The organism is Mycobacterium sp. 1274761.0, from assembly GCF_001668615.1.
In the GTDB taxonomy this organism is placed as follows: domain Bacteria; phylum Actinomycetota; class Actinomycetes; order Mycobacteriales; family Mycobacteriaceae; genus Mycobacterium.
Genome location: NZ_LZMC01000025.1, coordinates 1 through 55,313 on the forward strand (window position 1 = coordinate 1; position 55,313 = coordinate 55,313).

The 55,313-nt window shown below is 65.9% G+C and carries 61 protein-coding genes, 4 tRNA genes and 2 pseudogenes (1 of these 67 running past the window's edge); 35 read left to right on the forward strand and 32 right to left on the reverse strand.

The window, feature by feature from the left end:
- Positions 1–4: 4 nt before the first annotated feature.
- A pseudogene (locus tag A5651_RS26375) lies at positions 5–804 on the reverse strand (hypothetical protein).
- A gap of 189 nt (positions 805–993) precedes the next feature.
- Here A5651_RS26375 and car point away from each other — a divergent pair.
- Complete coding sequence (gene car / locus A5651_RS04035) at positions 994–4,494, forward strand: carboxylic acid reductase (RefSeq protein WP_066975816.1); 3,501 nt, start codon at positions 994–996, stop codon at positions 4,492–4,494.
- Here car and ruvB read toward each other — a convergent pair.
- Genes ruvB through A5651_RS04055 form a run of 4 tightly spaced genes read right to left on the reverse strand, consistent with a single transcriptional unit; the run spans position 4,491 to position 6,937 of the window.
- On the reverse strand, positions 4,491–5,555 hold the full coding sequence (gene ruvB / locus A5651_RS04040) for a Holliday junction branch migration DNA helicase RuvB (RefSeq protein WP_066975818.1): 1,065 nt from the start codon (positions 5,553–5,555) through the stop codon (positions 4,491–4,493). The genes car and ruvB overlap by 4 nt on opposite strands.
- Positions 5,552–6,142, reverse strand: a complete 591-nt coding sequence (gene ruvA, locus A5651_RS04045; RefSeq protein WP_066975820.1) for a Holliday junction branch migration protein RuvA — start codon at positions 6,140–6,142, stop codon at positions 5,552–5,554. Before ruvA ends, ruvB begins: the two co-directional genes overlap by 4 nt.
- Complete coding sequence (gene ruvC / locus A5651_RS04050; protein ID WP_066975821.1) at positions 6,139–6,693, reverse strand: crossover junction endodeoxyribonuclease RuvC; 555 nt, start codon at positions 6,691–6,693, stop codon at positions 6,139–6,141. The genes ruvA and ruvC overlap by 4 nt, the downstream gene beginning before the upstream one ends.
- A 37-nt stretch (positions 6,694–6,730) precedes the next feature.
- On the reverse strand, positions 6,731–6,937 hold the full coding sequence (locus A5651_RS04055) for a hypothetical protein (protein ID WP_066975823.1): 207 nt from the start codon (positions 6,935–6,937) through the stop codon (positions 6,731–6,733).
- Between the two features lie 225 nt (positions 6,938–7,162).
- Between A5651_RS04055 and A5651_RS04060 the strand changes: the two genes are divergently transcribed.
- Together A5651_RS04060 and A5651_RS04065 are read left to right on the forward strand one after the other, a co-directional pair.
- On the forward strand, positions 7,163–8,386 hold the full coding sequence (locus tag A5651_RS04060; RefSeq protein WP_066975824.1) for a mechanosensitive ion channel family protein: 1,224 nt from the start codon (positions 7,163–7,165) through the stop codon (positions 8,384–8,386).
- Between the two features lie 41 nt (positions 8,387–8,427).
- On the forward strand, positions 8,428–9,474 hold the full coding sequence (locus A5651_RS04065) for a phosphotransferase family protein (RefSeq protein WP_066975826.1): 1,047 nt from the start codon (positions 8,428–8,430) through the stop codon (positions 9,472–9,474).
- Positions 9,475–9,527: 53 nt separating this feature from the next.
- On the opposite strand, the gene A5651_RS04070 is transcribed toward A5651_RS04065, so the two are convergent.
- A complete protein-coding gene (locus A5651_RS04070) occupies positions 9,528–10,280 on the reverse strand; it encodes a YebC/PmpR family DNA-binding transcriptional regulator (protein WP_066975828.1) in 753 nt (250 codons plus the stop codon).
- A 330-nt stretch (positions 10,281–10,610) separates the two neighbouring features.
- Between A5651_RS04070 and A5651_RS04075 the strand changes: the two genes are divergently transcribed.
- Entirely contained in the window at positions 10,611–11,699 is a 1,089-nt protein-coding gene (locus A5651_RS04075) for a GGDEF domain-containing protein (protein ID WP_197496534.1), read from the forward strand.
- Between the two features lie 6 nt (positions 11,700–11,705).
- Here A5651_RS04075 and pdxT read toward each other — a convergent pair whose 3' ends face one another.
- From pdxT to A5651_RS04135, 12 genes are all read right to left on the reverse strand, one after another.
- A complete protein-coding gene (gene pdxT, locus A5651_RS04080) occupies positions 11,706–12,302 on the reverse strand; it encodes a pyridoxal 5'-phosphate synthase glutaminase subunit PdxT (RefSeq protein ID WP_066975832.1) in 597 nt (198 codons plus the stop codon).
- A complete protein-coding gene (tesB, locus tag A5651_RS04085) occupies positions 12,299–13,147 on the reverse strand; it encodes an acyl-CoA thioesterase II (protein WP_066975833.1) in 849 nt (282 codons plus the stop codon). The genes pdxT and tesB overlap by 4 nt, the downstream gene beginning before the upstream one ends.
- An 11-nt stretch (positions 13,148–13,158) precedes the next feature.
- Positions 13,159–14,070, reverse strand: coding sequence for a pyridoxal 5'-phosphate synthase lyase subunit PdxS (pdxS, locus tag A5651_RS04090; protein ID WP_066975835.1), 912 nt, complete (start codon positions 14,068–14,070; stop codon positions 13,159–13,161).
- A 172-nt stretch (positions 14,071–14,242) separates the two neighbouring features.
- Positions 14,243–15,280 (reverse strand): NUDIX domain-containing protein, encoded by a 1,038-nt coding sequence (locus A5651_RS04095; protein ID WP_369803906.1) that lies wholly within the window; start codon positions 15,278–15,280, stop codon positions 14,243–14,245.
- Positions 15,280–16,404 (reverse strand): glycosyltransferase family 4 protein, encoded by a 1,125-nt coding sequence (locus tag A5651_RS04100; RefSeq protein ID WP_066975839.1) that lies wholly within the window; start codon positions 16,402–16,404, stop codon positions 15,280–15,282. Before A5651_RS04100 ends, A5651_RS04095 begins: the two co-directional genes overlap by 1 nt.
- On the reverse strand, positions 16,404–17,351 hold the full coding sequence (locus A5651_RS04105) for a phosphatidylinositol mannoside acyltransferase (RefSeq protein WP_231988546.1): 948 nt from the start codon (positions 17,349–17,351) through the stop codon (positions 16,404–16,406). The genes A5651_RS04100 and A5651_RS04105 overlap by 1 nt, the downstream gene beginning before the upstream one ends.
- Positions 17,348–17,998, reverse strand: coding sequence for a phosphatidylinositol phosphate synthase (pgsA, locus tag A5651_RS04110; RefSeq protein ID WP_066975940.1), 651 nt, complete (start codon positions 17,996–17,998; stop codon positions 17,348–17,350). The genes A5651_RS04105 and pgsA overlap by 4 nt, the downstream gene beginning before the upstream one ends.
- Positions 17,995–18,615 carry an HIT domain-containing protein gene (locus tag A5651_RS04115; RefSeq protein ID WP_369803910.1) on the reverse strand — a complete coding sequence of 207 codons (621 nt, stop codon included), beginning with the start codon at positions 18,613–18,615 and terminating at the stop codon, positions 17,995–17,997. Before A5651_RS04115 ends, pgsA begins: the two co-directional genes overlap by 4 nt.
- Positions 18,549–20,615: a threonine--tRNA ligase gene (thrS, locus tag A5651_RS04120; protein ID WP_066975843.1), complete on the reverse strand. Its 2,067-nt coding sequence runs from the start codon at positions 20,613–20,615 to the stop codon at positions 18,549–18,551. Before thrS ends, A5651_RS04115 begins: the two co-directional genes overlap by 67 nt.
- A 60-nt stretch (positions 20,616–20,675) precedes the next feature.
- On the reverse strand, positions 20,676–21,116 hold the full coding sequence (locus tag A5651_RS04125; protein ID WP_066975845.1) for a TIGR02611 family protein: 441 nt from the start codon (positions 21,114–21,116) through the stop codon (positions 20,676–20,678).
- Complete coding sequence (locus A5651_RS04130; RefSeq protein WP_066975847.1) at positions 21,113–21,736, reverse strand: PaaI family thioesterase; 624 nt, start codon at positions 21,734–21,736, stop codon at positions 21,113–21,115. Before A5651_RS04130 ends, A5651_RS04125 begins: the two co-directional genes overlap by 4 nt.
- Before the next feature lie 37 nt (positions 21,737–21,773).
- Positions 21,774–22,649, reverse strand: a complete 876-nt coding sequence (locus A5651_RS04135; protein WP_066975849.1) for an aldo/keto reductase — start codon at positions 22,647–22,649, stop codon at positions 21,774–21,776.
- Between the two features lie 37 nt (positions 22,650–22,686).
- Here A5651_RS04135 and A5651_RS04140 point away from each other — a divergent pair, with 37 nt between their 5' ends.
- From A5651_RS04140 to A5651_RS04155, 4 genes are all read left to right on the forward strand, one after another.
- The gene (locus A5651_RS04140; RefSeq protein WP_066975851.1) at positions 22,687–23,184 is read left to right on the forward strand and encodes a DUF1990 domain-containing protein; all 498 of its coding nucleotides are present in this window, start codon (positions 22,687–22,689) and stop codon (positions 23,182–23,184) included.
- 89 nt (positions 23,185–23,273) lie between these two features.
- Complete coding sequence (locus A5651_RS04145; protein ID WP_066975852.1) at positions 23,274–23,981, forward strand: GAF and ANTAR domain-containing protein; 708 nt, start codon at positions 23,274–23,276, stop codon at positions 23,979–23,981.
- A gap of 36 nt (positions 23,982–24,017) precedes the next feature.
- A complete protein-coding gene (locus A5651_RS04150; RefSeq protein WP_066975854.1) occupies positions 24,018–24,422 on the forward strand; it encodes a phage holin family protein in 405 nt (134 codons plus the stop codon).
- Positions 24,415–24,711 (forward strand): DUF3618 domain-containing protein, encoded by a 297-nt coding sequence (locus A5651_RS04155; protein WP_066975856.1) that lies wholly within the window; start codon positions 24,415–24,417, stop codon positions 24,709–24,711. Before A5651_RS04150 ends, A5651_RS04155 begins: the two co-directional genes overlap by 8 nt.
- Here A5651_RS04155 and A5651_RS04160 read toward each other — a convergent pair.
- The 3 genes from A5651_RS04160 to A5651_RS26285 all read right to left on the reverse strand — a co-directional run bounded on the left by A5651_RS04160 (position 24,708) and on the right by A5651_RS26285 (position 28,451).
- Positions 24,708–25,445, reverse strand: a complete 738-nt coding sequence (locus tag A5651_RS04160; RefSeq protein WP_066975858.1) for a glucose 1-dehydrogenase — start codon at positions 25,443–25,445, stop codon at positions 24,708–24,710. The two genes, A5651_RS04155 and A5651_RS04160, sit on opposite strands and share 4 nt — an antisense overlap.
- 31 nt (positions 25,446–25,476) lie before the next feature.
- Positions 25,477–26,553: a diacylglycerol kinase gene (locus A5651_RS04165; RefSeq protein ID WP_066975860.1), complete on the reverse strand. Its 1,077-nt coding sequence runs from the start codon at positions 26,551–26,553 to the stop codon at positions 25,477–25,479.
- A gap of 122 nt (positions 26,554–26,675) precedes the next feature.
- Complete coding sequence (locus A5651_RS26285; RefSeq protein ID WP_066975862.1) at positions 26,676–28,451, reverse strand: hypothetical protein; 1,776 nt, start codon at positions 28,449–28,451, stop codon at positions 26,676–26,678.
- Between the two features lie 235 nt (positions 28,452–28,686).
- Between A5651_RS26285 and A5651_RS04175 the strand changes: the two genes are divergently transcribed.
- From A5651_RS04175 to A5651_RS26380, 4 genes are all read left to right on the forward strand, one after another.
- A complete protein-coding gene (locus A5651_RS04175) occupies positions 28,687–30,129 on the forward strand; it encodes an aldehyde dehydrogenase (RefSeq protein WP_066975864.1) in 1,443 nt (480 codons plus the stop codon).
- Positions 30,130–30,300: 171 nt separating this feature from the next.
- Positions 30,301–31,887, forward strand: coding sequence for a serine/threonine-protein kinase (locus tag A5651_RS04180; protein WP_066975867.1), 1,587 nt, complete (start codon positions 30,301–30,303; stop codon positions 31,885–31,887).
- Positions 31,888–31,924: 37 nt separating this feature from the next.
- Positions 31,925–33,367: a neutral zinc metallopeptidase gene (locus A5651_RS04185; protein WP_066975869.1), complete on the forward strand. Its 1,443-nt coding sequence runs from the start codon at positions 31,925–31,927 to the stop codon at positions 33,365–33,367.
- Between the two features lie 12 nt (positions 33,368–33,379).
- Positions 33,380–33,865 (forward strand): DUF4333 domain-containing protein, encoded by a 486-nt coding sequence (locus tag A5651_RS26380; protein WP_369803907.1) that lies wholly within the window; start codon positions 33,380–33,382, stop codon positions 33,863–33,865.
- Here A5651_RS26380 and A5651_RS04195 read toward each other — a convergent pair whose 3' ends face one another.
- Positions 33,866–34,657, reverse strand: a complete 792-nt coding sequence (locus A5651_RS04195; protein ID WP_066975873.1) for an SDR family NAD(P)-dependent oxidoreductase — start codon at positions 34,655–34,657, stop codon at positions 33,866–33,868.
- 35 nt (positions 34,658–34,692) lie between these two features.
- Entirely contained in the window at positions 34,693–35,067 is a 375-nt protein-coding gene (locus tag A5651_RS04200; protein WP_066975875.1) for a hypothetical protein, read from the reverse strand.
- 127 nt (positions 35,068–35,194) lie between these two features.
- Here A5651_RS04200 and A5651_RS04205 point away from each other — a divergent pair, with 127 nt between their 5' ends.
- A complete protein-coding gene (locus A5651_RS04205) occupies positions 35,195–35,872 on the forward strand; it encodes a cutinase family protein (RefSeq protein ID WP_231988548.1) in 678 nt (225 codons plus the stop codon).
- On the opposite strand, the gene A5651_RS04210 is transcribed toward A5651_RS04205, so the two are convergent.
- The gene (locus A5651_RS04210) at positions 35,866–36,351 is read right to left on the reverse strand and encodes a MarR family winged helix-turn-helix transcriptional regulator (protein ID WP_066975879.1); all 486 of its coding nucleotides are present in this window, start codon (positions 36,349–36,351) and stop codon (positions 35,866–35,868) included. The genes A5651_RS04205 and A5651_RS04210 overlap by 7 nt on opposite strands.
- A 137-nt stretch (positions 36,352–36,488) precedes the next feature.
- On the opposite strand from A5651_RS04210, the gene A5651_RS04215 reads away from it, so the two are divergent.
- Complete coding sequence (locus A5651_RS04215) at positions 36,489–37,424, forward strand: NADP-dependent oxidoreductase (protein WP_066975942.1); 936 nt, start codon at positions 36,489–36,491, stop codon at positions 37,422–37,424.
- 57 nt (positions 37,425–37,481) lie between these two features.
- Positions 37,482–37,886 carry a DUF732 domain-containing protein gene (locus A5651_RS04220; protein WP_066975881.1) on the forward strand — a complete coding sequence of 135 codons (405 nt, stop codon included), beginning with the start codon at positions 37,482–37,484 and terminating at the stop codon, positions 37,884–37,886.
- Positions 37,887–37,925: 39 nt separating this feature from the next.
- Here A5651_RS04220 and A5651_RS04225 read toward each other — a convergent pair.
- Positions 37,926–37,997 (reverse strand) — tRNA-Val (locus tag A5651_RS04225).
- A gap of 250 nt (positions 37,998–38,247) precedes the next feature.
- Between A5651_RS04225 and A5651_RS04230 the strand changes: the two genes are divergently transcribed.
- From A5651_RS04230 to A5651_RS04245, 4 genes are all read left to right on the forward strand, one after another.
- Positions 38,248–38,320 (forward strand) — tRNA-Gly (locus tag A5651_RS04230).
- A gap of 27 nt (positions 38,321–38,347) precedes the next feature.
- Positions 38,348–38,421: transfer RNA gene (locus A5651_RS04235), tRNA-Cys, on the forward strand.
- An 11-nt stretch (positions 38,422–38,432) separates the two neighbouring features.
- Positions 38,433–38,504 (forward strand) — tRNA-Val (locus A5651_RS04240).
- Between the two features lie 109 nt (positions 38,505–38,613).
- Positions 38,614–38,916 (forward strand): hypothetical protein, encoded by a 303-nt coding sequence (locus A5651_RS04245; protein WP_156662587.1) that lies wholly within the window; start codon positions 38,614–38,616, stop codon positions 38,914–38,916.
- 210 nt (positions 38,917–39,126) lie between these two features.
- Here A5651_RS04245 and A5651_RS04250 read toward each other — a convergent pair whose 3' ends face one another.
- Complete coding sequence (locus A5651_RS04250) at positions 39,127–39,570, reverse strand: hypothetical protein (RefSeq protein ID WP_156662589.1); 444 nt, start codon at positions 39,568–39,570, stop codon at positions 39,127–39,129.
- Positions 39,571–39,858: 288 nt separating this feature from the next.
- Positions 39,859–40,407, reverse strand: coding sequence for a hypothetical protein (locus A5651_RS04255; protein ID WP_156662591.1), 549 nt, complete (start codon positions 40,405–40,407; stop codon positions 39,859–39,861).
- Positions 40,408–40,742: 335 nt separating this feature from the next.
- Between A5651_RS04255 and A5651_RS04260 the strand changes: the two genes are divergently transcribed.
- The 5 genes and pseudogenes from A5651_RS04260 (at position 40,743) to A5651_RS04270 (ending at position 42,935) form a co-directional block, all read left to right on the forward strand.
- On the forward strand, positions 40,743–40,952 hold the full coding sequence (locus tag A5651_RS04260; RefSeq protein ID WP_066975887.1) for a hypothetical protein: 210 nt from the start codon (positions 40,743–40,745) through the stop codon (positions 40,950–40,952).
- A gap of 93 nt (positions 40,953–41,045) precedes the next feature.
- Entirely contained in the window at positions 41,046–41,375 is a 330-nt protein-coding gene (locus tag A5651_RS25880; RefSeq protein ID WP_255361786.1) for a hypothetical protein, read from the forward strand.
- A pseudogene (locus A5651_RS26185) lies at positions 41,330–41,518 on the forward strand (ATP-dependent DNA ligase); the annotation flags it as partial. The gene A5651_RS25880 and the pseudogene A5651_RS26185, both read left to right, overlap by 46 nt.
- Positions 41,519–41,568: 50 nt before the next feature.
- Positions 41,569–41,937 (forward strand): hypothetical protein, encoded by a 369-nt coding sequence (locus A5651_RS25885; RefSeq protein WP_231988550.1) that lies wholly within the window; start codon positions 41,569–41,571, stop codon positions 41,935–41,937.
- On the forward strand, positions 41,934–42,935 hold the full coding sequence (locus tag A5651_RS04270; protein ID WP_231988552.1) for a YncE family protein: 1,002 nt from the start codon (positions 41,934–41,936) through the stop codon (positions 42,933–42,935). Before A5651_RS25885 ends, A5651_RS04270 begins: the two co-directional genes overlap by 4 nt.
- Positions 42,936–44,551: 1,616 nt before the next feature.
- Here the strand turns inward: A5651_RS04270 and A5651_RS25195 are convergent.
- Both A5651_RS25195 and A5651_RS04280 read right to left on the reverse strand, forming a co-directional pair.
- Positions 44,552–45,109: a hypothetical protein gene (locus tag A5651_RS25195; RefSeq protein WP_156662593.1), complete on the reverse strand. Its 558-nt coding sequence runs from the start codon at positions 45,107–45,109 to the stop codon at positions 44,552–44,554.
- Positions 45,110–45,273: 164 nt separating this feature from the next.
- On the reverse strand, positions 45,274–45,702 hold the full coding sequence (locus A5651_RS04280) for a hypothetical protein (protein WP_156662595.1): 429 nt from the start codon (positions 45,700–45,702) through the stop codon (positions 45,274–45,276).
- A 1,426-nt stretch (positions 45,703–47,128) separates the two neighbouring features.
- Between A5651_RS04280 and A5651_RS04285 the strand changes: the two genes are divergently transcribed.
- From A5651_RS04285 to A5651_RS04295, 3 genes are all read left to right on the forward strand, one after another.
- Complete coding sequence (locus A5651_RS04285; protein ID WP_231988554.1) at positions 47,129–47,413, forward strand: WGxxGxxG family protein; 285 nt, start codon at positions 47,129–47,131, stop codon at positions 47,411–47,413.
- A 538-nt stretch (positions 47,414–47,951) separates the two neighbouring features.
- Positions 47,952–48,143: a hypothetical protein gene (locus A5651_RS04290; RefSeq protein ID WP_066975894.1), complete on the forward strand. Its 192-nt coding sequence runs from the start codon at positions 47,952–47,954 to the stop codon at positions 48,141–48,143.
- A gap of 80 nt (positions 48,144–48,223) precedes the next feature.
- On the forward strand, positions 48,224–48,514 hold the full coding sequence (locus A5651_RS04295; RefSeq protein WP_066975896.1) for a hypothetical protein: 291 nt from the start codon (positions 48,224–48,226) through the stop codon (positions 48,512–48,514).
- A gap of 43 nt (positions 48,515–48,557) precedes the next feature.
- Here A5651_RS04295 and A5651_RS25890 read toward each other — a convergent pair whose 3' ends face one another.
- Both A5651_RS25890 and A5651_RS04305 read right to left on the reverse strand, forming a co-directional pair.
- Positions 48,558–48,752: a hypothetical protein gene (locus A5651_RS25890; RefSeq protein WP_066975898.1), complete on the reverse strand. Its 195-nt coding sequence runs from the start codon at positions 48,750–48,752 to the stop codon at positions 48,558–48,560.
- A 348-nt stretch (positions 48,753–49,100) separates the two neighbouring features.
- Positions 49,101–49,442 (reverse strand): helix-turn-helix domain-containing protein, encoded by a 342-nt coding sequence (locus tag A5651_RS04305; RefSeq protein ID WP_066975945.1) that lies wholly within the window; start codon positions 49,440–49,442, stop codon positions 49,101–49,103.
- A 172-nt stretch (positions 49,443–49,614) separates the two neighbouring features.
- Between A5651_RS04305 and A5651_RS04310 the strand changes: the two genes are divergently transcribed.
- From A5651_RS04310 to A5651_RS04335, 6 genes are all read left to right on the forward strand, one after another.
- Positions 49,615–50,340: a Clp protease N-terminal domain-containing protein gene (locus tag A5651_RS04310; protein WP_066975900.1), complete on the forward strand. Its 726-nt coding sequence runs from the start codon at positions 49,615–49,617 to the stop codon at positions 50,338–50,340.
- Positions 50,341–50,378: 38 nt separating this feature from the next.
- A complete protein-coding gene (locus A5651_RS04315) occupies positions 50,379–50,861 on the forward strand; it encodes an RNA polymerase sigma factor (protein WP_369803909.1) in 483 nt (160 codons plus the stop codon).
- Positions 50,858–51,472 (forward strand): methylated-DNA--[protein]-cysteine S-methyltransferase, encoded by a 615-nt coding sequence (locus A5651_RS04320; RefSeq protein WP_066975904.1) that lies wholly within the window; start codon positions 50,858–50,860, stop codon positions 51,470–51,472. The genes A5651_RS04315 and A5651_RS04320 overlap by 4 nt, the downstream gene beginning before the upstream one ends.
- Positions 51,469–51,888, forward strand: a complete 420-nt coding sequence (locus A5651_RS04325; protein ID WP_066975906.1) for a PPOX class F420-dependent oxidoreductase — start codon at positions 51,469–51,471, stop codon at positions 51,886–51,888. Before A5651_RS04320 ends, A5651_RS04325 begins: the two co-directional genes overlap by 4 nt.
- A 63-nt stretch (positions 51,889–51,951) precedes the next feature.
- A complete protein-coding gene (locus A5651_RS04330; RefSeq protein WP_066975908.1) occupies positions 51,952–52,443 on the forward strand; it encodes a hypothetical protein in 492 nt (163 codons plus the stop codon).
- Positions 52,431–52,967 (forward strand): N-acetyltransferase, encoded by a 537-nt coding sequence (locus A5651_RS04335; protein WP_066975910.1) that lies wholly within the window; start codon positions 52,431–52,433, stop codon positions 52,965–52,967. Before A5651_RS04330 ends, A5651_RS04335 begins: the two co-directional genes overlap by 13 nt.
- On the opposite strand, the gene zapE is transcribed toward A5651_RS04335, so the two are convergent.
- Positions 52,943–54,016 carry a cell division protein ZapE gene (gene zapE, locus A5651_RS04340; RefSeq protein ID WP_197496536.1) on the reverse strand — a complete coding sequence of 358 codons (1,074 nt, stop codon included), beginning with the start codon at positions 54,014–54,016 and terminating at the stop codon, positions 52,943–52,945. The two genes, A5651_RS04335 and zapE, sit on opposite strands and share 25 nt — an antisense overlap.
- Here zapE and A5651_RS04345 point away from each other — a divergent pair.
- Together A5651_RS04345 and A5651_RS04350 are read left to right on the forward strand one after the other, a co-directional pair.
- Positions 54,015–54,800: a pyrimidine reductase family protein gene (locus tag A5651_RS04345; RefSeq protein WP_082943582.1), complete on the forward strand. Its 786-nt coding sequence runs from the start codon at positions 54,015–54,017 to the stop codon at positions 54,798–54,800. The two genes, zapE and A5651_RS04345, sit on opposite strands and share 2 nt — an antisense overlap.
- A 25-nt stretch (positions 54,801–54,825) precedes the next feature.
- Positions 54,826–55,313, forward strand: the 5' portion of a protein-coding gene (locus A5651_RS04350; protein WP_066975914.1) for an alpha/beta hydrolase. The gene runs 1,081 nt beyond the window's last position; only the first 488 of its 1,569 coding nucleotides appear in the window; the start codon lies at positions 54,826–54,828; its stop codon lies beyond the right edge, outside the window.

The window sequence follows — 55,313 nt, forward strand, 5'->3', positions numbered from 1 at the left end:
TTGATCATCTTCCTGGGCGCGCTCGCGCTGGGCCGACTGTCGATTCGCAGCGCCCGCGACATCCGTTATGCGCAGCGCTCGACGATCGCCCCATCCGAGCCCGCGGCGGAGCCGGTGGCCTCTGATGACGTGACGGAAATCCAACCGACCAACGAGGTGCACGAGCGGCGGCACCGTCCGTGGGACGCCATGTTCGGCCGGCGGGACCGGCTCGCCCACCGCTAAGGAGGCATCAGCGCACTCGTCAGGCAAGATGTCGTAGTGCGCTTCGTCCAACGGCTCTACCAGCTGCTGGCGCGCGTGATGTCGCTGCGCATAACGGATGTCGCGGGCGCTGCGAATCGACAGTCGGCCCAGCGCGAGCGCGCCCAGGAAGATGATCAACGCGCCGAGACCGTAGAAATAGGCCAGCTCCAGGGCCACGCGCTTGGTTTCGGTCGCCGCCACCGGCACACCTGCGTCACCGAGGCCTAACGGCCCGGCCAGGGCGCGCCCGACCACGAACCATGCGCCGGCAATGACGGTCATCCAACCGCCGAGCATGGCGGTGAACCGGTTCCGCGACGTCATGAGCAGCAGGCCGCCGAGCGCGGTGACCGCGCCGGGCAGGACCTCGAGCCAGCCGCGCGAGGTGGTCCACACCCATTCCCGGTCGGGGCTGAACGCAAAGTCGAACATCGGGCCGACGAAGGGGATCAGTGCCCCCCAGACGCCCAGCAGGATCAGCAGAAAGCCGCTGAGAGCTCCGCGGCTGCGGGGCATGTGCACCCGGCCGCCACCATCGTGAACGCGTGTATCAGTCATTTTTGCCTCCTCGGTCCCCGGTGGAGTACCCCGACCGCGGAATACCCCCTTACCAAGGGCGCATAACCAGGTGGCGAATCACAGCGGATAGCCCGCATTGAGGGGAATAAAGTTAGCAGTGCTAACGTAATGTGGTGTAGGCGCAACGTCGCGCTCCCCGATTCCCATTAAATTTCAAGGACATTTTTGATGCCGATTGATACCCGCGACGAGCGACTCGAACGCCGCATCGCCAGCCTGAAAACGTCCGATCCGCAGTTCGCCGCCGCCGTGCCCGACGAGGCCATTTCCGACGCCATCGAAGCACCGGGCGTGCGACTCCCGCAGCTCATTCGCACGGTCTTCGACGGCTACGCCGACCGTCCAGCCCTCGGTGCGCGGGCCGTGGAGTTCATCACCGATCCGCAGACCGGCCGCACCACCGCCGAATTGCTCCCCCGCTTCGACACCATCACCTACGGCGAACTGTCTCGCCGGGTGCAGAAGATCAGCAACGCGCTCGCCGGTGATCCGGTAGCGCCCGGCGACCGTGTTGCGCTGCTCGGCTTCACCAGCGTCGACTACACCACGATCGACGTCGCGCTTGTCGGTCTCGGCGCCATCTCGGTGCCGCTGCAGACCAGCGCGCCCGTGGCCCAACTGCAGCCCATCGTCGCCGAGACCGAACCCGCCGTGATCTTCTCGAGCGTCGACTATCTCGACGATGCCGTCGACCTCATCCTGTCGGCCTCACCCGTACCGATCCGCCTGATCGTGTTCGATTATCTGCCGCAGGTCGACGACTACCGCGACGCCGTCGCCTCAGCGAAGTCGCGGTTGGGCGAAGCCGGCGCGACGGTGCGCGTCGACACCCTGGACGACGTCATCGCGCGCGGCGCGGAATTGCCTGCGGTGCAACCATTCATCGCCGACGACCCTGACCCGTTGATGCTGCTGATCTACACCTCCGGCAGCACCGGAACCCCGAAGGGCGCGATGTATCCCGAACGGCTGGTGGCCAATGCGTGGCGCCGTGCGATGCGGACGACCTGGGGCGCCGACGCGGCTAGCCCGTCGATCTCGCTGAGCTTCCTGCCGATGAGCCACATGATGGGCCGTGGCCTGCTGTACGGCACCCTCGGTGCGGGCGGAACGGCGTATTTCGCCGCCAGAAGCGATCTTTCGACGTTCCTCGAGGACCTCGCCCTGGTGCGGCCGACGCAGCTGAGCTTCGTCCCGCGCGTGTGGGACATGATCTTCGCTGAGGTGCAAAGCGAATTGGACCGCAAGCCCGGCCAGGAGGAGGCGGTGCTTGCCGAGATGCGTGAGCGTCTGGTCGGCAACCGTTACGTCATGGCGATGACGGGTTCCGCGCCCCTCTCACCGGAGATGAAGGCGTTCGTCGAGTCGTTCCTCGACATCCACCTGATCGACGGCTACGGCTCGACCGAGGCAGGCGCCGTATTCGTCGACGGCCATGTGCAACGGCCCCCGGTGATCGATTACAAGCTGGCCGATGTCCCGGACCTCGGCTATTTCCACACCGACCGGCCACACCCCCGGGGTGAACTGCTCGTCAAGTCGGAGACTCTGTTCCCGGGCTACTACAAGCGCCCCGAGATCACCGCCGAGATGTTCGACGAGGACGGGTACTACCGCACCGGCGACGTCGTCGCCGAGGTCGCACCGGACCAACTGGTATACCTCGACCGGCGCAACAACGTCCTCAAGCTGTCCCAAGGCGAGTTCGTGACCGTCTCCAAATTGGAGGCCGTCTTCGGCGACAGCTCGCTGGTTCACCAGATCTTCGTGTACGGCAACAGCGCCCGTGCCTATCTGCTCGCGGTCGTCGTTCCGACCGACGAGGCGCTCGCCCGCTACGACACGGCCGAGCTCAAGTCGGCCATCGCCGAATCGCTGGCCGATGTCGCCAAGGCGGCGGGTCTGCAGTCCTACGAGATTCCGCGCGACTTCCTCATCGAGACAACGCCGTTCACGCTCGAAAACGGGTTGCTGACCGGCATCCGCAAGCTGGCCCGACCGAAGCTGAAGGTGCACTACGGCGAGCAGCTCGAGCAGCTCTACGCCGAGCTAGCGGAGGGGCAGGCCGACGAGCTGCGCGCGCTGCGGCAGAGCGGTGCGCAGGGCCCGGTGCTCGACACCGTGATCCGCGCCGCGGGTGCGCTTCTCGGCTCGGCGGCGGCCGATTTGCAGGCCGATGCCCGATTCACCGACTTGGGCGGAGACTCGTTATCGGCGTTGACTTTTGCCAACCTGCTCAACGAGATCTTCGATGTCGAGGTGCCGGTCGGGGTGATCGTCAGCCCGGCCAACGACCTGGCCGCACTGGCCGCCTACATCGAGGCTGAACGTCAGCCCGGCACCAAGCGTCCGACGTTCGCGTCGGTGCACGGCCGCGGCGCGACCGAGGCACATGCGGCCGACCTGACGCTGGATAAGTTCATCGACGCGCAGACGCTCGCGGCTGCCCCGTCGCTGCCCGGTCCGAGCAGCGAGGTGCGCACCGTGTTGCTCACCGGCGCAACCGGATTCCTCGGCCGCTACCTGGCCCTGGAGTGGTTGCGGCGGATGGACCTGGTCGGCGGCACGGTGATCTGCCTGGTCCGCGCCAGGGACGATGCCGCGGCCCGGCAGCGTCTCGACGACATCTTCGACAGCGGCGACCCCGAGTTGTTGCGGCTCTACCGCCGACTGGCCGCCGACCACCTCGAGGTGATCGCCGGCGACAAGGGCGAACCAGACCTGGGTCTCAGCCACGCGACGTGGCAGCGGGTGGCCGACACCGTCGACCTGATCGTCGACCCGGCCGCCCTGGTCAACCACGTGCTGCCCTACGACCAGTTGTTCGGCCCGAATGCGCTTGGCACCGCTGAGCTCATCCGCATCGCGCTGACGACCAGGATCAAGCCGTTTGCCTATGTGTCGACGATCGGCGTCGGGGCGGGCATCGAGCCAGGCAAGTTCACCGAGGATGCCGACATCCGCGTCATCAGCGCCACCCGTAAGGTCGACGACAGCTACGCCAACGGCTATTCCAACAGCAAGTGGGCCGGTGAGGTGCTGCTGCGCGAGGCGCATGATCTATGCGGTCTGCCGGTGTCGGTGTTCCGCTGCGACATGATTCTGGCGGACACCACCTATGCCGGTCAGCTCAACCTGCCCGACATGTTCACCCGCATGATCCTGAGCCTGGTCGCCACCGGAATCGCACCCGCCTCGTTCTACGAGCTGGATGCGAACGGCGACCGGCAGCGGGCCCACTATGACGGCCTTCCAGTGGAATTCATCGCCGAAGCGATCTCCACGCTGGGCGCCAATGTGGTCGAAGGGTTCGAGACGTACCACGTCATGAACCCGTACGACGACGGCATCGGCCTCGATGAGTTCGTCGACTGGCTGATCTCCGCGGGCTACCGCATAGCGAGGGTCGGCGATTACTCCACCTGGCTGCAGCGGTTCGAAACCGCGATACGTGCACTGCCGGAACGGCAGCGCCAGGCGTCGCTGCTCCCGCTGCTGCACAACTATCAGCGGCCGGAGAAGCCGATTCGCGGGTCGATCGCGCCGACCGACCGCTTCCGCACCGCGGTACAAAACGCCGGCATCGGTCCGGACAAGGACATTCCCCGTGTCACGCCGGAGGTGATCGTCAAGTACGTCACCGATCTGGAGCTGCTCGGCCTGCTCTAGTCGAACAGGCCCTGCTGTCCCAGCCCCGACACCCCGCTCGGCGGGTTCATGCCCAGGTGCGTCCACGCGGACGCCGTGGCAACCCGACCGCGCGGGGTGCGGGCTATCATGCCCGCGCGCACGAGGAATGGCTCGCACACTTCTTCGACGGTCGTCGCCTCTTCGCCGACGGCCACCGCCAGCGTCGAGACGCCGACCGGTCCACCGCCGAAGCTGCGGGTCAGCGCAGATAGCACTGCGCGGTCCAGCCGGTCCAACCCGAGCTCGTCGACGTCGTAGACCTCCAGCGCGTACTTCGCGATGTCGCGGGTGATCACGCCGTCGGCCCGCACTTCGGCGTAGTCGCGCACGCGTCGCAGTAGCCGGTTGGCGATTCGCGGGGTTCCCCTTGAGCGGCGGGCGATTTCGGCTCCGGCCTCGGCACCGAGCTCGATGCCGAGGATGCCCGCCGACCGCGCCAGCACCCGCTCGAGCTCGGCGGGTTCATAAAAGTCCATGTGGGCCGTGAAGCCGAAGCGGTCGCGCAGCGGGCCGGTCAGCGCGCCGGACCGGGTGGTGGCGCCGACCAGCGTGAAAGGAGCGACCTCCAGCGGAATCGACGTTGCCCCAGGGCCTTTGCCGACGACTACGTCGACCCGGAAATCCTCCATCGCCAAGTAGAGCATTTCTTCGGCCGGCCGCGCGATGCGGTGGATCTCGTCGATGAACAGCACGTCGTGCTCGACCAGGTTTGACAGCATCGCCGCCAAGTCCCCCGCGCGTTCCAGCGCCGGGCCGGACGTCACCCGCAGCGACGAGCCCAGTTCGGCCGCGATGATCATCGCCAGCGACGTTTTGCCGAGCCCCGGCGGGCCCGACAGCAAGATGTGATCCGGTGTGCCGCCGCGGTTTTTGGCGCCTTCGATGACCAGCTGCAGCTGCTCACGCACCCGGGCCTGCCCGATGAACTCGCCAAGCGACCGGGGTCGAAGGCTGGCGTCGATGTCACCCTCACCGACCGTCAGCGCCGGCGAGACGTCGCGCTCGTCGGGTCCCTCGTCGTCGTCGGTGAACCGGCTCATTTGTTACCCAGCAACGACAGTGCCGCACGCAACGCCGTCGATTGCGTCGCCTCCGGCTCGTTGGCGAGCACCTTGTCCGTGGCGTCCTCGGCCTGCTTGACCGCAAAGCCGAGGCCCACAAGGGCTTCGACGACGGGTCCGCGCACCGAGTGACCGGTGCCCGACGGTAGCCCGACGACAGCTCCAACGCGGCCGACCTTGTCGCGCAGCTCGAGCACCATCCGCTCGGCGCTGCGCTTGCCGATGCCCGGCACCCGTGTCAGCGCGGTCACGTCGCCGTCGGCCAGAGCCTGGCGCAACGCGGGCGCGTCGTGCACGGCCAGCGTGGCCAACGCGATCTTCGGGCCGACACCGGACACCGACAGCAGAGTGCCGAACAGGTCCCGCGCGTCGGCGTCGGCGAAACCGTAGAGCGTCATCGAGTCCTCGCGCACGATCATCGCGGTCACCAGCCGGGTGTCGGCGCCGCGCCGCAGCGTAGACAGGGTGGACGGGGTGGCGTTGACGCGGTAACCGACACCGCACGCCTCGATGACGACGTGATCGAGTGCCACGTCGAGAACTTCGCCGCGAATGGATGCGATCATCGTGCCGCCTTGAGTCGAGCTCGGTACTTCCGCTTTTGTTCGGCGGCCATCGCCTCGGCCGCGGCCATGCGCGCCAACATCGGTGCGCGCCAACAATGACAGATGGCCAGCGCCAACGCGTCGGCGGCATCGGCCGGTGTCGGTTTGGTCTGCAGTGCAAGAATTCTCGTCACCATCGCCGTCACCTGGGCCTTGTCGGCGGCGCCGTTTCCGGTGACAGCAGCCTTCACCTCACTCGGTGTATGGAAGTACACGTCGATGCCGCGCTTGGCGGCGGCCAGCGCGATCACGCCACCGGCCTGCGCCGTGCCCATCACCGTCGAGACGTTCTGCTGGGAGAACACCCGCTCGATGGCGATGACGTCGGGACAGTGGGTGTCCATCCAGTGCTCGACCGCGTCGCTGATGGTCAGCAGGCGCTTGGGCAACGGCACCTCGGACGGGGTGCGCACCACGTCGACATCGAGGGCGATGACCTGCCGGCCTTTACCGCTTTCGATCATCGACAGCCCGCAACGCGTCAAACCGGGATCGACTCCCATTACGCGCACACCAACCACCTTCTGTGAACATCTGTTCGACGGCAGCTTAGCGAGGTTGACCGACGTTTCCCTGCAGCGACACGCCGTACTCGGCGACCTCCTGCACGATCTCGTCGACGCGGCGTTTGGACCTATGCCATCCACGCACCAACTCGCGTCCCACGTCGTGACCGTCGCGCTTGATCACCGCCACCCATCGCACGCCGAGAAACTTGCACAATAGCCAAAATGGCCACAGCACAACGTAGATCACGCCGAACAGCTCGGAGGTGGCGAGAAGACCACCGGGAAACGGTCACCGTCGACGGCGTACTGACCAAGACCTGCCGTACGTGTCGAGGATCACTGCCATGACCATACTTTGCGGTCCGGCGGCGTTGGGTATTGGATTACCCGCACGCTCGATGTGACGGCGGCGCCGAGCGCCGCTACCGTCGCGAGGGATCTGACGCCAACCCGTGGGAGCTGAACTCACACGATGCCCGACGAGAACGAATTGCAGTCCGCAACCAATCTCGCCGTCACACTCGCCTGGGTCGCAGGCGCCGTGGTGGCCGCATACCTGCTGGGGGTCGCCGTCTCCTGGCTGTTGATGCGGATTGGCCGCCGCAGCGCCGTGATTCGCGATATCGCGGAACTCACCCGAATGCCGCTGCGCGCTGCGCTGGTGGTGTTCGGTTCGACAATCGCCGTGCAGCGCACATCCGAGCCCATCGACAGCTGGCGCGGCTGGCTCGACCACACGCTGCTGATCCTGTTGATCGCCGCGCTGACCTGGCTGGTGACCGGCCTGGTGCAGGTCTGCGAGCGACGTGCGATTGTCCGCTTCGGCGGCGGCGATGTCGAGATCGCCGACGAAGACCGGCAGTGGCGGCGGATTCGCACGCAGGTGACCGTCCTGCGCAGGCTGGCGATCGCGATCGTGGTGGTGCTGGGGGCCGCCGCCATCCTGATGACGTTCCCGAGGTTCTCTGACATCGGCACGACGGTGTTCGCATCTGCCGGTGTGCTTTCGGTGGTCGCGGGCCTTGCCGCGCAGACCTCGCTCGGCGCGGTGTTCGCCGGCATGCAGATCGCCTTCTCGGGCGCGATCCGCGTCGGCGATGTCGTGCAGCTCGAGAACGGCCAGTGGTGGGGCCGCATCGAGGAGATTACCCTGAGCTACGTCGTCGTGCGTCTGTGGGACGAACGCCGGCTGGTGTTGCCGACCACCTACTTCACCACCGAGCCGTTCGAGAACTGGACCCGCAGCGCCACCGAGATCATGGGCACCGTCGAATTCGACGTGGACTTCTCGGTGCCGTTCGAAGAGATGCGTGCCGAATTGGACCGGCTGTTGGCCAACAGCGCGCTGTGGGACGGGCGGCGTGGCGTTCTGCAGGTGACCGACGCCGTCGGTGGAGCGGTGCGCGTGCGGATCGTCGTCAGTGCCCCGAACGCGGGCGCGCTGTTCGACCTGCGCTGCGCGGTGCGCGAGGGCATGGTCAGTTGGGTGCAGCACCACCAGGTGCTGCCGACGCACCGAATCGAGGCCGCCGAAACGGTCGCCACGGTCGAACCACGCCGCACCGTCGACACGGAATCCGCGCGCGTCTCGTCCGGCTTGTTTTCGGGCAGCCCTGAGGCCGACGCTAGGGCCCGCGCGTTCGACGACACCGCTGATCGTCAAGTCGAGTTCGCCAGCACCAACGGCCGCCGTTGATTTATCGACGCTCAGAGTCTTGCCTGAGCTAGCGTCGGGTCGTGCCGGCACACATTCCGGTCGAGGTCGAGGACATCACCGCACCGTGGCTCGAGGATGTTCTTGGTGCCCGCGTGTCGGCGATCGAGGTGGTGGACACCCACTCGGGCACAACGGGTCGCGTCTGCATAAAGATTCATCACAACGACGAGCGGCTGCCGGCATCGGTTTTCGTCAAGCTCGCGCCTTTCGACGTGGATCAACGAGGCTTCGTTGACCGAACCGGCATGGGGGTGGCCGAAGCCCGCTTCTACTCAGAGGTCGCACCTGACGTGCCAGTGCGCCATCCGACTCCGTGGTACGCGGCACACGACGAGTCCGGGCGCTACGTGATGGTTTTGGAGGACCTGAACGCGGCGGGGGCGCGCTTCCCCGGCGCACGCGATCCCAGGCTGCCCGAATTCGTCGAGAACACCATCGACGCGTTTGCGAGCCTGCACGCCGCGTTCTGGGAGAGTGGGCGATTCGCCCCGACGGGGGATTTGGACTGGGTGGTCAGGCGCTCGGCAAATTACGGGTCGGCCGCTGATCTGATCGCTTATGCGGTCCAACAGCTTGGCGATCGCCTCCCAGAGACATCGCGGGAGCTAGCCGATGTGTATCTGTCGCGCGTGGCGAGGATCCCAGCGCTGCTCGCCGCTGCGCCGCGCACCCTAGTGCATGGAGATACCCATCTCGGGAACATGTTCGCCGACGGCGCCACACCGGGGTTTCTCGACTGGGCGATGGTCGGTTTCGCGCCGGGGCTGCGCGACGTCGCGTACTTTCTCGGCGGGTCCGTTCCCACCGATCTGCGGCGCAGGAATGAACATCGGCTCCTCGAGCGCTACTGCCTGGCGCTGGGTGAGAGAGGCATCGCGCTTGACGCCGGGGACGCATGGCACCAATACCGCCTGCAATTGCTGACCTCGTGGGTAGCAGCAGTTGTCACGGCGGGCATGGGCTCCAAATGGCAACCGTTCGAGCTCGGCATGACTGCCACGAAACGCGCCGACGCCGCCATCAGGGATCACGGTGTAGCAGATCTGCTACGCGAAGAACTGCCGTGACATCGCGATTTCGGCGTGTTCAGTTGTGCTGACCGCAACTGAACACGCCGAAATCACTCCTCGATCTGGGCGAGGATTTCGTCGGGGATGTCGGCGTTTGTGAAGACGTCCTGGACATCGTCGCTGTCCTCCAGCGCGTCGACCAGCTTCATGATTTTGCGCGCGCCTTCGGCGTCGAGCGGCACGGTGACCGACGGCTGAAAGCCGGCCTCTGCCGAGTCGTAGTCGATGCCCGCATCCTGCAGCGCGGTCCGCACAGCGACGAGATCGCCTGGCTCGGAGAGTATTTCGAAGCTGTCGCCCAGATCGTTGATCTCCTCGGCCCCGGCTTCTAGCACCGCGGTCAGCACGTCGTCCTCGGTCAGGCCGTTCTTTTCCAGGGTCACCACACCCTTACGGGAGAACAGATAAGACACCGAGCCGGGGTCGGCCATGCTGCCACCGTTGCGGGTCATGGCGACGCGCACTTCACCCGCGGCACGGTTGCGGTTGTCGGTCAGGCATTCGACGAGCACCGCCACGCCGTTGGGCCCGTAGCCCTCGTACGTGATGGTCTGCCAGTCCGCGCCGCCTGCTTCCTCGCCCGCGCCCCGTTTGCGGGCCCGCTCGATGTTGTCGTTGGGCACCGAGTTCTTCTTGGCCTTCTGGATGGCGTCGAACAGCGTCGGGTTGCCGGCCGGATCGCCGCCGCCCGTGCGGGCCGCGACCTCGATGTTCTTGATCAGCTTGGCGAAGTTCTTGCCTCGCCGCGCATCGATGATCGCCTTCTTGTGCTTGGTGGTGGCCCACTTGGAATGGCCGCTCATGGGTGTACTACCTCTTTCGCTACTGCCTCGTGCAGATGAAGTCCGGTCAACGAGTCTACGGGCACGTTTGGCCAGCTACCGCGCCGCGTCGAGCGGCGTGAAAACACGTTCTGCGTATCGACGGCGGAGAACTCGACAATGCCGAGCAATTGCCGGTTGACGTTTTGAACAATTGTCGAGTCCGGTGATAATTCGGTCGAATTTCTCAGGCAGGAAACCCGTGGCGCGTTTGCCGAGTTGCTAATCTGCGTCAATGCTTCCGCAGGGCCCATCAGGTAGCCGATGAATTCGGCGCAACGATGGTGGCGCGGCCTTGATCACTATTACTGGTTGACCGCATTTCTGGCTGCCCGCGGAATTCAGCGGCGCGTCTGCCGAGTGGTCGCGCTGGTAATTTTCGGCTTGAGCACGGTCTCGGTGCTTCTGATTTGGAGCCCGACCGGCCCGCGCGGCACCGTGGCCCAGACCCTGGCCCTCGTGGTGGCCGCATGTTGCTGGGGGATGTGCCTGTTGTGGCTACGCTCGCGCTGGCCGACCGCGCTCGAGTCCCGGATCTGTGTGTGCCTCGGATCAACCTGTGTCGCCACGTCGTGCCTGATCCAGTCCGATCCGCTGGCCGGGCTGTTCGGCGCGACGGCATTCGCCCTGGTGTCGATCTACGCGGCGGTATTCCACACGACGAGGTGGCTGGCGGTCACATGGATCGCCGCGGGCGCGACGCTGATCGTGCTCGGGACTAAAATGGCCGGCAGCGACCCGGCGTTCGCGATCTCGTCGGTGCTGCTGATCGGCTTCATCGTCATGTTCGTCTCGCTGACCGGGCGGGCCGCGATCTGGCTCGTCGACGCCGACATATTGCACGAGAATTTCGAACCGCTGACCGGGATGTTCAACCGCGAAGGGTTCTACGAGAAGGCGACGACGTTGCTGGCGGCGCGCAGCCGGGGGGATGACCGGTACTTTGCCCTAGCGGTAGTCAACCTCGACAGCTTCTCGCTAGTCGGCGAGTTTTCGGGGACCAGCGGATCCGATCGCGTGCGGGTCGAGATCGCCGCCCGGCTGCGCGAAACCGCCCGCCGCGACGCGGTGCTGGCGCACATCGCCGATTCGGAATTCGTGATCGCCGACCTGTTCGACAGCAACGACGCCTCGGCGCTCATCGAGCGGGTGCTCGGCACGATTTCGAGCTCACCGTCGCGGCTGTCGGCAAGCATCGGCGTGGTGACTACCCCGCTGCAACCGCTGGCGGCGCTGCCGCCGCACGACGTGCTCGACGAGTTGATGTCTATCGCCACCAACGCGATGTACGACGCCCGCAAGGGCGGTGGTAACAGGGCGACCTACGTGCGTAGCCCGACGCTGACGGTGCTCGACGATCCCGGCCACGACGACTGGTTCAACAACGAGGAACCCGCCTGAGGATGCCTAGGCGCGGCCGGTGACGATGTCGACGAACAGGCGATGGACGCGGCGGTCGCCCGTCATCTCCGGGTGAAACGCCGTCGCCAGCATCGAATGCTGGCGCACCGCGACGATGTGGTCGGCGGCGCGGCCCAGCACCCGCACTTCGGGCCCGACCCGTTCGACCCACGGCGCGCGGATGAACACCGCGTGCACCGGCCCGTCGAGCCCCTCGAAGTCGATGTCGCCTTCAAACGAGTCGACCTGTCGCCCGAATGCGTTGCGCCGCACCGTCATATCAATGCCCTTGAGCGGAGCGGCCTCCCGGCCCGGCGCCCCGGCGTCGAGGATCTCGCTGGCCAGAAGGATCATTCCCGCGCACGACCCGTAGGCCGGCATGCCGTCGGCGAGGCGCGATCGCAGCGGCTCGAGCAGGTCGAACTCGCGCAACAGGTGCGTCATCGTGGTGGACTCCCCGCCGGGGACGACGAGCCCGTCGACGACCTCGAGTTCACTGCGGCGCCGCACCGTCGTGGCCTCGGCGCCCGCCTCGCGCAGCGCCGCGAGATGCTCGCGGGTGTCGCCCTGCAGCGCCAGCACGCCGACGCGCGGGCCGGTCACTTCTTCTGCGGCGTGTAATCGCGCTTGAAGCGGGTCAACCCCTCCTGCATCACCGCCGCCACCATCTCGCCGTACTGGTTGAAGATCTTGCCCTGGGTGAGCGACCGGCCGCCTGACGCCGACGGCGAGGACTGGTCATAGAGCAGCCATTCGTCGGCGCGGAACGGGCGCATGAACCACATCGCGTGATCCAGCGAAGCCACCATCAGGTGGCGGCGCTCCTCCAGGTGGGTCACCTGCGCCGAGCCGAGCAGGGTCAGGTCGCTCATGTAGGCCAGCGCGCAGATGTGCAGCACGTAGTCGTCGGGCAGCGGATCGTGGTGGCGGAACCACACCTGCTGTTGGGACGCCTTGCCCGGCGACAGCTTGAGCTGGTCGCGCGGCACGATCCGAACGTCCCATTCCGCGAACTGCTGAAACCCGGCGTCGTCGAAAATGCTGCCCTTGGTGATGAAGTTGGGCAGGTCGTCCGGCGGTGCGGCATACGGCATCGCGTCCTGATGCTCGATACCGCTCTGGTCGGTCTGAAACGACGCCGACATCGAAAAGATGGTCTCGCCGTGCTGGATCGCGTTGACGCGGCGGGTGACGAACGACCCACCGTCACGCAACCGTTCGACGATGAAGACCGTGGGTGCCTTCGCGTCGCCCGGGCGCAGGAAATAGCCGTGCAGTGAGTGCACCGCAAACTTCGGATCGACCGTGCGCACCGCCGACACCAGCGACTGGCCGGCGACATGGCCGCCGAATGTCCTTTGCAGGAAGCCGGATTCGGGGCTGAACACGCCACCGCGATAGATGTTGACCTCGAGTTGCTCGAGATCGAGGATCTCTTGGATCGCCATATGGTGTGTCTTTACCAGCCACGCTCGGCGAGCCGATGCGGGGCAGCGATCTCCTCGACGTTGATGCCGACCATGGGCTCCCCCAGCCCGCGCGACACCTTGGCCAGCACGTCGGGGTCGTCGTAGAACGTGGTGGCCTTGACGATCGCGGCGGCGCGCGCGGCGGGGTCACCGGATTTGAAGATGCCCGAGCCGACGAACACGCCCTCGGCGCCGAGCTGCATCATCATCGCCGCGTCGGCCGGGGTCGCGATCCCGCCCGCGGTGAACAGCGTGACGGGCAGCTTGCCCGCCCGCGCCACCTCGGCGACCAGCTCGTAGGGTGCCTGCAATTCCTTTGCCGCAACGTACAATTCGTCATCGGACAGCGACGTCAGCCGACGGATCTCGCCGCCGATCTTGCGCATGTGGGTGGTCGCGTTGGACACGTCGCCGGTGCCGGCCTCCCCCTTGGAGCGGATCATCGCCGCGCCTTCGGTGATGCGGCGCAGCGCCTCACCGAGGTTGGTGGCCCCGCACACGAACGGCACGGTGAACTTCCACTTGTCGATGTGGTTGGCGTAGTCGGCCGGGGTGAGCACCTCGGATTCGTCGATGTAGTCCACCCCGAGGCTCTGCAGAATCTGGGCCTCGACGAAGTGACCGATGCGGGCCTTGGCCATCACCGGGATCGTGACGGCGTCGATAATGCCTTCGATCATGTCGGGGTCGCTCATGCGCGACACGCCGCCCTGGGCGCGGATGTCGGCGGGCACCCGTTCCAGCGCCATCACCGCGACGGCGCCCGCCCCCTCGGCGATGCGGGCCTGCTCGGGGGTGACGACGTCCATGATCACGCCGCCCTTGAGCATCTCGGCCATGCCGCGCTTGACCCGGGCGGTGCCGGTCTGCCCCGACCCGTTCGATCCCGCTGCGGTTTCCACTGCTAACTCCTTCAATTCGCTACTGATCCAGTTTAAGGGCGGCGCCAAATCGGATAGATCCACTGCGCACGCGAGGAGCACATGCAGCCTGCGCGCGCGAGGAGCACATGCAGCCTGCGCACGCGAGGAGCACATGCAGCCCGCGCACGCGAAGAGCACATACAACCTCAGCTCAGCGGATCGATTGCAGCTGCCGCTGCGGTTCGGCTTGCCGGGCGTCGGCCAGCTCGTTGGCCTCTGAAAGCAACTCGCCGAGCTGCAGCGGATAGACGGTCTCTCCTTTGGCGACCAGCTCGGCGATCATTGTCTCATCGCACCAACGGTGGCCGTGAATGTAGCTCCGTTCCAACCCGGTGCGGCCCGCCGCGGACGGCTCGAAGCGGCGGGTGCGGTGCACGAAGAACAGCTCCTCGCTGCGGATTACCGAACCGTTGAAGTCGAGGACCGCGTCCCGTCGCCACACCGGGCCGATCATGTCCGTCGGCGCCACCCGCAGGCCGGTCTCCTCGGCCAGCTCGCGCGCCGCGGCCTCGCCCAGCGTCTCCCCCGGCTGAGCCGCGCCCCCGACGGTGAACCACCACCGCGGCGCCGGACCATCCGAGTGGTCGGGATAGGCCGGGTCCGACCCGCAGAACAGCAGCACCGCCCCGCGCTCGTCGAGCAGCACCACCCTGGCCGACGTGCGGCGGCCTACCACGCCCACATCCCGGTCGGGTTGTTCGGCGATCTCGAAATAGGTTGGCAGACCGGCGGTTCCACCGAGGCGGAGGAGACGGACCGCGGGTCGCTCCCGCAGCGCCAGGGTGTCGCGCACCGCGTCGTTGTGGAATCGGCGGGCCAGTGTGACGCGCGCCTCGGCGTCGGCGAGCTCGGCGACCAGCGCCACCGGCAGCGAAGCCGGGTCGACGAGCGCCAGCGCCGCCGACAGCTGGTTCTCCGCGGTTTCCCTGGCCGCTCTCGGGGCCTTTTCGGCGGCGTCTGCTAACGCCTTCAACCGCTTGCCCTCCGGGCCAGCACCGTAGGCGTCGACGGCCACCGCACGCGCGACCACGGCGCGCCGGGCCAGGGCGCCGTCGAGCGCCTGCCAGGACAGGTCGTAACGGACGTGCAGCCGGTCGAGGCGGTGCGCGGTCTGATAGGCCCACCCCGCCACCAGCAGCAGCACCACTACCAGCACCACGACCAGGGCCGTGACGATGAGCCACGTCATCAGCTGGCCACCTGCACCTTGGCGCCCGCCCCGGCCACTGTCTCGTACACCCGCATGATCTGGCCCGCCACCACCGACCAGTCGTACTGGTGCACGGCCTCGGTGGCCGCCTCGATGTAGTGGGCGCGGGCTTCGTCGTCCGCGAGCATCTCGATGAGGCCCGCAGCCAGCCCCTCGGCGTCATCCACCGGCACGAGCCGGCCCGCCTTGCCGTCCTCGAGCACCCGGCGAAACGCGTCAAGTGCGCTGGCCACCACCGCGGTGCCCGCGGCCATCGCCTCGACCAGCACGATGCCGAAGCTCTCGCCGCCGGTGTTGGGCGCGCAGTAGACGTCGGCGCTGCGCATCGCCGACGCTTTCTGCGTATCGTCGACCTGACCGAGGAACCGCAGATGTGACGCCAGCGGGCCGACCTCGTCGCGCAGCTCATCCTCGTCGCCGCGACCGACAATCAGGATCTCGATGTCGGGAAACCGCTCGACCACCGCGGGAAGGGCAGCCGTCAGCACAGCCATGCCCTTGCGCGGTTCGTCGAAGCGGCCCAGGAACAGGACGGACTTGCCCGGGCGCGGATAACCGTCGAGAAGCGGCGCGGCGGCAAAGGACGCGACGTCCACGCCGTTGGGGATCTGAACGGCATCGGAGCCCAGTGCCTCCATCTGCCAGCGCCGCGCCAGATCCGACACCGCGATGCGGCCGACGATCTTCTCATGATACGGGCGCAGAATGCCCTGAAAAACGCTGAGCGTCAACGACTTTGTGGTCGACGTGTGGAAGGTGGCCACGATGGGGCCCTCCGCGGCCTGCAGCGCCAGCATCGACAGGCTCGGCGCGTTGGGCTCGTGCAGGTGCAGCACGTCGAACTCGCCGTCGGTGAGCCACCGCTTGACCTTGCGGTGGGTGGCCGGGCCGAACCGCAGCCGCGCCACCGATCCGTTGTAGGGAATGGGAACGGCCTTGCCGCCGGACACGACGTAATCGGGTAGCTCCACATGTGGCGACGAGGGCGCCAGCACGCTGACGTCGTGGCCGCGCTCGCGCATCACCTCGGCGAGCTGCAGCACGTGGGATTGCACGCCGCCGGGAACGTCGAACGAATACGGGCACACCATCCCGATGCGCATCAGGCTTGGCCCCTGAGCCTGGCTTGCCGTTCGGCGGAGAGATCGGCCAGCCACTGCGGCTGCATCATGTGCCAGTCCTCGGGATGGGCGGCGATGCCCTTGGCGAACCGGTCGGCCAGCGCCTGGGTGATCGCGGCGACGTCTCCGGAAGACGTGTCGAGCGGCGGCGATATGTTGACCACGCAGTCGTCGCCCTGGTAATACACGTGAGCAGGCAGCAGCGGTGCCCCGGTCGCGATGGCCAGCTTGGCCGGTCCGGCCGGCATCCGCGTCGCCTCGCCGAAGAAATCCACCTCGACACCGGAACGGGTCAGGTCGCGATCGGCCATCAGGCAGACGAACCTGTTCTCGCGCAGGCGCGTCGCGAGCAGTTCGAACGGTGGACGTTCGCCGCCCGACAACGGAAACACCTCGAAGCCGAGGCTTTCGCGGTAGTTGACGAAACGCCGGAACAGCGATTCGGGTTTGAGCCGTTCCGCGACGGTGGCAAAGGTGCCGTGCTTGTGGACGAGCCACACACCGGCCATGTCCCAGTTGCCGCTGTGCGGCAGCGCGATCACGCCGCCCCGGCCGGCGTCGATCGCGGCCTGCAGATGGTCTGCTCCGATGAACACCTCGTCGAGTCGGCGGGCGACGGCGGCGAGGTCCATCGACGGCAGCCGAAACGCTTCGCGCCAGTACCGCGCATAGGACGCCAGCGCCGCGCGCATCAGCCCGTCGGGGACCTCGTCGGGGGCCGCGCCGATGACGCGCGCGAGGTTCTTGCGCAGCTGCGCCGGCCCGCCGTTACGCGATGCGTAGATGGCCCCGGCCCCGAAAGCGTTGCGCGCCATGAACTCCGGCATGGCGCGCACGATCCGCCAACCCGTGGCGTAGCCGAGATCGGAGACCTGGCCGCTCAGCGAAAAGCGACTGCCCCCGGCGCTCACGCCACGGGTGGTCGTCACGGCTGGTCCTCGGGCTTGCGCACCGCATCCGTCGCGCCGGGTGAGGTCCGCACGCTGTGCACCCGCTGGCCCAGGGTGATCAGGCTGGCCACCGCCAGAACCCACACCGCGACAGGCAGGAGCCATGGGATGTGCAGGAACGACACGCCGGACAGTCCCGCCCCGGTGAGCACGATCACCAGACGTTCCGGTCTCTCGATGAGCCCGCCCTCGCCGCTTAACCCGGTGGCTTCGGCGCGAGCCTTGACGTAGGAGATCACCTGTGAGGTGACCAGGCAGATCATCAGCCCTACCACCAACGAAGTACTGCGCAACCCGAACGCCGCCCACCACATCAGTCCGCAGAACACCGCGCCGTCGCCGATCCGGTCGCATGTCGCATCGAGCACCGCCCCGAACCGGGTGCCGCCGCCGCGCTGTCGCGCCATCGCGCCGTCGAGCATGTCGGCGAGGACGAAAACAAAGACCGCGAACGCGCCCCACCACAGCTGCCCGATCGGGAACAGCGTCAACGCCGCGATCACCGTGCCCGCGGTGCCGATGATCGTGATGCTGTCGGGGGTCAGGCCCGCCCGAAGCGCGGCCTTGGCGACCGGCGTGGACAGTTTTTCGTACGCCGCACGGGTCATCAGGTAGAAGTCGCTCACGACTGCCTGGCCCATTCCTCGGCGAGCAGTTCACGGGTTTCGCGCAGCAGCTGCGGCACCACCTTCGAGCCGCCGATGATCGTGATGAAGTTCGCGTCGCCGCTCCACCGCGGCACCACGTGCATGTGCAGATGCTCGGCCAGCGATCCGCCCGCGGACTTGCCGAGGTTGAGCCCGACGTTGAAGCCGTGCGGGTTCGACACCGCCTTGATGACCCGAATCACCTTCTGGGTGAACGCCATCAGCTCGTGGCTCTCCTCCTCGGTGAGGTCCTCGAGCTCAGACACCCGCCGATACGGCACCACCATCGAATGGCCCGGGTTGTACGGGTAGAGGTTCAGCACCACGTACACGAGTTGGCCGCGCGCCACCACCAGCCCGTCCTCGTCGTTGAGGGTGGGGATGTCGGTGAACGGCTGCGTCGAGGCTGCCGAGCCACCCTTCATCGGCGCCTCGGCGAGATAGCTCATGCGGTACGGCGTCCAGAGGCGCTGCAGATGGTCGGGGTCGCCCGCACCGTGGTCGACGACCCTCTGCTCATCGCGGTTCGTCACGTCGATGCGCCCGTCTTGATCAGATCCGCTGTGGGCGCGGCGTTTTCCCGGCTTTCGATCCAGCCGACGATCGCATCGACGGCCTGGTCGCGAGGCACCCCGTTGACCTGGCTGCGGTCACCGAATCGGAAGCTCACCGCACCGGCGTCGACGTCGCGGTCACCGGCCAGCAGCATGAACGGCACCTTCTGGTTGGTGTGGTTGACGATCTTCTTCGCCATCCGGTCGTCGCTGCTGTCGACCTCGACCCGCACGCCGCGTGAGCGCAGTTGCGCGGCAACGCTTTCCAGATAGTCGACGTGGCCGTCGGCGACCGGGATGCCGACCACCTGCACCGGCGCCAGCCACGCCGGGAACGCGCCGGCGTAGTGCTCGGTGAGCACGCCGAAGAACCGTTCGATGGAGCCGAACAGGGCGCGGTGGATCAATACCGGACGCTGTCGGCTGCCGTCGGCGGCGGTGTACTCCAGCTCGAACCGGTCCGGCATGTTGAAGTCGAGCTGGATGGTCGACATCTGCCAGTTGCGCCCCAATGCGTCCTTCACCTGGACCGAGATTTTCGGGCCGTAGAACGCCGCACCGCCGGGGTCGGGCACCAGCTCAAGACCGGAGGCCAGCGCCACCTCGCGCAAGGTCTCGGTGGCTTCCTCCCAGTCTTCGTCGGCCCCGACGTACTTGTCGGGGTCTTTGGTGGACAGCTCCAGGTAGTAGTCGTCCAGGCCGTAGTCGGCGAGCAGGTCCAATACGAAGCGCAACAGCGAGGCCAACTCGTCGCGCATCTGCTCGCGGGTGGTGTAGATGTGGGCGTCGTCCTGAGTCATGCCGCGCACGCGGGTCAATCCATGCACGACACCTGACTTCTCGTACCGGTACACCGAACCGAATTCGAATAGCCGCAACGGCAGTTCGCGATAGGACCGTCCCCGCGACCGGTAGATCAGGTGGTGCATCGGGCAGTTCATCGGCTTGAGGTAGTAGTCCTGGCCGGGTTTGCGAACCGTGCCGTCTTCGTTGAACTCCGCGTCGATGTGCATGGGCGGGAACATGCCGTCGGCGTACCACTCCAGGTGGCCCGACGTGATGTACAGCTGTTCCTTGGTGATGTGCGGGGTATTGACGAACTCGTATCCGGCTTCGAGGTGTTTGCGCCGCGAATAGTCCTCGAGCTCGCGGCGCACCACGCCACCCTTGGGGTGGAAAACTGGTAAGCCTGAACCCAATTCGTCGGGGAAGCTGAACAGGTCCAGCTCGACGCCCAGCCGGCGGTGGTCGCGCCGCTGTGCCTCCTCGATGAGTTCCAGGTGGCGGTCGAGCGCCTCCTGCGACTCCCATGCCGTGCCGTAGATCCGTTGCAGGCTGGCGTTGCTCTGGTCGCCGCGCCAGTAGGCGGCCGAGCTGCGGGTCAGCTTGAATGCCGGGATGAACTTCGTCGTCGGGATGTGCGGGCCGCGGCAGAGGTCACCCCAAACCCGTTCGCGGGTGCGGGGATTGAGGTTGTCATAGGCGGTGAGCTCGTCATCGGAGCCAGGGGGGCCGACCTCCATCACCTCGGGGTCGCCGGATTTGTCGTCGACGAGTTCCAGCTTGTACGGCTCGTCGGCGAGTTCTTTGCGCGCTTGGTCTTTGGACTCATATACCCGGCGGCTGAACAGCTGGCCGTCCTTGACGATTTGACGCATCCGCTTTTCCAGCGCGGCAAGGTCGTCGGGCGTGAACGCCTCGGGCACATCGAAGTCGTAGTAGAAGCCGTCGGTGATAGGCGGCCCGATACCCAGTTTGGCCTCGGGGAACATGTCCTGCACCGCCTGGGCGAGCACGTGTGCGGCCGAATGCCGGATCACGCTGCGCCCGTCCTCGGTGTTGGCGGGAACCGGCGTCACCTCCACATCGGTGTCCGGCGTCCAGCTCAAGTCGCGCAGCCGGCCCTGGTCGTCACGGACGACGACGACGGCGTCGGGGGCGCCCCGGCCGGGCAGTCCGGCTTCGCGGACCGCCGCCGCAGCGGTCGTCCCGGCAGCGACCCGAATTGGGGCTGCGGGGGCGGGGCTGGGGGCGGCGCTCATCGGTCACTCTCCCGGTGTGGTGGCTGTCTACGAACGCGACCATGCTATCGGGGCAACTGCTCAGTCTCCGACCCCGATCGGGCTGTTCAGCCAGGGCTGGTCGAACCCGGCGAGCTCGGCGGTCCAGTCGAGCGCGCCGACGAACCACAGCGTCACGGCCACCACCAATGCCGTGAACAATCCGCCGAGAATCTGCACGAACCTGCCCTGCCGGTGGAACCAGTCCATCACCTTGTCGTAGCGCTCCTTGGCGTAAGCCAGCAGCCGGCGCGCCCAGTCGAACTCGGTGGCTAGGATGCCGAGCCCGATGAACACAATCGCCCAGCCCGGTCCGGGGTACGGGATGGCGAGGATGCCCAGACCAAAGACCGCGAGCCCGAGGACGCCGACCGCGATGCGGTAGGCGAAGTCGACCTTGGGCCGGTCTCGCAACCGGTCACGCCATCGCGCCCAGCGGCGCTTGGTCGCCGACCAGCGCGATGTGGCGGTGTCACCGGTCATGGCTGTCCGGGGTTGAGTTTGACGAAGAGCGCCTCGGCGTCGCAGAGCAATGTGTCCCCGTCGCGCAACCGTCCGGCGACGAAGATCTTGCGGCCCTCGGAGCGGTCGATCCTGGCGTCGACCTGAAGATCCTTGTTGATCGGCGCGATGTGGCGGTAGTTCACGTGCAGGTAGGCCGTCCGCTGTTTGAGGCTGCGGGTGAGCCGGAAGGCGGCGAAGCCGAGCACCGAGTCCCACATCTGCGCCAGCGCGCCGCCGTGGACGGCCCCGTTGCGGCCGAGGTGGTAGCGGCGGAAGCGCACTACGCCGTCGACCTCGTCGCCGCGGGTGGCCAGGTCGGTGGGCACCTGCATGATATTGCCCCGGTTGGGCAGATCCATGCGTCTGCCCGACGGTGTGCTCCACTCGTCGGCCTCATATGGCGCCAGTAGCCGCGACACCGCCTCGACCATGTCGGCGGCCTGGGTAATCACCTCGTCGGGCGCATCGGCGGCGCGGACATGGTCCTGCAGCGTACGGACGGCCTCGATGAACCGGCCGTAATCGGGGCCACCTCGGGTAGTGGGTTCGGGCGGGTTGAACCCGCCGCCTGGATGCGCCTCGCTGGGGTCGGTGGCCACCCGCTCACCGTATTGCCTCGTTGTCGCCGGCTGTTGGTCAGGTTTGTGAGCCCGCTTTGCTCAAGGTCTCGAATTCGTCATCGGAGAGCGTGATCTGCGCTGCGGCCACGTTCTGCTCGAGATGGCTGACCTTGGACGTGCCGGGGATGGGCAGCATCACCGGCGAGCGCTTCAGCAGCCACGCCAGGGCCAGCTGTGAGGCGCTGGCGTGGTGGTCAGCGGCGATGCGCTGCAGCGGACCGTCCGGCGCCGCGAGCGGCCCTGCAGCGAGGGGGAACCACGGGATGAAGCCGAGTCCTGCGGCCTCGCACGCGTCCAGTACGGGTTCGGCCGTACGCGCAGTCAGGTTGTACATGTTCTGCACCGAAACGATCGACGCGACCTTCTGCGCCGCCTCCAGCTGCGTGACTTCGATCTCCGAGAGCCCGATGTGGCGGATCTTGCCCTCCTTCTGCAGTGCGGCGAGCTCGCCCACTTGATCCTCGAGTGGGAACTTGTCGTCGATGCGGTGCAGTTGGAGTAGGTCGATTCGGTCGACGCCGAGCCGGCGCAGGCTCAACTCGACCTCCTGACGGAGGTAGGCGGGGAAACCGAGCGGGGTCCAGGCGTCCGGGCCGGTGCGCACGAACCCCGCCTTCGTCGCGATGACGAGATCGTCGGGATAGGGCGAGAGCGCCTCGCGGATCAGCTCCTCGGAGACGTAGGGGCCGTAGGAGTTGGCGGTGTCGATGAAGTTCACGCCGAGATCCACCGCGCGGCGCAGGACGCGCAGGCATTCGTCGCGGTCAGCGGGCGGGCCCCAGACGCCCTTGCCGGTGATCCGCATGGCGCCGAAACCCAGCCTGTTGACGGTGAGATCGCCTCCCAGGGAAAGCGTTCCCGCGGCGTGGGCGACAGAAGAAGATGTGGTCACTTCACCGACCGTACGCCGGCGATGACATGGTGTCGGGATGAAGTTGACGGACCTGGCGACGCTACAACTGAGCTACTCGGAGGTGGGCGCCACCGCGGGCCCGCTGCCCGCCGGCTACCACCATGTGCGCGAGTCGGCTGTCATTGGCCGCGGGCGCGCGCGCTTCGACGAGGCCGCGGCGAAGGTCATGCGGTGGGGCATGCTGCGCGGCGCGGGTGTGCGCGTGGAGGCGACCACCGACGTGGCGACCATCGGCTCCGAGGTGCTGGTGGGCCTCGGTCCGCTGCGCGCCCCTTGCCGAGTGGTCTACGTGATCGACGAGCCGGACCGCCGCGGATTCGCCTACGGCACGCTACCGGGCCATCCGGAGTCCGGCGAGGAGATGTTCGCCGTGCGCTTCGACCCGGCGACCGACGAGGTACGCGCCGAGGTGGTGGCCTTCTCGCGGCACGCGACCTGGTGGAGCAGGCTGGGCTCGCCCGTCACGTCCCTGGCCCAACGCGTCATCACGGCGCGGTACATGAAGGCGCTGTAGCCCGCACATTGACGCTGTTGTCAATCCGTCCTCCGTCCGCCTCGCCGCCGGGTTAGCCTTAGCCAACGCTCGACGATCGGATATTGCCCTTGACTGACCCTGTTGAAGTGGATGACACCCACCAGCGCATCGCGCAGTTGGTGGTGGACCTCTATGGGCGACCCGACACCGACGCGGACACAGTCATCGCCGAACTGGCCGAGCACGCGGCGGTCGAGGTCCCCGGCGCGCAGTACGCGGGCGTCACCGTCACCCGCAATGCCAAGCACATCGACACACCCGCCGCGACGCACAAGTGGCCGTTGCTGCTCGACGAGATCCAGCAACGCCACCGCCAGGGCCCCTGCCTGACGGCGGCGTGGGAGGAGAAGACGGTTCACGTCGCCAACCTGGAGACCGATGAACGGTTTCCTCTTTACGCCCGAGATGCGTTGCGGGAGACTCCGATTCGGTCAGTGATGGCATTTCAGCTCTGGATCGCCGGCGAGACGATGGGGGCTTTGAACGTCTACGCCGAAACGCCAAACGCGTTTTCCGACGAGAGCCGCATCATCGGAGGGGTCTTTGCCGCCCATTCGTCGGTTGCGTGGAACGCCGCGCGCCGTGATGAGCAGTTCAAGAAGGCGCTGGCCAGCCGCGACGTCATCGGGCAGGCCAAGGGCATGCTGATGGAGCGCTACGGCATCACCGCGCTGCAGGCCTTCGACCTGTTGCGCAAACTGTCGCAGGACAGCAATGCCCCCCTGATCCTCGTCGCCACCGAGCTGGTCGGAAAGCAGCAATCGGCCATCGATTAAGTTTCGGCTCCGCAGCCCGGGGCAACCCAACTGCGCATGAGCGTGGAAACGAAACCGGCCGCCGACGCGTCGATCGGCGAGCTGATGAGCCAGTTGTCGACGCAGACGTCGCGTCTCGTTCGTGACGAGATGCGGTTGGCCCAGAAGGAATTGCAGCAGTCGGTCAAGCATGCCGGTGTGGGCGCCGGATTGTTCAGCGCGGCGGGCCTGCTGTCGCTGCTGGGGCTGATGACCCTGATCGCCGCCGGCGTTGCGGCCTTGGCGTTGGTGCTGCCGGTGTGGGCCGCCGCGGCGATCGTGGCCGTGGTGTTGTTCGTCGCGGGCGGGATCGCGGCGCTGTTCGGCCGCAAGCAGGCGGCCGAGATCGCCCCGCCCCCGCAGGAGAGCGTCGAGAGCATCAAGGCCGACATCAAGGAAGTGAAGGAAGCCCGCCATGGCTGAGCCCCGGCCGGAACCCGGACCCGACGCAGGCATCGATGAACTTCAAAGCGATATCGACCAGACTCGCAAGGAGCTCGGCCAGACCGTCGAGGCGTTGACGGCCAAGATGGACGTCAAACAGCGCACCAAGGACAAGGCCGCCGAAACCAGGGAGGCGGTGCTGGATAAGGCACACGCCGTCCAGCACGCGACGGTCGATGACGGCCGGGCGAAGATCACCGTGCCGGTGGCCGCGGCCGTCGTGGTCGGCGTCGCCGCTCTGGTGTGGTTCCTGCGGCGTCGCCGTTAGGCCTTGTTCGGCACAGCGGTCACCAGGCCGCCGTCCATGATGAACTCGCTGCCGGTCGCATACGACGACTCGTCGCTGGCCAAAAAGACGATGAACGTCGCCACCTCCTCCGGCTCGGCGGGACGGCCGAGTGGAATCGTGACCATATCCTCGGGAAGGTGGGCGGTCATCGGCGTCTTGATGAATCCCGGGTGCACCGAGTTCACCCGAATGTTCTTGGGCGCCAACTCCAATGCCGCCGACTTGGCCAGGCCCCGGACCGCCCACTTGGACGCGACGTAGGGATGGACGAATGGGGCGCCGCGCAAGCCCTCAATCGATGACACGTTGATGATCGAGCCGCCGCCGGCGTCGATCATCGGTTGGACCGCCGCGCGCATGCCGAGGAACGTGCCGGTCAGGTTGACGTCGATGACTTTCTGCCATTCGCCCAGATCGAACTTCTTCAGCGGGCCCAGCGCGACGATGCCCGCGTTGTTCACCAGGACGTTGAGCTTGCCGAATTCGGCGATGGCGACGTCGACGGCGGCCTGCCACTGGTCGGGCTGGGTCACGTCGAGGTGCACATAGCGCGCGCTGTCGCCGATCTCGTCGGCCAGCGCCTTGCCCTCCTCGTCGAGGATGTCGCCGATGACGACCTTGCCGCCCTCGTCGACGAGCATCCGCGCGTGGGCGGCTCCCATTCCGCGAGCGCCGCCACTGATGAGCGCCACCTTTCCATCCACGCGTCCCATGCGGTGTTCTCCTTTGTCGTTGTCCAGCAGGCTATTTGGCGTCGAAGAGTCCCTTGCCGGTGATCAACGGCAAGTCGATGGTCGTCCTGATTCCCGGCGGCGCCGCCACCACCGCGGGGATGGCGTTGACGACGCGGCCCGCGCCTGCGGCGATCGCGGCGTAGTTGTGGTCACCCTTGCGGCTGGTCGGACAGATGTCGACGGTGTAGGAGGGTTCGCCGACGATCTCCACCTTGTAGGAGCCTCCGGGTTGGGCGGGCTGCGGCCAGTGCGGGCAGAGGTCTTCGCGCAGGCGAGTCACGTGGTCGATGACGATCGCGGCTTTGCCCTTCACCATGCCGTGGATCTCGAATCGCAGGGCCGCCTGGCCACCCTTCGGAATATGGCCTGCCGCAACGTCGAAGGCCTCAGGCGCCGGGATCCGCGTGCACGAGTCCTTGATTTCGTCGACATCGATGCCGAATCCCGCGGCCAGCTGACGGATCGTCGTGCCCCACGCCAGCCCAAGCACGCCGGGCTGCAACAGCATAGGCGTTTCGTCGAGTTGCCAGCCAAAGCCCATCACGTCGAACATCACCGTGGCGCCGTCGTAGGTGGCGTAGTCGGCGATCTCCATGCAGCGCACCTGCTCGATGCTCTGACAGGTGCTCGCGATCGCGAACGGAATCAGGTCGTTGGCGAACCCCGGGTCCACGCCCGAAATGAATACGCTCGAATTGCCTTGCCGTGCAGCCTCTTCGATGGGGGCGATGTACTTGTCGGGCATGACACCCCACGGGTACTGGAACACCCCGGGAGAGGTTCCGACGACGTTGATGCCCGCCGACAGGATACGCAGGACGTCGGTGACGGCCTCGGGTATGCGGTTGTCGCCCATCGCGCAGTACACAGCGCAGTCGGGCTTGGCGGCCAGCAACTCGTCCCAGTCGTTGGTCGCGGCGATGCCGGTCGAGACGTCGAGCCCGGCGAGTTCGCCGGCGTCCTTACCGACCTTGGCATCCGATGACACCCAAACGCCGGTCAACTCGAACCGGGGATCGCTGATCAGATGGTTGAGCGCGATACGTCCTGCGTTGCCAGTGCCGATGTGTGCGACGCGGATCGCCATGCTGTCTCCCTCGAGGCCGCGGCTGGACAGCTGTCCAACTTATCGGATGCGGCCCGAGGCGAACAAGGCACCTGCGAGCAGCTGGAGTGCCGGACAGTTGTCCAGCACTCCAGCTGGCGCCATTACAGCTGCGGCCGGCGACGCCCCAGGTAGAACGCGAGTCCCAGTGCGCCGAAGCCGAGCCCGGCGACCAGACCCGCCGCCGCCATCAGATACATCTGCGTGCGGTCGGGCGACTCGTCGGAGGCCAGCTGCATCCGGTAGTCACCGGGCAGGGGCGCCTCCTGCGGCTCCCCGAGACCCGGGTACTGCTGGGTGCGGTGCACCTCGAACTGACGCTCGCCCGTCGGGGCGGTGACCCACTGACCCCAGGCGGGCGTCGCGCCATCGAGCAACACCTTCCGTCCGCCGTACTGGACGTCGTCACCGAGGTCGACGACCTGGTTGACGCGGAACGGCTGATAGGTCGCGTTGGAGTAGCGCACCTGGACCGGCACATTGTCGTAGCGCGCCAGCGGTGGCGGCGGCACGAACGGCACCCCGGCCTGCGGCAGGTAGCCGCCGCCGAAGAACGTGCCGACGGCCACGTCGGCGGCCAGGTTCGCGGCGTTGAGTACCACCGCCGTGAAGCTGTAGGCGGCCAGCGCCGCACCGTCGACAAGGACCCGGCCCAGCGGGGGCACAAACAGGATGCGCGGCGCGCGGTCGTAGATGTAGACGATGCGAACCGGAGCCCGGAACGGGTTGAAGATCACCGGTCGGTACCAGTCGTCGTACTCGATCCAGCGGTGGTCCCACTGACGAACCCGGTGGTCCCACTTCTTCTTGTCCCAATCCCAGTCGTGGTTGTGGTCCCAGTCATGGTCACGATCCCAGTCATGGTCACGATCCCAGTCATGGTCGCGGTCCCAGACATGGTCGCGGTCGCGGTCGCCGATCGAGAATTGTGACCCCGCATTGAATCCGGACTCGAACGGACCGAGCTTGGTCTTGGACTGGAGGTTGATTGCGCTCGACAGGAAGTCGACGTCTTCCTTCTTCGCCGGCTCCGGCTTGACCTCGACCGGCTTCGCCTGGCGAGCGAGCTGGACGTCCTGCTCCGGTGCTATCAGCGTGTCGGGCGTAGCCGTCTCGACGCGCTGGACGGCCTTCGTCACCGTTGACGGATCGGTCTGCTTGTCGTCTTTCGCATTCGGCTTCTGCCCGGGCGCGAGGCCTGTCGCGCCCTGCGCGTCCTGCTTGGGCTCGTCTGGCTCGCCCGGAAGCTCGGCAGGAGCGGGCGCGACGGCCGGGTTGTCGACCTTGGGTGCGTCGGGCTTCGGTGCATCGGGCTTGGGCACGTCGGCCTTAGGAGCGTCGACGGCCGGCGCATCGGCCTTGGGCACGTCGGCGTTGGGCGCGTCGGCCTTTGGTACCACGGCGGGTGCCACGTCGACCTTCGGTGCGTCAGCCTTCGGCGCCGGTGCCTCCACGACCCGCGGCGCTTCCTTCTTGGGGGCCAGGGGATCCTGCTTCGGCGGTGCCGGTGCTTCCTGGACCGGCGCCTGAACCTGCTTCGGCGGCGCCTGAACCTGCGGCTCGGGCTCCGATGCCTGCACGTCGGGAGCGAACGAGGGCTGCCGTGGGGCCGGTGCTTCCACCTGACGCGGCGCTTCCACCTGCGGAGCCGGCGCCTGCTTCGGTGCCGGGGCCTCGACCGGCGCCTCCTGCTGAGCGTGGGGCGCCTCAGGAACGACGACTTCTGGCGTCGGGACGATCGGAATGCCCGGGTCGTTCTTGTCCGGTTTGGCGAACGCCGGTGCGACTCCCCCGCTGAGCGCGCTCAAAGAGACGACGGCGCCGGAGGCCAGAACCGCGACAGCGCTTCGCCAGGAGCAGGTTTTGACGGGGATGGACATTTCTGCATCGACTCCTCTGGTCGTCAGACGGTGGCAGGTAGCCGCCACCGCTTGTGTGCAGCCATCTCCCCCGACACTGGAAATGGACCAGCAGGCGCCGCGGTGCTTTGTATGTGATCCCGGATGCTGCCTGTGGCGTGGCGGCCATCCGGTTACAACAAGTAGATCGCCACGCTAAAGATTCCGTTACAGCCGTACGATCGGTCCCACGTCACACTGCGATCGGAGCGCCGCCATGGAAACCCGCGATCGACTGTTCATCGGCAATGAATGGGTGGCGCCGGCCACCGACGCCACCATCGACGTCATCTCGCCGATCAGCGAAGAAGTGTATGCGCGCACCCCCGACGGCTCGCCCGCCGATATCGACCGGGCCGTCGCCTCGGCCCGGGAGGCGTTCGACAATGGGCCGTGGCCCACCATGACGCCGCAGGAGCGGGCCGACGCCATCAACGCGCTGTCGCAGGCCTTGCAGAAACGCGCAACCGAGATCGCCGACGTCGTCACCAACGAGAACGGCGCCCCCGCCTCGCAGTCGATGGGCACACAGGCGTTCGCGGCCACCATGGTTCTCGACATCTTCGCCGACATCGCGCGCAACTATCCATGGACCGACGAGCGGGTCGGAGCCATGGGCCAGAAAGTGGTGGTGCGACGGGCGCCGGTCGGCGTCTGCGCCGGAATCATCCCGTGGAACGTGCCGCTGTACATCATGGCGATGAAGCTGGGGCCGTGTCTGGCGTCGGGCTCGACGATGGTGCTCAAGCCCGCACCCGAAACCGCGCTGGACCCATACCTTCTGGCCGACGCGGTGCTCGAGTCCGGAATTCCGCCCGGCGTCATCAACATCGTCACCGCGTCGCGCGAGGCCAGCGAGCACATCGTCACCCACCCCGGCGTCGACAAGGTCAGCTTCACCGGGTCGACCGCCACCGGCGCGCGAATCGGTGAGCTGTGCGGTGCACAGATCAAGCGCGTGACGTTGGAGCTCGGCGGCAAGTCCGCCGCGATCCTTCTGGACGACGTCGACCTCGACGGGCAGCTGCAGAACATCCTCATGTCCGGCCTGCTGAACAACGGGCAGGCATGCGCCGCGCAGACCCGCATCCTGGCGCCGCGGTCGCGGTACCAGGAAACAGTCGATGCCCTGGCCGCCGGTGTGGCCGCAATGACGGTCGGCGATCCCAACGACCCCGCCACTGCCGTCGGGCCGGTGGTCGCTAAACGGCAGCGCGACAAGATCGTCGGAATGCTGGAGTCGGGCAAGGCAGATGGCGCCAAAGTGGCCGTCGGCGGTGGCACCCCGGCGCACCTGGACAAGGGCTGGTTCATCGAGCCGACGCTGTTCTACGACGTCGACAACGCGATGCGGATCGCCCGCGAAGAGATCTTCGGCCCGGTGCTGTCAGTGATCCCGTACGAAGACGAAGACGATGCGGTGCGCATCGCCAACGATTCCGACTATGGGCTGTCGGGTTCGGTGTGGACGGCCGACGTCGACCACGGCGCCGCGGTGGCCGCCCGGCTGCGCACCGGCACCGTTCCGGTCAACTCGGGGCTGTTACTGGACTTCAAGTCGCCGTTCGGCGGCTTCAAGAAGTCGGGCATCGGCCGCGAATGCGGCCCTGAAGGCATCGAGCCCTACATCGAGTACCAGTCGATCATCTACCCGAATTAGGCCTACTCAGCAAACAAAATTAGCTGGCCCGTTGCCTTCTCGCATTGTGCGGGTTGCTGTATGCTCGCAAACTAGGCGCGGCCCGCTTCCTGTGCTGTTGCAATAGCAGCAACAGTGGATTGCCGGGCGAAATTAAAGTGAGACGCGTGGGGTTCAAGCAAAGTGACTTATATGAAGACCCGAGTGGGCGAAAGCTTCGGGAAATATAAGCTGAATGCACTGCTCGGCAAGGGCGGGATGGGCGAGGTCTACCGTGCCTACGACACAGAGAAGGGCCGAAACGTCGCACTGAAGATCTTGCCAGATCAGTACTCGCAGGACGAACGCTACCGCGCCCGGTTCTTACGCGAGTCACGCGCGGCGGCAATCCTGCAGGAGCCCCATGTGGTGCCGATCCACGACTGGGGCGAGATCGACGGCAACCTCTACATCGACATGCGGTTGGTGCAAGGCCAGACGCTGCACGACCTCATCGAGCAGGGACCGCTGGCACCCGATCGCGCCGTTGCCATCGTTGAGCAGATTGCCGCTGCTCTGGACGCCGCCCACAGCGAAGGCCTAATCCATCGAGATGTTAAGCCGCAGAACATCATCGTCACCGCCGCCGACTTCGCCTACCTGGTCGACTTCGGGATCGCCGAGAGCCAGGGCGAAACCCGATTGACCATGGCCGGCACGCAGATCGGCTCGTTCGCCTACATGGCCCCCGAACGGTTCAACGACGAGCAGAGCAGTCCGGCTTCCGACATCTACTCCTTGGCGTGTGTGCTCTATGAGGCCCTGACCGGTCACCTTCCGTTCCCGGCCGCAAGCTACGAACACCTGATCGCCGCGCACGTATCCGCACCCGTGCCGAAACCCAGCGCGGTCAACAAGCGGGTGCCTGCCGCGATCGACGCCGTCATCGCCCGCGGGATGGCGAAGCACCCTGATGACCGGTACGGCACTGCCGGGGCGCTAGGCCGAGCCGCCCAGCGGGCCCTGCGGGCTGGTGCGGAGATTGCTTCGCCAGATGCGAACACTCAACTGGCACAGTGGATTTCGCCGTTGCCGCGCGCCATCGACACCGGGGATTCCGGCGCATTCACCCAGCCAGCGCCGACGACTACTGGAGAACTGGCGGTCGGAACGCGCGAACCGCTGGTCCCAATCGTGATCATCGGGCTCATCGCGGCGTTGACTTTGGGCGCGATGGGTATCGTCATCGGACTTCTGGTCTCCCCGAAGCCGGATCAGGACCAGGGAGCGATGCCAACCACGGCCACCGCGCAGGCACCGTCGACAGTCACGGTTCAGGCGCCGGCACCGAAGCCTGTGACGCCCACAGCGCAGCCGACTTCCGCGCCGCGCCCCCCCGTCGCCGCACCCACCCCGGCAGTGGATACGGCGCTCCAGCAGCTACAGCAAATCGCAGCAAATGACCGCTACGTGGTGTCGTCCCAAGCGGAAGGCCTCTGGGTTCCTCAGCTGAGCTCGAAGAAGGTGGGCTTGCAGGCCGAGGGCCGCACGTGGCACAACGCCTCGATACTGCAGGAGTACCTCAGCCTGTATCAGCTATACGACGCCAAGCTGCTGTGGTCCGGTGACTGGTCGGTCTTCGACGGGTCGAACTGGTGGATTACCATTGCACCGCGCACTTACGCCACCGCCGACGGCGCCCTGCAGTGGTGCCGAGAAAAAGGCTTCGACCGGGATCACTGTCTGGCCAAGTTCATCTCCACGACTCACGGGCCGGCCGGCACAACCAAGCTGAACTGACACGAGCGGCGCTCGCTCCAGCCGGTACCGTCACGATGTGATCGCATTCGCCAGGGCCGGGATCGCCGCTGTCTGCGCGGCGTTGACGGTGGCCGGATGCAGTCAGGCCACAGTCGTCGACGGTCGGGCGGTGTCGATGCGCTACGACCCGTATCGCGTGGCGGGATTACCGACGTCCGATGACCCGAGCGGGCCCCGGGTGGCCGCCCCGTCGCCCGTGGGCCGGGTGCAGAACACCGACGGTGGAGAGATCGACGGCCTGACGCTGATGGCGGTCGAGGACGTCGAGGACTTCTGGTCGCAGCACTATTCGGACGCGTTCGCGGGCACCTTCAGGCCGGTCTCCAGGCTCGTATCGGTGGATCCAAGGGCGTCGATGACCGTCTGCGGTGAGGATGCGGGCGCGTTCGATTTCAACGCTCTTTACTGCGCGCCCGATGACTTGATCGCCTGGGACCGCGTCGATCTGATGCCGGTCGCGCGAGAGTTCTTCGGCGACATGACGATCAACGGGCTGATCGCCCACGAATATGGGCATGCGCTGCAGACCCGCGCCGGGTTGGCGGGCGAGCAGAGGTCGTCGATCTTGGTCCGGGAACAGCAGGCCGACTGCCTCGCGGGTGTGTACATGCGCTGGGTGGCCGAGGGGCACTCGCCGCGGTTCAGCTTGAACACCAGTCGGGCACTGGATCAGGTGATGGCGGGGGCGATCGCCGGACGCGATCCGGTTTCGACGTTGGACACGCTGACCCTTGATCCGCCGTCGCACGGCACCGCGCTGGATCGGGTGAGCGCGTTTCAGACCGGTTTCGATGTCGGCTCAGACGGTTGCGCCGCAATAGATTCCGCCGAGATCCAGCAGCGGCGTGGCAACCTTCCGCAGTCGTTGTTCGATCCGACGAGCCCGCAGAGCGACATCGCGATCAACGAGCAGACGCTCTCGACGCTGATGGAGTTGTTGGGACAGATCTACGCCCCTGCCAACCAACCGACGCTGACCATCAGCGGCGGCGGCGATTGCCCGGTGAGCCAGCAGCAGCCCGTCGCCTATTGCCCGCAGACGAACCAGATCGGCGTGGACATGTCCACGCTGCAGCAGATCGGCGCGCCCGCCGACGAGAGCGACTTCGTGCTCCTGCAAGGTGACAACACCGCACTGTCGATGGTGACGTCGCGCTATGCGCTTGCGCTGCAATACGAACGGGGTCTGCCGCTCAATTCGCCGACCGCGGCCATGCGCACCGCGTGTCTGACCGGCGTCGCACAACGCAAGATGGCCGACCCCATTCGCGGGCCGTCGGGAAATCAACTGATCCTCGGCGCAGGTGATCTGGACGAAGCCGTGTCGGGGTTGTTGACCAACGGTGTCGTGGCCACCGATGTCAGCGGCACGCCGATCCCGTCCGGCTTCACGAGGATCCTCGCATTCCGGACGGGTGTGATGGGTGACGCCGACGATTGCTATCGCCGGTTTGACTGAGAGAATCGGCGCGTGAGCGAACCGTGGTGGAAGAACGCGAACCAACGCGTTCCCCAGCCGCCACGGCTACCAACACCGCCACCACCACGGCGACCGGCCCGACCCCCACGTCCGCGGCCGCCGGTGCAGCGGCATGCGCGGCCGGCTCCCCCACGGCGGCACCGCGGTCAGACGGCTCTGCTGATCGCTGTCGGTGTCGTCGCGATCGCGATGGCTGCGGTCCTGGTGACCGTCGTGCTGTCGAGCTTCGATGTGTTCACGGGCAAGGCGCTCGACGTGAGCAAGGCCGAAACGGGCGTTCAGCGAATACTGGCCGACCCCGTCGAGGGATACGGCGCCACGAACGTCTCGAATGTGGTGTGTAACGACGGACGCAACCCAGAGATCAAAAAAGGCGGAACCTTCACGTGCACAGTGGTTGTCGACGGCCGAAAGCGCGACGTGCTGGTGGTGTTCCAGGACGACAACGGCACCTACGCGGTCGACCGTCCGCGATAGCTACCGGGGAAAGCCGAAGAGCTGCACGACGCCGTGGTCGCGTCCGGCGGTGTAGCCGCCGTCGACTGCGATCGCCTGCCCGGTGACGAACGACGCCTCCGGTGACACCAGGAAAGCCGCCATGGCCGCGATCTCCTCCGGACGTCCCAGCCGTTGCAGTGCGTGCTCCTCGGTGATCGAGCTCAGCGGGCCGTCCATTCCCGGCAAACGAAAGACGTTGTCCAGCATCGGTGTTGCGATGAAGCCGGGGCAGATGGCGTTGGCGCGGATACCGCTGGGGCCGTAGTCGAGCGCGATGTTCTTGGTGAGCAGGACAACGCCGCCCTTCGCGGCGTTGTAGGTGCTGCCGCCCGCAGTGCCCTCCAGCCCCTCGACGCTGGCGAGGGTGACGATCGAGCCGCGCTCGTCGTCGACACGGGGCTGGTCGATCATCCGGGCCAGCGCGGCCTTGGCGACCAGGAACGTGCCGGTGAGGTTGATCGCAATCACCCTGTCCCACTCGGCTTTATCGAGCAGGTGGACCGGACCGCCGCCGGCGACGCCCGCGGCGTGCACGACACCGTCGAGGCGCTCGGGTACGCCGGCGAAGACGTCGGCGACCGCCGCTTCGTCGGACACGTCAGCCGCGACGAACGTGAATCTTTCGCCGAGGTCGGGCGGCGCGTTCAGATCGGTGCCGACGACGGTGCCGCCTTCAGCCAGTAGGCGTTGCGCGACGGCAAGCCCGATGCCCGAGGCCACCCCGGTCACGACGAACGTGCGTTCACGGGCTCGATCAGTGTCCTTGGCCACCAAGCTGCCTTTCGCTTGTCCCGCAACGGAATTGGTCAGAAGAAAGGGGTAAAGATGCAGCGGAATGCCGGCTCTTTGCCGCCGGCATCGAGGAGGAACTTCTCGCCTTCCCGAATCACCATGCCGAGGTAGGCGTAGTCAGCGCCCACCGTGCCTGCCATGCCGACGAACTCGGCCGGCGGGTCCTCGTAGCCGACGTACAGCTTCACCCGGCCCGTTCGGCCGTCTTTCGACGACACCGACAGGTATCCGGTGACCGGCGCGTCGTACACGGTGTTGAGCCTGACCCGGAACCGGGGCTCAGCCTCGTTCGGTTCGACCGTCGTGAGCTGGGTGACCTGCTGCTGCAGATCCGCCACCTGTCGCTGCAGCCCGACGATCTGGGCTAGCAGAGCCTCGGTCTCCGTCATGGCGATCACATTAACCGGAATGAAATGGCGTCCTGCGCGAGTTCTCACCGGTTGAGTGATCTCGATCAACAGAAAAGGGCCGACGATGCGCAGACCTGTTACCGCCAAGTCCCAGACGCTGCGTTGCATGGCAGCCGTCGTCGTGTCCCTCACTGCGTTGTTCGGTCCGCAGGCCACGGCGCTCGCCGACGCGGCCGAAGACCCGTCCTGTTCGGACGTCGAAGTCGTGTTCGCGCGTGGGACGTTCGAGGCCCCCGGTGTCGGCGCGACCGGCCAGGCCTTCGTCGATGCGCTGAAAGCACGACTGGGCAGCAAGAGCGTCGACGTGTACGGCGTCGATTATCCGGCCTCGCTGGATTTCCAGGCGGCGGCCAGCGGCGTCGCCGACGCCGCCAACAAGGTCCAAGCGATCACGACGACCTGTAACAGCACCCAGATCGTGCTCGGCGGTTACTCGCAGGGTGCGGCGGTGGCGGGCTACACGACCACGGACACGGTGCCTGCCGGGGTCGCACTACCCGATGGCCTTTCCGGCACCTTGCCGCCCGCAGTCGCGGCACGCGTAGCGGCAGTGGTGCTGTTCGGTACCCCATCGGATGCGTTCCTGCACCTGGTTGCGCGTGACGCTCCGCCGATCGCGATCGGCCATCTGTATGCGGCGAAAGCATTGCAGCTGTGCAACCCGGGCGACCCGATCTGCTTCCCCGGCGGCACTGACCGTTCCGCGCACAGCGCTTACAAGACCAACGGAATGGCAGACCAGGCAGCCGATTTCGCGGCCCGGGCGCTGTCGGTCCGTCACTGACGACGGCTTCGCGAGGCGGCCGAGCGCGGCGGTTGTGCGCGCATGTGATCGCGGGCGCGGCTCATGATGTCGCCGAGGGTGCGGACGTCCTTGGACGACAACGAGTCGAACAGCAGACCGCGGACGACGTCGATATGACCGGGCAGCACCTTGGCGACGCGAGTGCGCCCGGCCTTGGTGATGTCGACGATCGTGGCGCGTTGATCGTAGGGGCTGACGTCACGGGTGATGAGGCCCGCCGACTCCAGAATACTGGCTTGGTGGGTAAGGCCGCTGCGGCTGTAGACGACGCCGTCGGCCAACTCCGTCATGGTCAGTGGCCGCTCGGCATCGACGAGCTTGGCCAGGATCTCGAATTGCACGTAGCTGAGGTCGCCTTCGGCGCGTAGCTGCCGTTGCACGGCGAACTGCAGAAGGCTGACCGCCTCCATCAGGGCGAAGTAGGTGCGCAGTTGTTCGGGCTGCAGCGGCTTGGCCATGTCGTGATCCTAAAGCTTCGATGTCGAAGCAATGTGACGGGCGTCACGCGCGGTTCTGGAATCGCTTCGATATCGAAGCAAGTTGTACGGCACGCAACTGCTTCGATATCGAAGCAACTATCGAAAAGGAGAAGACCGTGAAGGCTGTTCTATACCGTCAGTACGGCGGCAGCGACGTCCTCGAGTACACAGACGCGCCGCGCCCGGAGCCGGGACCGGAGCAGGTGCTCGTCCAGGTGGCGGCCACTTCGTTCAACCCGGTCGACGCCGGCATCCGCGGCGGCTACCTGGCGGAGGTATTCAGCATTACGTTCCCGCACGTGCCAGGGATCGACGTGGCGGGCACCATCACCGAACTCGGCGATGGGGTGACGGATTGGCGCGTCGGCGACGCGGTCATCGGGATGCTTCCGATGGACGCCGACGGCGCAGCCGCCGAATACGTTCTCGCGCCGGCCGATGTGCTGACCGCCGCGCCGCGGTCGCTGTCACTGGCCGACGCCGCGGCGCTGCCGACCGTGGGGTTGACGGCGTGGCAGGCGTTGTTTGAGATCGCCGACCTCCAGGCGGGCCAGAGCGTCCTGATCAACGGCGCGGGAGGGGCGGTCGGGGGTTACGCGGTGCAGCTGGCCAAGAAGGCCGGGGCCGTCGTCACCGCGACGGCGTCGGCACGCAGTGTCGACCGGGTGCGCGCCCATGGTGCCGACCGGATCATCGACTACATCGATTACACAGCAACGCCTTTGGTTGTCGAAGGTCAGCCGTTCGATGTGGTGTTCAACTCGGTCGGCACGTCGTCAGAGGAGACGGCGGTGTTGGCCGGCCTGGTCGCAGACGGCGGGTTCTACGTCGGAACGATGACGTCAGGAGAGGAAGATCGTGAACGTGGGGTTCGCGCGCAGCGGGTGTTCGTCCGCAGCGACGCCGCACAGCTGGCGGGGCTGGTCAGCCACGTCGATGCCGGAGAATTGAACATCGATGTCGCCGACCGCCGGCCGCTGACGGAGGCCGCCGCCGTGCACGACGCCTCGGACGCCAATCGCCTGCCCGGCAAGACCATCCTGGTTCCCTGACCCGACGGGGCTGACGGCCTGGTGGCCGTCAGCCCCCTTGGTTGGCACCCTGGTGTTATGGCGGTTCTGAAAGGCGCGGTCGCGGCGTTGATGATGGTCCTGGGGTTGATAGCTGGCGCTTCGGCGCTGGCGTCGGCAGACCCCGATCCCCAAGGTGACGTGGCTTACGTGCGATTGCTCGAGCAGAACGGGGTGCCTTACGCCGATCGCGAGGCGATGGTCTCTTTCGCTCACGACCTCGTAGACCAGCTGAGCGCCTCCCCGCAGACGGACGCCAGTGTGGGCTCGATAGTCGAAGCCGGCGAACAGCGGGTATCTCAGCACGACATGGGGGTGATCGTCGCCGCCGCGGCTGTCGCCTACAGGCCCTCCCTTATCCCCGTGGTTCAGCACTGGGCGGACGGCGCCGCCGGCTTTCCGTGTGGCTCCGCAGCCGCGGCCGTGCTGCGGAGGTCTACTTGACAAGCAGGCGAAAATAGGGCTTGAGCTGCGCTGTGCTTGTGGTCCCGACTGGGATCGAACCAGTGACCTTCCGCGTGTGAGGCGGACGCTCTCCCCCTGAGCTACGAGACCGGGGAACGACGGAAAAGGTTAACACGGCGCGGGGTGCGCCAGAGAATTCGCCGAGACCGCAAGGTTCATCTTGCCGGCGATACCACCGTGGGCCGCCTGGCTGGTGCGGTGACTGCCGAAGGTCGGCGCTTCCCGGTCTCCAATGCCGTCGATAGGGCGGCCTAAACGGCGCGTCTCAAGGGATTTGTGTGGCTACGCTGCAGTGGACTATCGTCGTCCTTCGCGACGGGCGACGAGTCGTTCGTGGCGCGCGGATGTAGCGCAGTTGGTAGCGCATCACCTTGCCAAGGTGAGGGTCGCGGGTTCGAATCCCGTCATCCGCTCGAGGGTGCAGTCGCATCAACCCCAGCGGTGGAGTGGCCGAGTGGTGAGGCAACGGCCTGCAAAGCCGTGCACACGGGTTCGATTCCCGTCTCCACCTCCAAGGTTCTTCAGGCGCGATTAGCTCAGCGGGAGAGCGCTTCCCTGACACGGAAGAGGTCACTGGTTCAATCCCAGTATCGCGCACAGATTTGATGCAGGTCACAGGCGCTTTCTCAGTTCAGTTACGGTCTGCATGACCTAGATATGACCTGACAGTCGACGCGCTAGCAACCCAACTGAGAGGTAGCTAGCCATGACCACTGCCCCAACTCGCCCCCTACCGCCCACGGGGGCTCGCCCCGATGAGTGGCAGGACGACACACCCATGCCGTACCGAGTCGAGTTCGGTGACGTGCGCAACACCCAAGGCGTAGAACACACAACGGTTCAGGGAACCGCCGTCCAATTTTCCGATGGAAGCATCGACGACGGCAGCATCCATGAGCCTCCGCACATCTACCTCGGCGACGAGGCCCTCACCAGCGTCCAGGCCCGCGAGCTGGCCGCCGTGCTCGTCCAGACAGCCGACGAGGTTGATCGGTGGGCGCAGCGATGACCGACTTGCACATCGAGGAGGCGAAGATCCGCTCGGATTTGGTGCGCGGATTCTTCCTGTCAGGGAACCAAACGGGAATGTCCGCTGTCTGAGCTATTCTCTCCGCTCGGCCCCGACCATTCCCCTCGACGGATGGTCGGGGCCGTTTGACGTCGACTCCGGCATCGTAGAGCGATGACCGCTCGGCATCCTCAGCACCCCGCTGACCCGTCACGGCACCCAACGCCAAGGCTGGCAACCGTCGGTCATGAAAACAATTACATGGCCGTCTATCTCGCCCGTCCAAACGTCAACGTCACCATCGGGTTGGACTTCGGTCCGCGCGTTTTCACCCTGCTCGGCTTGTCCGCTATCGAGGATGTCCGTACCGGCATCAGGATTGACGCGCCGAACCGACCAGTCACAGATTTTGTCTCCACTTGGGCCGTCAGATTCCCACGTCCCCCAGTGCTTGCCGTCGATGCCGCCCATCTTGTGGGTGCCGTCGCTGGGCATGAGCTCGGGGCCGGGAGACGTGTTCGTTTCGGTTGTCGGCGATGCAGCCAGCGACGTCGACGGGGCCGCGATCGGTGTATGTATCTCTTCGCTATATCGGGAACATCCGCCGATCAGCAGCGCAGCTCCTACAAACCACACGAGCGTTTTCCCCCGCATCGATGCAGGATAGACCTGGCAGGACGGAGCAAAAGCCCGTTTTGAGGGAGCTTTCGTCCCGACCCGGATGGCGGCCCGAGCTGTCGGTGGCCGCCGATACGGTCACCACTTATGAGTAATGCGGCGCCCTGGGCCTCAACCGCAGGCAACAAATTTCGAGAAGTAACTAGGTCGACTGAGAACCCGACGACGAAACTGCTCGCCGAAGGGCTAACTGCGCTAACCGAAGCCGCTCAGAGAGCTAGACGCTGATCTGCAGAAGCTCGCGAGGGAGACGCGGCCGAGCGACTAACCCTCGATGACGCCTGCAGGCACCTCAAAGCCAAGCACCCTGCACAACAACAAATAGTGCTGTGGCAGCCAGGTGTGGCGACACGCCTGACAGGTGCAGCCGGTGTCGGCGACGATCTGCAGGGCGGGTTGCCGCACTCGTTCGCCTGCGAAGTCGCGGCGGTACACGTAGGTGGCGTTGCACGCGGGGCAGGGCACCGAAAGATGTTTGACGTGCTGGGGATTCAGAAGCGAGTTGATTTGTATGGCCCAGGACTCCAAGCGGGCCGCGATGTCTTCGAGCGACGGGCACAGTCTTGCGGTCGCCATTTGGCGCCGGCCAAGGCCCACAATCGCGCGGCTGTCGTCGCCCTGGCGGGGTGCCACCTCTTCACGGCCATCTATTTCGACGCGCAAGTCCAATGCATCGGTCCATAAGGGCGCTGAGATCTTTCCGCTGCGTTGGCCGATTAACCCGGTGGCGTTCTTCGCCGCTGGGATTGCCTGTACGAGGGAGTCGTACAGGCTCGGCGCCGACAGCATGCGGTCGTCCTGCCATTGCTTCATCGGGTCCAGCACTCGCGGCGGCTGTATAGAGGCGGTCCATTGCGGCAGGCAATGACCCGTCAGCGTGAACTGTCATCAGATGGAGAGGTTACCGAATCGGACCGTAGTCCGGTTGCGTGTAGTCAGACGCGCGTTTCGCGACATCGCCTCTCGATGCGCACAGTTGGTTTAGGGCCTTTCCCCACACCGTTGCTAAATCTGCACCTCTGGGTGTTTAGCAGTCCACCGCTCCAGAGTAATCCCACTAAGAAGTAATTTATGTGTTGGTCGTGGCAGTCAATCTTGATTGGCAAAATATTTGCCAACAGAGGCGGTTCGGCGTACCGTTCCCGCATGTGAGTGAGATTGTCGAAATAGGTATGATCTACTGCCCCAACGGCTGCGGCGCCCACTTGCCGTACTTCCTAGAGGAAAACTATGAAGAGACCACTTTGGGAAGCCGCTACATCGTCATCTCGTGCCGTCAATGCGGGAGCTTTCGCATTGATGGGCACGACATCATGACGGTTTCGAGCCCGGCCGCGGCAGCAAGCGGCGACGGCTAGCTGAGGGCCGCAGCCGGTCAGACAGACTGTGCCCATCACTGCGGTCGTCCCGTTTCCGCCGGCGCCGATGCTGGCCACCGCGCCACCCTCCCGGTGAACTCCAGCGGATATTGCTTCGAGCCGAAGTGGGACGGCGTCCGCGCCATCGCCCGCGTCGATGGCCGCGTCGAATTGTTTAGCCGCCATGCGAACAATCTGACTCCCGGCTTCCCTGAAATCACGGGACACCTGGCCGATGCGTTGGCGGGGCGCACCGCGATCCTGGACGGGGAGCTCGTGGCCGTCGACCGCCACGCGCGGCCCTCGTTCGGGTTGATTCAGCGCCGGATGCGTAGCACTCGGCCGTCTGCACACCCCTCGTCACCTCCGTGCCCGCGATGTTCTTCGTTTTCGACGTGCTGTACCTCGACGGTGAGGACGTGATGCGCCGCCCCTACCTCGACCGCCGCGAGCTCCTCGATGACCTCGCCCTCACCTCAAACCCGGTGCTGACTTCGCCGTTCTAGACAGGCATCGACTCGGCGGCGATGTTCGACATCGTCAGCGAGATGCGGCTCGAGGGTGTGGTGTGTAAACGCGCATCGTCGGTGTACCAGCCCGGCCGTAGGTCGCAAGCATGGATCAAAGCGTTGTGCGGCACTGCGCACCGCTGGTGGTCGGGGGATGGGTGCCAGGCCGAGCCGGTGGCGTCGGCTCGCTGCTCGTCGGCGGTCACGACAGCGGCGGCGCGCTGGTCTACTGCGGCCACGTCGGGTTCGGGCTCAGCGGCCCGTTACGACGGACGCTGGCCGCGAAGTTCGCCGAGCTTGGCTGCGCGGCCTCACCCTTTAAAGGGTTCAGCCGACTCGACGGCGCCCGCTGGTTGAAGCCATCGGTCGTCGTCAATGTCGACTACCGCGAGTTCACCGGGCGCCTGCGGCATCCCTCGCTCAAGGGCCTCGTCGATTTCGAGCCCGGGGCTGCCGGATTTACGCTGATCCGGTGAGGTTTCTGTTCGCCGTCGTGGCTGGTGCGCTGGCACTGGTCGGCTGTTCGAGCGGACCACCGCGCTCGAGCGGCGAGTTGCCGTTGCGGCAGGTGTCCGAAACCGAACTGACGGGCGGTCCGGTTCGTTTTGATTACACGTCGCTTGATGCCGAGCGGGGGCGGCTGTTCATCGCCCACATGGGCGCGGGTGAATTGATCGACGTTGATGTGAGGGCCAAGAAAGTCGTGCGAACCGTGCCTGATCTACCGGACGTGCATGGCGTGATCGTCGTGCCGGATAAACGTCGCGTGTACGCCACTGCGACCGGCAACAACCAGCTAGTCGGCATCGACGAAAATACAGGCCAGGTGTTATTCCGCGCTCCGACAGACACGTACCCCGATGGCTTGACCTACGACCCGATCAGGCGGACGGTGTGGACGACGAACGAGAGCGCGGGAACAGAGACAGTTATCGACGCGCAAACCGGCGCAGTCCGCGCGACCATTCCATTGGGCGGTGAGGTGGGAAACGTCGTCTATGACAGCTTTCTCAATCAGATGGTGGTCGCAGTGCAGGGCCGAAATGACCTAGCCATCATCGACCCTGACAGTTTCTCCGTGACGGGTCGGATTCCGACGCCGGGTTGTGACCACCCGCATGGCCAGGCGCTCGACGACACCGATGACGTGATGTTCGTCGGTTGCGAAGCCAACGCCACGACGGTGACCGTAGACCTGGCGAATCGAGCGGTCATCGACCACCACGAGGTCGGTGAAACACCTGACGTCCTTATCAACGACTCTGGCGCTCACCGCGTATATGTCGCCGCTGAGAGCGGCTGGGTCAGCGTGTTCGATCACAATCAAGGTCATTTGATAGCGCGGGGTTCATCCCATCTCGCAGACGGCGCACACTCGCTTGCCCTCGACCCAACGAGCCACCACACGTACTTCCCGATAGCTAAGGGTCCGAACGGTTCACCAGTCCTCTGGGAATTTGAACCCAGCAGTTGAGGCTCCCTCGGTCAGGGGCCTAGCCGACCTCGAACTCCAGTTCGTCGTCCTGCCTGTGTAGGGTCGCCTTATGCCGTTACGTCGGACGCGCCGCAGCTGGGAGGAACAGTCGCCGGCCCGATGCGCCAACGGCCACCGGTTGAGGGGAATGTCGGTGTCGCGCACTGTGATTGCCGAATCATGCATCGAACGCACTAATGCAAGACGTGCGGAGACGCGGTTTATACGCCGCGGCTGCGCACGATCTGCCACCGCCGCGACTTCGAAGATAGAGATCCGCCGAGCTGCGAAGGGGGGTGCGCCCGGCGGACCTGAAAGATACTCTGCCAAATCTGCCCTCGCTCCATAAGGGGGTTTTCCCCCGTCTGATTCGGTGCATTACACCCCGCGTCCGGCAATGCGCGCCGCCTAAGAATCCGGCGGCTTTGGTAGTCGAAACTTTTTCAAGGTCAACGAGTTTGGTCTTTTTCATTGCGCGGTATCGCCAACATGGGTCGGGGATGTAAGGGACCCATCTGGGGAGGAAACACGATGTTAAAGAAGTTCATTATCGGCGCGGTTGCGGCCGGGGCGGTCTCCGTTCCGCTTGCCGGTATTGCGTCTGCTGACCAGCCGAGCAATCCAGGCCCCAACAACAACTCAGGCCCTCAAGCCGGTTTCAATGGTCCGCCAGGGGCGGCGTTCAGTCAGATTGCGAAGAACTAGGAGCCCGGCACGAGCCTGCCGTCGGCCATTGCTGACCAGTTCGGTGGTGCCTTGGGACCGTCGATCCCGCCCGGTCAGATTACGAAAATCTTCACGCCCGGATGTGGCAAGGGCAACAGTGGAAATGGCCTTGCCTCTGGCGGTCTAGTGAGCTGCCCGTAGGGGCGGCCCCGCGAAGTAGTAAACGTTCGGCCCACATCCGCCGGATGTGGGCCGAATCCGCGCCCACGTGTATGGGGCTAACATCCGCGAGTCGCTCCCGACCGCCGTCACCGATTTAGAACCGCTCAAGGGGGACACCCTCATGGGCAGCACTGAGGCAACGGCATGGGTGGCGTCTGCCACTCCAAAATCTGGTTCCTCCCCCTTCCTCGTCAACTCCGGGAGAAGCTTATGAGTCGAAGGCCAGCGCGAAGAACGGCTTGAGTCGGTGAAGAAGAACGCAACCGGCACCGAGATTTTCGAGCTAACGGGGTGACACTGCTGTTAAGCCAGCGGTCCACGGCGGGTAATGGAACGGCCCGGCCCCTTTATGACAACCGTGGGGTTAGTTGGCGGGCCGTCCAGGAAATGACGATCGGCTTGTTCGCGTTGTGCCCGCCATCGTAGGGAGCCGGTGGCGCCCCTACAGGGCGGGCTTTATTACTTCCGCAAACCCACCTATCGAACGGGCAGTGGAGGGCGGCGAACCCCGGTTAACGCTGTCTTCTCAACGGCATGCTGCTGCACCGGCGTCCGCCTTCAACGTGGAGGCTTGACCGCAGCCCGCCAACTCCTCCGTCCACACGCATACCCGCGAATGGAGGAAGTGATTCGCCGCTGTAGCACTCAAATCCGCTACGGTTCAATAACTTACGGTGGCGACAAATCAACTCGGCCCGCCATCGTTGGGTGATCCGTTCAGGTCTGCCCTACCCCCCCAAAATGCAGATTCCGGTCGTATCACCCGGAGCGACTTGCACGTTGGTTCCCGGGGGGAGGGGCGTCAAGACCGGCATGCAGGTATCGACACCGTTGACGAGTGCGCGGTTGCCGTGTGGGCCAGGGTTCACCTTGCCCGTAGCCGGGTCGATCAAGGGCTTCACCGGCCCCTGTTGCATGGCGCCTTGGCCCTGCTTTAGGCCATCTTGTACCTGGCCGACGACCTGGTTGGCGATGTTGGCACCCTGGTTCTGCTGGCACTGTTGCTGTTGGTCTGGTGGCTGTTGCCCACATGGCGGATCGTCAGCACCGGCGATCGGCGCGAATGCGACGAAAGCGCATGCACCAACGCCGGCAAGAATCGTCAGTACGGAGCAATGTTTGATCATGTTGTCATACCATTGGTTGGCTGTTCTTAAATCCTGGCGAAGCGCCGCGTCGAAATGCTGCGCTCGATCTGGTTCTGATGGTGCTCGATGGTTACCGCTCAGGGTGATTCCCCGCGGGGAGGTTGGGGCGTATCTGTCCGCCCGGTAAGTACCGCTCATTTGTTAGCTTCCCCCTCATAGTCCTACTGCTCGCTGTCAGCACCCCTGGGGTGAGATTAGCGTTTGACCTTGATAGATAGTGCGTCAAAGCTTACGCCGAGATCCGTTCGGTTGCGTTTTCAAGTAGTTCGCTGATCCCCGACCGCGTGGAGCTGACCTTCTCGTCAACCTGTCTTGGCTAGCTGGACGCTCATCGTGTAGACGCCGGCGCCCCGTTCCCCCTCGGGAAATGTCAGCACATCAGTCCCCGCCAGCGTGTCCTTATCGAACGAGAGCGTCCGCCGCCCCGGGATGAGTGTTCCCGACCAGGTATTGCCCTGCAGATGGACATCCGCATCCCAGGGGTTTTCGATCTGGTGGATGTGGGTGCAGTCCGGTCCGCACGGCGTCAATATCCACTCGGAAAACCCACCGTTTTTGATGGACATACGCCCGCCGTTGTCTGTGATGGTCTCTGTGTAGTTCCCATTGAGCGGTTCCGCGGACGCGGGAGCGGCCAATCCGACCGCGGCAGCCGCGGCCACACCAGCGACCGCTGCTCGAGTCACCGTCTTCATGCCGCGCCGCGGCGGCGGTGTGTGGTGATTGCTCATAAGTCCCTCCCAGAAAGTGATTGTTGTGACGCTGTGACCAGCTAATTCCCCCTGCCGCAGATTAGCCCGGGCGGCAGCAAAATCACAGCTACTTGCCGGGCAATACTCACGCAGTTATTTGCATAAGCAAACGCAGCGACCATTCCACCAGCACAAAAAGGGTTAGCGGCCTCGAAAATTGATGGGACGCAAGTACCAATTCGAAACTTCCGGTGATACACAGCTAACTCACAGAGAGTGAGAGTGAACGCCCATTACACGGACTCGGTCGTTGTGTGAGCTATGAGTTTTAGGCTCCGATGAAGCGGCTGTTTATTCTCGCGGCGACCGCACAGTTCTCCCTGGTACAAGCGTCCAGGTTTTCCGCACGCAATTACAGTCGCGCAAATGTCTGAGAACCAATTTCCTACTTTCGAGCCCAGGCCTAACCCCCGGCCGTCCCCGCAAAGTCAACGCTTCGCCTATACGTTCACGAGCGCTACGTCGAGGTGCCTATGTCCCCGACCTGTTTCCGCGTGCGGCCGTTATTAGCGTTGACCTCTTAGCGTGACTCTCCTGCTTGAAATCTCAGCAATGAGTTCCCAGAGTTGGGCGCCGAGTACTTCTTGCTCGCGAAACGCCGCTTCGAGCTCGGAATCAATAGTTTGGTGTGGGTTTGGAAAACGCCCATCCCCATCAATGAACATCACGGTGCCCTTGGTTGAAGCACCGGGTTCGATGAGGTGCAGATTTACAACTCGATCACGTTGTCATGGCTGGCAGCACGTGGCGCGGACCCAAGTCGCTACCGCTGCCTTAACCGATATCTCCAACAGTACGCCGTTGCCTCGATTCACACTGACTGGAAACGGTCGACGAGTACGGCGGGCTAGAGGTGTGCTTGGCCGAACAATATTCGGCGGAACGATGCGCCCGCCGCCACTGCAGGCTTCAACAGACCTGCTGACCCTATGCGCACCAACTGTGGGCCAGCTGGCCCCTGCACTGCGACAACGTTCCCGTCGTCTCGCTCCGAACGCCAGCGGGCGACTCGCCCACGAAATAAGGCTCGAACGAGACCCGCGCCGCGACGGCATGCACTCGTCACCCCCCACAGTGCGATCCACCCGAGCACGGTGATTCCACCGCCAACCCATTCGACTTTGCCGAAGTATCGATATTGCGAAAGTCAGCCAGCCTACCTCGGCCTTCGCACAGTCGGCGGCTTCGCTCATGCCGGCGTTCCAGCGGTGCCGTCCTCCCAGTGCGGCCCAGCCGTCGTCAAGGGCGGGCCCGGGAGGCACTGTGTTGGCGAAGGGGGTCTGCACACGGGGCAATTCGAACACAGGGTGAATTCTTTGCGGTTTGGCGATGCATGCGGTGGGTACAAATCGACGAGCGACGGGGGGAACGTCTCAATCGTCGCGCCGAAAGAAGGAGTAAGTAAATGGAAACGAAGATGCGTAAGGCTGTTGCTGTGCTGGGCATGACGGGCGCCCTGACCTTTGGCGGGGCAGGTCTTGCCCACGCCACTACATACGAGAGCCCCGCACCCGCCACGACAACCACCACTCTGGCGGCCGACACTGACGACGACAGCGACAACACCGGCCTGTGGGGACTTGCGGGCCTCCTTGGCCTCCTCGGGTTGCTGGGTCTGAAACGGCGCAACGACCGCCCCGTCGCAGGCACGACCGGGACCACTGGACTAGGCAACAACCCGCGCGTCTGACAAGAACTCCTCCGGCTCGGCCCGTCACCCACGGCATCTTCAGGGTGGCGGGCCGATCCGTTGCCCAGATTCCGGTCACGTCCTTCCCGTCGTTCTACGGTGCGATCTTGGCTTCGTAATACTGCGGCCCGCGTCAAGATCCGTGGCAGACAAGACCGCGCGGCAGAAACGGCGGGATCGTCGGTTGGCGCCGTTCGGACGTGGTCCGATATCTCGAGAGCGCGGCGAGCGCGAGCGTGCGGTGGCAGCCTTGCTCGTGGGCGGTCACGGCCTGGGCGTATTGCATGTTCATGGCTCTCCTCGTGGTCTGTCGCCAAGTACATGGCTTCGGTTGCGCTACCGATCCCAAGGTCTTGTCTTCGGGGCGATGGATCAATGGTGGTCGTCGCGCTGTGGTGAGGTAACCGCCTGCGAGACAGAATCCAGATGCGAGGAGGAAGGTTTTCCTACCTCTCAGGTAAGCAATCGGGCGAGATTGCCGCCGAAACCTGACCCAATTCGGTTATGGCCCAGTTGATTATCGCGTTACTGTTCAGCGATGGGACGCGTCATCGTTGTGGTGCTCGGAGTGGTCGTCGCACTCTTCGGCTTGCTGTTCGCGCTACAAGGCTTCGGCGTCGTGGGCGGCAGCCCCATGAGCAACACCACGACCTGGTCCATCCTCGGCCCGATCATCGCGTTGGTCGGTATCGCCATCGCCGTCGGCGCGGCCCGCAGACGCAAGCCTTAGCCTCCTTGGCCAGCCCATGCCGGGCATTCGCCGGCACCGACGGGCAATCCACAATTAGCGCCAGCCATTCGTTATCCAGCGTGGCATTGCAGCTCGTTCCCGAATTCGCGTTGCTCACTGGCCCTCGTATTGCCTTGCAGGCGAAGGCCACTCACCATCCGGTGCTCGAACTGGACAGAAGAGTCGTAGAGTCCGGCCCCGCACGGGTTCAGCATGCCGGTTATGGTGTCGCCGACCAGCGCTTCACCGGGAGGGTTGACTGCGTGATCGTTGCGGCGAAGCCAGCAGACCCGGAGATTGAGGGCGAGGTGGCGGGCACGCGGCTTTCGTTTGTGAATCTAGCGACGATTTTGCGTGATTTGCGTCGTTAGATTCACAAATGAGCGCGGGGTCCGAGGCACCCAAAAGTGCGAATTACGGGTTCGGCGCGACTCGATCCTCACGAGGGCGGCAATCGACGCCGACCGGTTGCCGACTGGCGATCCGCTCATCAAGCAAGTCGTCGATGAGTGCCGTCGACGGCTTGCCGCCGAGTCGGCGGATCGACGAGCTCACCGAGGCCAGAAGTGACAGCTGTCGGTCGATGGCGCTGATGTCGCGGTGTTTCACTACTCCCCAATCACCGGGATCCCGGATGCGGCATTCGATCGTAGGCGCACGCTCGCCGCCTCGCCGGTATTGAATCCGGCGTGCCGACGACCTCTCCGCGCTAGCGTGTCCACGTCCTGGTTTGCCATGCGGTTCAATCGGGCTGCGCGTCGAGAGGGCTTATCGAACCATGCAGATGCCGCCCCGGCGACCTTCCGCTGCTGAACGCGGGCTTCGAATGCTCCGCTGACGGCCGGCTGCGCTTACTACTAAGCAGACCCCCATGCAAGCGCCGACCCGCGGACATTTCCGCTCGACCGGGCGGTCAGCAACTGCTCGGCGACATCGATCTTGTTCGCGCAGTAGCGCTTACGCCGACTGGTACGACTGGGCCCGCAGCGTCTGGCTCGGCGCCGTCCCGAACGCGGCCTTGTACGCCAAGCTGAACCGCCCGGCATGACTGAAGCCCCACCGGCCGGCGATCGCCGTCACCGTGTCGTTGGCCGGATCAGCCGCCTTCAAGTCGCGGTGCGCCCGATCCAGCCGGACCCGCCGCAGATACTCCAACGGCGTCGTCCCCAGATTGCGACGGAACGCGTATTGCACCGATCTCGGTGACACGTTGACCGCCGCTGCGATGTCGTCGAGGCCGATCTCCGCATCGGCGTTTTCTTGAATGAAAGCCACTGCCTCGCGCAATACCGGTGGCATGTGGCGCCGGTAATCATGACCAGCCACTGCTTTCGCACTCCCCTGCCTCGGTTGGTCAAACTGGACGTAGACGTCTCATACCCGCTACCAACCGGCAGAAAACGCACACGTCAGACAGCAGAGCGTCAACTTTCGGTTGACGCGCAGCAGCCGTCAACCTAGAGTTGACGCTATGTCCGAACCGGCAAAGATCGCCTACCCCGTCCGCCTCGACGACCTCATCGACGTCATCAAAAGGGTGCACACCGAACCGCTCGAGCAGCTCACCGACGCGGTACTGGCGGCCGAATCTCTCGGCGAGATCGCTGATCACCTGATCGGCCACTTCGTCGACCAGGCCCGCCGGTCAGGAGCGTCCTGGACGGACATCGGCAAATGTATGGGTGTCACCAAGCAGGCGGCCCAGAAACGGTTCGTGCCCAAGGCGCCCGACTTCGAATCGGCGACGCTGGACCCCAACGCCGGCTTCGGCCGATTCACCCCACGCGCCCGCAACGTCGTCGTCGTCGCACAGAACAAAGCACACAAGGCCGGCAACAACGAAATCACCCCCGATCACCTGCTGCTGGCTATGTTTGACGACCCGGATGCCCTGGCCGTCAAGCTGCTCGCCGGCCAGGGCATAGACGCGGCCGCCATCGAGGCGATCGTCGCCGTGCCGCCGCGCGTCGACGGCGAACTGCCGGCGCTGATCCCGTTCACCGGGCCGGCCAAGAAAGCCCTCGAGCTGACGTTCCGACAGGCACTTCGCTTGGGCCACAACTACATCGGGACCGAGCACATCACGCTGGCCCTGTTCGAAGCCGAGGACGACGACGGCCCCCTGCACCGCCTCGGCTTCGACAAGGACCGCTTCGAACGCGAGCTCGTCGCCGCCCTGGAGCAGTTCACCAAGTAGCCGTCTCACGAACACCGCCGCAGCGGCGTCTTCATGATGTGAGAGTGCGACCTTTCGAAGACGTGGTGGCCGAGCACGGCGCGACCGTACTGCGGGTCTGCCGCGCGGTCGTCGGACCCGTCGACGCCGAGGACGCATGGTCGGAGACCTTCCTCTCGGCGCTGCGGGCCTACCCCGATCTGCCCGCCGACGCCAACGTCGAGGCGTGGCTGGTGACGATCGCCCACCGGCGCGCGCTCGACGTCGGTCGCGCCCGAACCCGCCGCGCGATACCCGTCGAGTCGCCGCCCGAAAGCGCCACCGCCCGCGCCGATCCGACCGCGCGCTATCCCGATCTGTGGACGGCGCTGCAACAACTGCCCGACAAACAACGTCTTGCGGTGGCCTACCACCACATCGCCGGGTTGCCGTTCGCCGAGATCGCCGCGCTGCTCGGCAACTCCACCGAGGCCGCCCGCCGCGCCGCGGCCGACGGCCTAAAGACTCTCCGCAAGCTCTACCCCAAGGATGAAACAGCATGAGTACCAACATCTTTGACCAACTGCGCGCCGACGACGAAACGCTGGCCCGCCTCCATCAGCGCCTCGAGCGCGACGCCGCTGCCGACCACATGCTCGACGTCGCCTACCGCACCGTCGACAGCCCCGTCGGCCCGCTGCTGCTGGCCGCCACCACCGCCGGCCTGGTCCGTGTCGCCTACGACGTCGAAGACCACGACGCGGTGCTGACCAGGCTCGCGACCGTTGTGAGCCCGCGGCTGCTGCGCGCGCCGGGCCGGCTCGATGCCGCCGCCCGCCAGCTCGACGAGTACTTCACCAGAAGGCGCACGGCCTTCGAGGTGCCCGTCGACCTCCGGCTCGCCGCCGGCTTCCGCCGCAACGTCATCGAGCACCTGCCAGCCATCGGGTACGGCCGCCGCGCCAGCTACGCCGAAGTGGCTGCCGCCGTCGGTAATCCGCGGGCCGTGCGCGCCGTCGGCAGCGCCTGCGCCCACAACCCGCTGCCCGTCGTGATCCCGTGTCACCGCGTGGTGCGCTCCGACGGATCGACGGGCCAGTATGTCGGCGGCCCCGTGGCCAAGGCCGCGTTGCTCGACCTCGAATCGGTCGGGGACGGTACAAACGAATCATGAGGCTCAATGACGCGGCACGCCAGTTCATCGGCGACGGCATCGACGCCACGCTGGTCACGATCAACCCCGACGGCAGCCCGCAGGCAACCGTCGTGTGGGTGGCATTGGATCCGACGCCCGACGGCGACGAACTGGTCGCAGCGCATCTGGCCGAGTACCGAAAGACGCGCAACATCCGCCGCGATCCCCGCGTGGCGGTGACCGTCGTCAAGCCAACCCCCGGCCAGCAGGCGCCCTACCTCGCGATCACCGGCACGGCACGGATCACCGAGGGCGGCGCCCCCGAACTTCTCAAGAAGCTCGCGCGCACGATGCTCGGCACCGACGAGTACTTCCCGCCGGCGGACGCGCCGCCCGGACTGCTCACCCGCATCCGGATCGACAAGGTCGGCGGCATCGGCCCCTGGTCCGAGTAGCGGGCAAGTCTCTGTCCCCCGTGGCCGCGGTGTGCCATCATGCGAGGCGAACTAGGAGGGGATATGGGCCGCTTGTTGGCGTTGCTGTTCACCGCTATCACGATGTGCGGCGCCCTGCTGGCACCGCCCGCCACGGCCGCCGGAACCCCGATCGGTCGCCTCGGTGACACGCTTCGCGTCGAGCTGATGGGCCTCATCGCCGACGTCACCGTCCACGACGTGCTGCCGTCGGAAGTCCCACCGGGCTTCGGCTATCCCCCACGCGCGCCGCGGTATGCGGTGTACCGCGCCAACGTCACCATCCACGTCGTCCAGACGCCGGCTCCCTTCGCCGCGGGCGTCGCCTTCTCGTTCAAGGGCGTCACCCCAACCGGCGACGCCTATGAGCCGCGCAACTCCGACGCCCCCGACGCGCTGCAGTACGCCATGCAGAATGCGCCCACCGGTGCGACCGTCAGCGGCGGCGTGTGGTGGGACTGCTACCGCGACCTGGTGTCCAACGTGGTGCTGATCGACCGGAAGACCGGGTTCCACCTCGCCCAGTGGAACGTCTAGTCGTGGTCACCGGCGGCACTGCCGCCGACCTGGCGCAACTCGCCGACCTAGCCGCGCTCACTTTCCCGTTGGCGTGCCCGCCGTCGGTGACCGAGGAGAATGTGGCGGCGTTCATCGCTGACAACCTGACCCAGGCGCACTTCGCCCGCTACCTCGACGACCCCGACCGGTTGGTGCTCGTTGCGCGACGATGCGGCCGAATGGTCGGTTACGCCATGCTGATTCGCGGTGTGCCCGACGATGACGACGTGCAGAAGGCCGTCAGCGTCAGGCCTGCCGTGGAGATCTCCAAGATGTACGTGCTGCCCGACGACCAGGGCGTGGGCGTCTCGGCGGCGCTGATGGGCGAGGCGCTGACGCGTGCTCGCGCGCTCGGGGCTAACTGCGTCTGGCTCGGTGTCAACCAACTTAATCGACGCGCACAGCGCTTCTACGCCAAACACTGCTTTACCGTCAACGGCACCAGAACATTTCGGCTCGGCACCCGAATCGAGAACGACTACGTGATGGTGCGGCCCGTCTGACCACCCTCGCGCGCCAGCGCAAGCAGCCGAGACGTGGCCCGCAGATACTTTTTCCGGAAGCCACCGGCCAGCATCTCGTCGCCGAAGATCGTGTCCAGCTTCGCGCCCGACCCCACCACCGGAATGCCGGCGTCGTACAGGCGGTCGGTAAGCGACACCAACCGCAGGGCGACGTTCTGGTCGTCGATCGGATGCACCCCGGTGAGGAACACCGCCGAAACGCCTTCGATGAGCGTGAGATACCGCGACGGGTGCATCGTCGCCAAGTGCGCGCACAGCGCGTCGAAGTCGTCGAGCGTGGCGCCTGGGACCGCGGCGGCGCGGGCCTCGACCTCCGCATCGGACAGCGGTTGCGGGGCGGGTGGCAGGTCGCGGTGGCGGTAATCCGGCCCGTCGATGCGCACGGTCGTGAAAATCGCTGCGAGCGTGTTGATTTCGCGCAAGAAGTCCTGCGCGGCGAACCGCCCCTCGCCCAGTTGCTCGGGCAGCGTGTTCGAAGTGGCGGCGATCGACACGCCGCGCTCCACCAGTTGTGACAGCAGCCGCGAGACCAGCGTGGTGTTGCCTGGGTCGTCGAGCTCGAACTCGTCGATGCACACCACCACGTAGTCGGCCAGCAGATCGATGCATTCGACGAAGCCGAAAACACCTGCCAGCTGGGTGAGTTCACCGAACGTCGCGAACGCCGCAGGATGACCGTCCGCTGCCGAGATGCGGTAGTAGCTGGACGCCAGCAGGTGGGTCTTGCCGACGCCGAAACCGCCATCGAGGTAGAGCCCCACACCCGGCAGCGCCTCGCGCTTGCCGAACAGCTTCTTCTTACCCGCCCGCCGCGTCAGGGCGTCGTCGCAGAACTGTAAGCAGGACCGCACGGCGGCCGCCTGCGACGGCTCGGCCGGATCCGGCCGATAGCTCTCGAAGCTGACGTCGGCAAACGTCGGCGGCGGGTGCAGCTGGGCCACCAACTGTTCCGGGGTGACGCTGGGGTGCCGATCGACGAGCCTTTGCATGTGCACGAACTTTATCGACGTCCCTACGATCGTCCGCATGCCCGACGACCCCGCTGCGGTCCGATTCACCGTGCTGGATCCCCCGGATTCACCCGCCGCCCCGATCGGGACGAGCCGACTCCCCGAGTTCTACGCCTATCCCGACGACGTGTCGTCGCGGTGGGTGCGAGGCAATATGATCTCCAGCCTCGACGGCGGAGCGACCGACAACGGCACCTCCGGCGCACTGGGCGGCGCCGGAGACCGCGCAGTCTTTTCGGCTATGCGCGAGGTCGCCGACGTCATCCTGGTCGGCGCCGGCACGGTGCGCGCCGAGAACTATTCGGGCGCGCAGTTCAGCCTTGCCCAGCGGCAGGCCCGTCAGCACCGCAGCCAGGCCGAGGTGCCGCCCATCGCGGTCGTCAGCAACCGCGGCGTGTTCAACCACGACGCCAAGCTCTTCACCCGCACCGAGGTGGCGCCGCTGATCCTCACCGCGGCGGCCGCCGTCGACGAAACCCGGAACCGGCTGGGCTCGGCCGCCGAGGTCATCGCCGCGTCCGGTGCCCGCCCCGACACCGTCGACCCCGCGGCCGCCCTGGATGTTCTGGCTGGCCGGGGACTACGGCGGGTGCTGTGCGAGGGCGGCCCGCAGCTCCTCGGCTCGCTGGTCGGACAGGGCCTGCTCGACGAACTGTGCCTGACGATCGCGCCGGTGCTGGTCGGCGGCGCGGCGCGGCGGATCATCACCGGGCCCGGCCAGCTGCACGCCGCGATGCGGCGCAGCCACCTGCTCAGCGACGATGCAGGCTATCTGTACGCGCGTTACCTCCCGGTCGCTTGATCGGGTCATCAGTACTGTGGTGCGCATGCATCGGCCTCGCCTGGTCCGTGCCCTGAGCACCTCGACCGTCGTCGTATCGACGCTGCTGGCCGGATGCGCGCCGCTCCTGGCCGCCGATCCGCGCTACGCCACCGACTCCGGGGCCCACCCGCAGGGCAAGCCGCCCACGGAGAGCAAACCCGGCGGCCCGGCCCCGATCGAGGCGCCCAAGAACGACCTGTCGTGGCACAACTGCACCTCGCAGGTGTTCGCCGAGTCCGCCGTGCCCCCGCTGCCGGGCGTCACCCTGGACTGCGCCAGCTATGACGCGGACCTGGATCCGATCAACGGCGCTACCGGTTCACTGACCATCGGCGTGGTGCGGGCTCGCTCGGCGCAGACCCCCGATGACGCGGGACCGCTGGTGCTGACGTCGGGGTCGGATCTGCCGACATCGACGCAGCTGCCGGTGTGGCTGTCCCGCTCCGGCGCCGACGTGCTCAAGACCCACCCGATCGTCGCCGTCGACCGGCG

What these genes read in the sequence shown, in the direction of transcription:
- A5651_RS04150 (WP_066975854.1), top strand. Translation starts at nt 24,018, where the DNA reads ATGAGCGTGGAAACGAAACCGGCCGCCGACGCGTCGATCGGCGAGCTG.
- A5651_RS04060 (WP_066975824.1), top strand. Translation starts at nt 7,163, where the DNA reads ATGCCCGACGAGAACGAATTGCAGTCCGCAACCAATCTCGCCGTCACA.
- A5651_RS04290 (WP_066975894.1), top strand. Translation starts at nt 47,952, where the DNA reads ATGGGACGCGTCATCGTTGTGGTGCTCGGAGTGGTCGTCGCACTCTTC.
- A5651_RS04320 (WP_066975904.1), top strand. Translation starts at nt 50,858, where the DNA reads ATGAGTACCAACATCTTTGACCAACTGCGCGCCGACGACGAAACGCTG.
- A5651_RS04255 (WP_156662591.1), bottom strand. Translation starts at nt 40,407, where the DNA reads ATGAAGCAATGGCAGGACGACCGCATGCTGTCGGCGCCGAGCCTGTAC.
- A5651_RS04310 (WP_066975900.1), top strand. Translation starts at nt 49,615, where the DNA reads ATGTCCGAACCGGCAAAGATCGCCTACCCCGTCCGCCTCGACGACCTC.
- A5651_RS04305 (WP_066975945.1), bottom strand. Translation starts at nt 49,442, where the DNA reads ATGCCACCGGTATTGCGCGAGGCAGTGGCTTTCATTCAAGAAAACGCC.
- A5651_RS04095 (WP_369803906.1), bottom strand. Translation starts at nt 15,280, where the DNA reads ATGACGTGGCTCATCGTCACGGCCCTGGTCGTGGTGCTGGTAGTGGTG.
- A5651_RS04280 (WP_156662595.1), bottom strand. Translation starts at nt 45,702, where the DNA reads ATGAGCAATCACCACACACCGCCGCCGCGGCGCGGCATGAAGACGGTG.
- zapE (WP_197496536.1), bottom strand. Translation starts at nt 54,016, where the DNA reads ATGCGGACGATCGTAGGGACGTCGATAAAGTTCGTGCACATGCAAAGG.
- A5651_RS25885 (WP_231988550.1), top strand. Translation starts at nt 41,569, where the DNA reads ATGGATCAAAGCGTTGTGCGGCACTGCGCACCGCTGGTGGTCGGGGGA.
- A5651_RS04160 (WP_066975858.1), bottom strand. Translation starts at nt 25,445, where the DNA reads ATGGGACGCGTGGATGGAAAGGTGGCGCTCATCAGTGGCGGCGCTCGC.
- A5651_RS04285 (WP_231988554.1), top strand. Translation starts at nt 47,129, where the DNA reads ATGGAAACGAAGATGCGTAAGGCTGTTGCTGTGCTGGGCATGACGGGC.
- A5651_RS04250 (WP_156662589.1), bottom strand. Translation starts at nt 39,570, where the DNA reads ATGCGGGGGAAAACGCTCGTGTGGTTTGTAGGAGCTGCGCTGCTGATC.
- A5651_RS04220 (WP_066975881.1), top strand. Translation starts at nt 37,482, where the DNA reads ATGGCGGTTCTGAAAGGCGCGGTCGCGGCGTTGATGATGGTCCTGGGG.
- tesB (WP_066975833.1), bottom strand. Translation starts at nt 13,147, where the DNA reads ATGGCGATCCAAGAGATCCTCGATCTCGAGCAACTCGAGGTCAACATC.
- A5651_RS04325 (WP_066975906.1), top strand. Translation starts at nt 51,469, where the DNA reads ATGAGGCTCAATGACGCGGCACGCCAGTTCATCGGCGACGGCATCGAC.
- A5651_RS25195 (WP_156662593.1), bottom strand. Translation starts at nt 45,109, where the DNA reads ATGAGCGGTACTTACCGGGCGGACAGATACGCCCCAACCTCCCCGCGG.
- A5651_RS04140 (WP_066975851.1), top strand. Translation starts at nt 22,687, where the DNA reads ATGAAGTTGACGGACCTGGCGACGCTACAACTGAGCTACTCGGAGGTG.
- A5651_RS04165 (WP_066975860.1), bottom strand. Translation starts at nt 26,553, where the DNA reads ATGGCGATCCGCGTCGCACACATCGGCACTGGCAACGCAGGACGTATC.
- A5651_RS04100 (WP_066975839.1), bottom strand. Translation starts at nt 16,404, where the DNA reads ATGCGCATCGGGATGGTGTGCCCGTATTCGTTCGACGTTCCCGGCGGC.
- thrS (WP_066975843.1), bottom strand. Translation starts at nt 20,615, where the DNA reads ATGAGCGCCGCCCCCAGCCCCGCCCCCGCAGCCCCAATTCGGGTCGCT.
- A5651_RS04245 (WP_156662587.1), top strand. Translation starts at nt 38,614, where the DNA reads ATGACCACTGCCCCAACTCGCCCCCTACCGCCCACGGGGGCTCGCCCC.
- A5651_RS04200 (WP_066975875.1), bottom strand. Translation starts at nt 35,067, where the DNA reads ATGACGGAGACCGAGGCTCTGCTAGCCCAGATCGTCGGGCTGCAGCGA.
- A5651_RS04330 (WP_066975908.1), top strand. Translation starts at nt 51,952, where the DNA reads ATGGGCCGCTTGTTGGCGTTGCTGTTCACCGCTATCACGATGTGCGGC.
- car (WP_066975816.1), top strand. Translation starts at nt 994, where the DNA reads ATGCCGATTGATACCCGCGACGAGCGACTCGAACGCCGCATCGCCAGC.
- A5651_RS04345 (WP_082943582.1), top strand. Translation starts at nt 54,015, where the DNA reads ATGCCCGACGACCCCGCTGCGGTCCGATTCACCGTGCTGGATCCCCCG.
- A5651_RS04155 (WP_066975856.1), top strand. Translation starts at nt 24,415, where the DNA reads ATGGCTGAGCCCCGGCCGGAACCCGGACCCGACGCAGGCATCGATGAA.
- A5651_RS04205 (WP_231988548.1), top strand. Translation starts at nt 35,195, where the DNA reads ATGGCAGCCGTCGTCGTGTCCCTCACTGCGTTGTTCGGTCCGCAGGCC.
- ruvA (WP_066975820.1), bottom strand. Translation starts at nt 6,142, where the DNA reads ATGATCGCATCCATTCGCGGCGAAGTTCTCGACGTGGCACTCGATCAC.
- A5651_RS04180 (WP_066975867.1), top strand. Translation starts at nt 30,301, where the DNA reads ATGAAGACCCGAGTGGGCGAAAGCTTCGGGAAATATAAGCTGAATGCA.
- A5651_RS04210 (WP_066975879.1), bottom strand. Translation starts at nt 36,351, where the DNA reads ATGGCCAAGCCGCTGCAGCCCGAACAACTGCGCACCTACTTCGCCCTG.
- ruvB (WP_066975818.1), bottom strand. Translation starts at nt 5,555, where the DNA reads ATGAGCCGGTTCACCGACGACGACGAGGGACCCGACGAGCGCGACGTC.
- A5651_RS26285 (WP_066975862.1), bottom strand. Translation starts at nt 28,451, where the DNA reads ATGTCCATCCCCGTCAAAACCTGCTCCTGGCGAAGCGCTGTCGCGGTT.
- A5651_RS04070 (WP_066975828.1), bottom strand. Translation starts at nt 10,280, where the DNA reads ATGAGCGGCCATTCCAAGTGGGCCACCACCAAGCACAAGAAGGCGATC.
- A5651_RS04175 (WP_066975864.1), top strand. Translation starts at nt 28,687, where the DNA reads ATGGAAACCCGCGATCGACTGTTCATCGGCAATGAATGGGTGGCGCCG.
- A5651_RS04125 (WP_066975845.1), bottom strand. Translation starts at nt 21,116, where the DNA reads ATGACCGGTGACACCGCCACATCGCGCTGGTCGGCGACCAAGCGCCGC.